Annotated in this window: 56 protein-coding genes, 1 pseudogene and 1 riboswitch (1 of these 58 running past the window's edge); of the genes and pseudogenes, 34 read left to right on the forward strand and 23 right to left on the reverse strand. The window is 35.4% G+C overall.

The window, feature by feature from the left end; genetic code table 11:
- Positions 1-442: 442 nt before the first annotated feature.
- The 11 genes from gutQ (at position 443) to thiD (ending at position 10270) form a co-directional block, all read left to right on the forward strand.
- A complete protein-coding gene (gene gutQ, locus H3U96_RS10140) occupies positions 443-1405 on the forward strand; it encodes an arabinose-5-phosphate isomerase GutQ (protein ID WP_065614018.1) in 963 nt (320 codons plus the stop codon).
- Positions 1406-1589: 184 nt separating this feature from the next.
- Positions 1590-2111: a shikimate kinase AroK gene (gene aroK / locus H3U96_RS10145; protein ID WP_034901329.1), complete on the forward strand. Its 522-nt coding sequence runs from the start codon at positions 1590-1592 to the stop codon at positions 2109-2111.
- 66 nt (positions 2112-2177) lie between these two features.
- Positions 2178-3038 (forward strand): SPOR domain-containing protein, encoded by an 861-nt coding sequence (locus H3U96_RS10150; RefSeq protein ID WP_086356700.1) that lies wholly within the window; start codon positions 2178-2180, stop codon positions 3036-3038.
- A 49-nt stretch (positions 3039-3087) separates the two neighbouring features.
- Positions 3088-3909, forward strand: a complete 822-nt coding sequence (locus tag H3U96_RS10155) for a Dam family site-specific DNA-(adenine-N6)-methyltransferase (RefSeq protein WP_034901325.1) — start codon at positions 3088-3090, stop codon at positions 3907-3909.
- Between the two features lie 41 nt (positions 3910-3950).
- On the forward strand, positions 3951-4628 hold the full coding sequence (gene rpe, locus H3U96_RS10160) for a ribulose-phosphate 3-epimerase (protein WP_086356701.1): 678 nt from the start codon (positions 3951-3953) through the stop codon (positions 4626-4628).
- Positions 4621-5316, forward strand: a complete 696-nt coding sequence (locus H3U96_RS10165) for a phosphoglycolate phosphatase (RefSeq protein WP_086356702.1) — start codon at positions 4621-4623, stop codon at positions 5314-5316. Before rpe ends, H3U96_RS10165 begins: the two co-directional genes overlap by 8 nt.
- A 23-nt stretch (positions 5317-5339) precedes the next feature.
- Entirely contained in the window at positions 5340-6335 is a 996-nt protein-coding gene (gene trpS, locus H3U96_RS10170; protein ID WP_034901320.1) for a tryptophan--tRNA ligase, read from the forward strand.
- Positions 6336-6459: 124 nt separating this feature from the next.
- A complete protein-coding gene (gene trkA, locus H3U96_RS10175) occupies positions 6460-7821 on the forward strand; it encodes a Trk system potassium transporter TrkA (protein WP_086356703.1) in 1362 nt (453 codons plus the stop codon).
- 50 nt (positions 7822-7871) lie between these two features.
- Positions 7872-7973, forward strand: a riboswitch (TPP riboswitch).
- A gap of 60 nt (positions 7974-8033) precedes the next feature.
- Positions 8034-8807 carry a hydroxyethylthiazole kinase gene (thiM, locus tag H3U96_RS10180; RefSeq protein WP_370545512.1) on the forward strand — a complete coding sequence of 258 codons (774 nt, stop codon included), beginning with the start codon at positions 8034-8036 and terminating at the stop codon, positions 8805-8807.
- 15 nt (positions 8808-8822) lie between these two features.
- Positions 8823-9464, forward strand: a complete 642-nt coding sequence (gene thiE / locus H3U96_RS10185; RefSeq protein ID WP_086356705.1) for a thiamine phosphate synthase — start codon at positions 8823-8825, stop codon at positions 9462-9464.
- Positions 9465-9475: 11 nt separating this feature from the next.
- Positions 9476-10270, forward strand: coding sequence for a bifunctional hydroxymethylpyrimidine kinase/phosphomethylpyrimidine kinase (gene thiD, locus H3U96_RS10190; protein ID WP_086356706.1), 795 nt, complete (start codon positions 9476-9478; stop codon positions 10268-10270).
- 97 nt (positions 10271-10367) lie between these two features.
- On the opposite strand, the gene H3U96_RS10195 is transcribed toward thiD, so the two are convergent.
- The gene (locus H3U96_RS10195; protein WP_034901311.1) at positions 10368-10574 is read right to left on the reverse strand and encodes a heavy-metal-associated domain-containing protein; all 207 of its coding nucleotides are present in this window, start codon (positions 10572-10574) and stop codon (positions 10368-10370) included.
- Between the two features lie 673 nt (positions 10575-11247).
- Between H3U96_RS10195 and H3U96_RS10200 the strand changes: the two genes are divergently transcribed.
- On the forward strand, positions 11248-12420 hold the full coding sequence (locus tag H3U96_RS10200; RefSeq protein WP_086356707.1) for a M20 aminoacylase family protein: 1173 nt from the start codon (positions 11248-11250) through the stop codon (positions 12418-12420).
- Positions 12421-12436: 16 nt separating this feature from the next.
- Positions 12437-13861: an MFS transporter gene (locus tag H3U96_RS10205; protein ID WP_086356708.1), complete on the forward strand. Its 1425-nt coding sequence runs from the start codon at positions 12437-12439 to the stop codon at positions 13859-13861.
- 191 nt (positions 13862-14052) lie between these two features.
- Here the strand turns inward: H3U96_RS10205 and mnmE are convergent, their stop codons facing one another.
- From mnmE to H3U96_RS10220, 3 genes are all read right to left on the reverse strand, one after another.
- Positions 14053-15414: a tRNA uridine-5-carboxymethylaminomethyl(34) synthesis GTPase MnmE gene (mnmE, locus tag H3U96_RS10210; protein WP_034901307.1), complete on the reverse strand. Its 1362-nt coding sequence runs from the start codon at positions 15412-15414 to the stop codon at positions 14053-14055.
- Between the two features lie 94 nt (positions 15415-15508).
- On the reverse strand, positions 15509-16117 hold the full coding sequence (locus H3U96_RS10215; protein WP_065577523.1) for a YdcF family protein: 609 nt from the start codon (positions 16115-16117) through the stop codon (positions 15509-15511).
- 10 nt (positions 16118-16127) lie between these two features.
- On the reverse strand, positions 16128-16679 hold the full coding sequence (locus H3U96_RS10220) for a DNA-3-methyladenine glycosylase I (protein ID WP_034901305.1): 552 nt from the start codon (positions 16677-16679) through the stop codon (positions 16128-16130).
- 246 nt (positions 16680-16925) lie between these two features.
- Between H3U96_RS10220 and H3U96_RS10225 the strand changes: the two genes are divergently transcribed.
- On the forward strand, positions 16926-18275 hold the full coding sequence (locus H3U96_RS10225) for an MFS transporter (protein ID WP_086356709.1): 1350 nt from the start codon (positions 16926-16928) through the stop codon (positions 18273-18275).
- 66 nt (positions 18276-18341) lie between these two features.
- On the opposite strand, the gene gorA is transcribed toward H3U96_RS10225, so the two are convergent.
- The 12 genes and pseudogenes from gorA to ribE all read right to left on the reverse strand — a co-directional run bounded on the left by gorA (position 18342) and on the right by ribE (position 28805).
- Positions 18342-19694 (reverse strand): glutathione-disulfide reductase, encoded by a 1353-nt coding sequence (gorA, locus tag H3U96_RS10230; RefSeq protein ID WP_086356710.1) that lies wholly within the window; start codon positions 19692-19694, stop codon positions 18342-18344.
- A 164-nt stretch (positions 19695-19858) separates the two neighbouring features.
- Complete coding sequence (locus H3U96_RS10235; protein WP_034901300.1) at positions 19859-20338, reverse strand: hypothetical protein; 480 nt, start codon at positions 20336-20338, stop codon at positions 19859-19861.
- A gap of 167 nt (positions 20339-20505) precedes the next feature.
- Positions 20506-21930: a bifunctional D-glycero-beta-D-manno-heptose-7-phosphate kinase/D-glycero-beta-D-manno-heptose 1-phosphate adenylyltransferase HldE gene (gene hldE, locus H3U96_RS10240; protein WP_086356711.1), complete on the reverse strand. Its 1425-nt coding sequence runs from the start codon at positions 21928-21930 to the stop codon at positions 20506-20508.
- A gap of 53 nt (positions 21931-21983) precedes the next feature.
- The gene (gene tatC / locus H3U96_RS10245; RefSeq protein WP_034901296.1) at positions 21984-22739 is read right to left on the reverse strand and encodes a twin-arginine translocase subunit TatC; all 756 of its coding nucleotides are present in this window, start codon (positions 22737-22739) and stop codon (positions 21984-21986) included.
- Between the two features lie 59 nt (positions 22740-22798).
- Positions 22799-23077 (reverse strand): annotated as a pseudogene (gene tatB, locus H3U96_RS10250) (Sec-independent protein translocase protein TatB); the annotation flags it as partial.
- A gap of 3 nt (positions 23078-23080) precedes the next feature.
- Positions 23081-23293, reverse strand: a complete 213-nt coding sequence (gene tatA / locus H3U96_RS10255; protein ID WP_034901295.1) for a twin-arginine translocase TatA/TatE family subunit — start codon at positions 23291-23293, stop codon at positions 23081-23083.
- Between the two features lie 75 nt (positions 23294-23368).
- The gene (gene ubiB, locus H3U96_RS10260; RefSeq protein ID WP_198196526.1) at positions 23369-24910 is read right to left on the reverse strand and encodes a ubiquinone biosynthesis regulatory protein kinase UbiB; all 1542 of its coding nucleotides are present in this window, start codon (positions 24908-24910) and stop codon (positions 23369-23371) included.
- Positions 24911-24925: 15 nt separating this feature from the next.
- Complete coding sequence (gene ubiE, locus H3U96_RS10265; protein WP_034901293.1) at positions 24926-25702, reverse strand: bifunctional demethylmenaquinone methyltransferase/2-methoxy-6-polyprenyl-1,4-benzoquinol methylase UbiE; 777 nt, start codon at positions 25700-25702, stop codon at positions 24926-24928.
- Positions 25703-25764: 62 nt separating this feature from the next.
- Positions 25765-26700 (reverse strand): multifunctional transcriptional regulator/nicotinamide-nucleotide adenylyltransferase/ribosylnicotinamide kinase NadR, encoded by a 936-nt coding sequence (gene nadR / locus H3U96_RS10270; protein ID WP_165755057.1) that lies wholly within the window; start codon positions 26698-26700, stop codon positions 25765-25767.
- Positions 26701-26845: 145 nt separating this feature from the next.
- On the reverse strand, positions 26846-27889 hold the full coding sequence (locus H3U96_RS10275) for a TrmH family RNA methyltransferase (protein WP_086360281.1): 1044 nt from the start codon (positions 27887-27889) through the stop codon (positions 26846-26848).
- Positions 27890-27910: 21 nt separating this feature from the next.
- A complete protein-coding gene (gene nusB / locus H3U96_RS10280) occupies positions 27911-28330 on the reverse strand; it encodes a transcription antitermination factor NusB (RefSeq protein ID WP_034901291.1) in 420 nt (139 codons plus the stop codon).
- Positions 28331-28334: 4 nt separating this feature from the next.
- Positions 28335-28805, reverse strand: coding sequence for a 6,7-dimethyl-8-ribityllumazine synthase (ribE, locus tag H3U96_RS10285; RefSeq protein ID WP_034901289.1), 471 nt, complete (start codon positions 28803-28805; stop codon positions 28335-28337).
- A 361-nt stretch (positions 28806-29166) separates the two neighbouring features.
- On the opposite strand from ribE, the gene lpcA reads away from it, so the two are divergent.
- The gene (gene lpcA / locus H3U96_RS10290) at positions 29167-29742 is read left to right on the forward strand and encodes a D-sedoheptulose 7-phosphate isomerase (protein WP_086360280.1); all 576 of its coding nucleotides are present in this window, start codon (positions 29167-29169) and stop codon (positions 29740-29742) included.
- Position 29743: 1 nt separating this feature from the next.
- Positions 29744-30523, forward strand: a complete 780-nt coding sequence (locus H3U96_RS10295) for a class II glutamine amidotransferase (RefSeq protein WP_065577535.1) — start codon at positions 29744-29746, stop codon at positions 30521-30523.
- Here H3U96_RS10295 and mdtH read toward each other — a convergent pair.
- The 6 genes from mdtH to pncB all read right to left on the reverse strand — a co-directional run bounded on the left by mdtH (position 30501) and on the right by pncB (position 37987).
- Positions 30501-31712 (reverse strand): multidrug efflux MFS transporter MdtH, encoded by a 1212-nt coding sequence (gene mdtH, locus H3U96_RS10300; protein WP_065613980.1) that lies wholly within the window; start codon positions 31710-31712, stop codon positions 30501-30503. The two genes, H3U96_RS10295 and mdtH, sit on opposite strands and share 23 nt — an antisense overlap.
- On the reverse strand, positions 31713-32171 hold the full coding sequence (locus H3U96_RS10305) for a methylglyoxal synthase (RefSeq protein ID WP_086360279.1): 459 nt from the start codon (positions 32169-32171) through the stop codon (positions 31713-31715).
- A gap of 133 nt (positions 32172-32304) precedes the next feature.
- Positions 32305-33444: a porin gene (locus tag H3U96_RS10310; protein ID WP_034901280.1), complete on the reverse strand. Its 1140-nt coding sequence runs from the start codon at positions 33442-33444 to the stop codon at positions 32305-32307.
- A 311-nt stretch (positions 33445-33755) separates the two neighbouring features.
- Positions 33756-34919, reverse strand: coding sequence for a porin (locus H3U96_RS10315; RefSeq protein WP_086360278.1), 1164 nt, complete (start codon positions 34917-34919; stop codon positions 33756-33758).
- Positions 34920-35222: 303 nt separating this feature from the next.
- The gene (gene asnS / locus H3U96_RS10320; protein WP_065651451.1) at positions 35223-36626 is read right to left on the reverse strand and encodes an asparagine--tRNA ligase; all 1404 of its coding nucleotides are present in this window, start codon (positions 36624-36626) and stop codon (positions 35223-35225) included.
- A 167-nt stretch (positions 36627-36793) separates the two neighbouring features.
- Positions 36794-37987: a nicotinate phosphoribosyltransferase gene (pncB, locus tag H3U96_RS10325; RefSeq protein ID WP_065577540.1), complete on the reverse strand. Its 1194-nt coding sequence runs from the start codon at positions 37985-37987 to the stop codon at positions 36794-36796.
- 273 nt (positions 37988-38260) lie between these two features.
- Between pncB and pepN the strand changes: the two genes are divergently transcribed.
- Entirely contained in the window at positions 38261-40894 is a 2634-nt protein-coding gene (gene pepN / locus H3U96_RS10330; RefSeq protein ID WP_086360277.1) for an aminopeptidase N, read from the forward strand.
- A gap of 151 nt (positions 40895-41045) precedes the next feature.
- Positions 41046-41378, forward strand: coding sequence for a rhodanese-like domain-containing protein (locus H3U96_RS10335; RefSeq protein WP_086360276.1), 333 nt, complete (start codon positions 41046-41048; stop codon positions 41376-41378).
- Between the two features lie 28 nt (positions 41379-41406).
- Here H3U96_RS10335 and H3U96_RS10340 read toward each other — a convergent pair whose 3' ends face one another.
- Positions 41407-42255, reverse strand: a complete 849-nt coding sequence (locus tag H3U96_RS10340; RefSeq protein ID WP_086360275.1) for a MetQ/NlpA family ABC transporter substrate-binding protein — start codon at positions 42253-42255, stop codon at positions 41407-41409.
- 183 nt (positions 42256-42438) lie between these two features.
- Between H3U96_RS10340 and H3U96_RS10345 the strand changes: the two genes are divergently transcribed.
- From H3U96_RS10345 to citG, 16 genes are all read left to right on the forward strand, one after another.
- Positions 42439-43575, forward strand: coding sequence for an amidohydrolase (locus tag H3U96_RS10345; RefSeq protein WP_086360274.1), 1137 nt, complete (start codon positions 42439-42441; stop codon positions 43573-43575).
- Between the two features lie 13 nt (positions 43576-43588).
- Complete coding sequence (locus H3U96_RS10350) at positions 43589-44632, forward strand: methionine ABC transporter ATP-binding protein (RefSeq protein WP_065651455.1); 1044 nt, start codon at positions 43589-43591, stop codon at positions 44630-44632.
- A 98-nt stretch (positions 44633-44730) separates the two neighbouring features.
- The gene (locus H3U96_RS10355; RefSeq protein WP_367642247.1) at positions 44731-45330 is read left to right on the forward strand and encodes a methionine ABC transporter permease; all 600 of its coding nucleotides are present in this window, start codon (positions 44731-44733) and stop codon (positions 45328-45330) included.
- Positions 45331-45588: 258 nt separating this feature from the next.
- Complete coding sequence (gene mlaF, locus H3U96_RS10360) at positions 45589-46404, forward strand: phospholipid ABC transporter ATP-binding protein MlaF (RefSeq protein ID WP_086360272.1); 816 nt, start codon at positions 45589-45591, stop codon at positions 46402-46404.
- Positions 46404-47183: a lipid asymmetry maintenance ABC transporter permease subunit MlaE gene (mlaE, locus tag H3U96_RS10365; protein WP_065651456.1), complete on the forward strand. Its 780-nt coding sequence runs from the start codon at positions 46404-46406 to the stop codon at positions 47181-47183. Before mlaF ends, mlaE begins: the two co-directional genes overlap by 1 nt.
- Before the next feature lie 11 nt (positions 47184-47194).
- Positions 47195-47779, forward strand: a complete 585-nt coding sequence (gene mlaD, locus H3U96_RS10370) for an outer membrane lipid asymmetry maintenance protein MlaD (RefSeq protein WP_034901263.1) — start codon at positions 47195-47197, stop codon at positions 47777-47779.
- A 2-nt stretch (positions 47780-47781) separates the two neighbouring features.
- Positions 47782-48426 (forward strand): phospholipid-binding protein MlaC, encoded by a 645-nt coding sequence (gene mlaC / locus H3U96_RS10375; protein WP_086320327.1) that lies wholly within the window; start codon positions 47782-47784, stop codon positions 48424-48426.
- A 6-nt stretch (positions 48427-48432) separates the two neighbouring features.
- Positions 48433-48705, forward strand: coding sequence for an STAS domain-containing protein (locus H3U96_RS10380; protein ID WP_065577546.1), 273 nt, complete (start codon positions 48433-48435; stop codon positions 48703-48705).
- A gap of 82 nt (positions 48706-48787) precedes the next feature.
- Positions 48788-49045, forward strand: coding sequence for a BolA family protein (locus H3U96_RS10385; RefSeq protein WP_065651460.1), 258 nt, complete (start codon positions 48788-48790; stop codon positions 49043-49045).
- Between the two features lie 95 nt (positions 49046-49140).
- The gene (gene prlC / locus H3U96_RS10390; RefSeq protein ID WP_198196528.1) at positions 49141-51168 is read left to right on the forward strand and encodes an oligopeptidase A; all 2028 of its coding nucleotides are present in this window, start codon (positions 49141-49143) and stop codon (positions 51166-51168) included.
- Entirely contained in the window at positions 51155-51892 is a 738-nt protein-coding gene (locus H3U96_RS10395) for a class I SAM-dependent methyltransferase (protein ID WP_065651462.1), read from the forward strand. Before prlC ends, H3U96_RS10395 begins: the two co-directional genes overlap by 14 nt.
- 15 nt (positions 51893-51907) lie before the next feature.
- On the forward strand, positions 51908-52597 hold the full coding sequence (rsuA, locus tag H3U96_RS10400) for a 16S rRNA pseudouridine(516) synthase RsuA (protein ID WP_065577550.1): 690 nt from the start codon (positions 51908-51910) through the stop codon (positions 52595-52597).
- A gap of 66 nt (positions 52598-52663) precedes the next feature.
- On the forward strand, positions 52664-53911 hold the full coding sequence (locus H3U96_RS10405) for a Bcr/CflA family multidrug efflux MFS transporter (RefSeq protein ID WP_198196537.1): 1248 nt from the start codon (positions 52664-52666) through the stop codon (positions 53909-53911).
- Positions 53908-54438, forward strand: coding sequence for a gamma carbonic anhydrase family protein (locus tag H3U96_RS10410; protein WP_065577551.1), 531 nt, complete (start codon positions 53908-53910; stop codon positions 54436-54438). Before H3U96_RS10405 ends, H3U96_RS10410 begins: the two co-directional genes overlap by 4 nt.
- 91 nt (positions 54439-54529) lie before the next feature.
- Positions 54530-57499, forward strand: a complete 2970-nt coding sequence (locus H3U96_RS11465; protein WP_065577552.1) for a DNA translocase FtsK 4TM domain-containing protein — start codon at positions 54530-54532, stop codon at positions 57497-57499.
- Positions 57500-57525: 26 nt separating this feature from the next.
- Positions 57526-57671, forward strand: partial view of a triphosphoribosyl-dephospho-CoA synthase CitG gene (gene citG / locus H3U96_RS10420; protein ID WP_065577553.1) — the 5' portion only. The gene runs 748 nt beyond the window's last position; 146 of the gene's 894 nt are visible here — the first part of the coding sequence; the start codon lies at positions 57526-57528; its stop codon lies off the right edge, out of view.

The following is a 57671-nucleotide window of genomic DNA, read 5'->3' on the forward strand; positions in this document are numbered from 1 at the left end:
TTTGGTGTTTGGTGTTGTAAATTATAACACATTTTGACATCCCTTGTCAAGTAATACACTGTTTTATTTCACTTTATTTCAGCTTAACTGACTAAATTATCACCGAATATTGCGGTTAAAATAACCTGTAGAGTATAGTGCCTAAAAAAAATCTATGCAACTACATTTAATGATTTAATTGTTAAATTTTGTAAATATTATTAGGAAGTTAAGTATTTAAAATATAGTATTAACCGTTTAAAAACCCCCGTTCCTCAATTTTTTTGCTATTAAAAAAACTTTCTTAAATATTCTTTCACTTATTTTGTTTTTTAATTCTAAAAGCTTTTTGAATATTCAATAGTTAATTGTTAGACTATCTAGCATAATCTGATTAAATATAATCATAAAATTGATTATAGATTTAATTTTTGTGTAAATTTAATTCAATAGGCAATTAAACATGGATAAATTGTTACAATATGGTCGAGAACTTCTTGAACTTGAACTTCACGAAGCACAAAAGTTACCCGCCCGACTTGGTAAAGACTTTATTAAGGCTTGTCAATTCATCTTGTCCACCAAGGGAAAAGTTGTCGTGTCAGGTATTGGTAAATCAGGACATATTGGAAAAAAAATCGCCGCTTCATTAGCTAGTACAGGTAGTCCAGCTTTTTTTATGCATCCCTCTGAAGCGCTACACGGTGATTTAGGCATGGTAACCGAAAACGATGTAGTAATTTTGATCTCTTATTCTGGTCGAGCAAAGGAGTTTCAATTTATATTACCAATCCTTGCAGCCATGAATATTCCGGTTATCGCTATTACTGGTGGACTTGATTCGCCACTTGCGACAGCAGCACAAGCAGTATTAGACATTTCAATTGAAAAAGAAGCTTGCCCAATGGGACTAGCACCAACATCAAGTTCAACTAATACATTATTAATGGGTGATGCATTGGCTATTGCCGTTATGCGAGCTCGTGGTTTTAAAGAAGAAGATTTTGCTCGTTCACATCCTGCTGGTAGTCTAGGAGCTAAATTGTTAAATCACGTAAAAGATATTATGCGAAAAGGAGATTTAATTCCTAAAGTTTCACAATCAGCAACGGTACTCGATGCGATGTTAGAATTAAGTCGAACCGGTGTAGGGTTAGTGGCAATATGCCAAGATGATAATAAAATTGTTGGCGTTTTTACTGATGGGGATTTGCGTCGATTACTATTAAAACATGGTACACTACAAGACAATATTATTGAAGTAATGACCAGTCCAGGACATCAAATACCGGAAAATTGGAAAGCGGTCGAAGCCTTAAAAACATTTAATGATCATAATATTACAGCTGCGCCAGTAGTCAATAATCAAGGTGAATTAGTTGGAGCACTTAATATTCATGACCTACATCAAGCGGGGATAAGTTAACTGATTAATAAATACCTGTTGCAAAATAGGGCTATCTATTGAGATAATTACCGACCTAAATTTTTGTCGTTAGACGGAGATCCAAGAAAGTTACACAATTCAAAGATAAAATGATGATAAAAATCATAGCAAATTGATATTGTGTTGTAAATTTTAACCAAAATTAATAGATGATGAAACTACAATGGCAGAAAAGCGAAATATCTTTCTAATTGGCCCAATGGGGGCAGGAAAAAGCACAATAGGCCGACAAATTGCACAGCAGTTAGGCATGGAATTTTTTGACTCTGATCAAGAGATCGAAAAACGTACAGGTGCTGATATTGCATGGATCTTTGACTTAGAAGGTGAAGACGGATTCCGAGCCAGAGAAGAGAAAGTCATTAATGAATTGACTGAAAAACAAGGTGTAGTACTTGCTACCGGTGGTGGTTCAGTACTATCGAAAGAGACGCGTAATCGTTTATCAGCACGCGGTATTGTCGTTTATTTAGAAACAACAATTGAAAAACAAATGGCAAGAACACAAAAAGATAAACGTCGTCCTTTATTACAAGGTGGCAATACCCCTCGCGAACTTTATGAAGAGTTAGCTCAGGAACGAGATCCTCTTTATGAAGAAATTGCTGACATCACAATTAAAACCGATGAGCAAAGTGCTAAAGGTGTTGCTGGATATATCATTGATAAAATAGAACAAATTTAAATCATTGATCGATAAACCATGGTTGGTTATAAGGCATTAAACCTGTTAATAGGTTAAGGAGTTAATATGCGTGTAGATAAAGATGATCGTTATATACCAGAACAATCCAATAAGCCGTCTACGCCCTCATTTAATATTACCAATTTTTTTCAGCATTATTCGAAAAAGAAATTGATAATTATGGGGTTAACCGTCGTTATTATTGTCTTATTAGTTAGTACAATGTTATTTCGTTCGTCAAAACCAAAAACACCTACACAACTAACTCCTCCTGAAGTTAGCGGTGTTTCAACGCAAGAACCTGAGCCAACCATAACAACACAATCCAATGACGTTGCAACGGCTACAGCTCAAGGTCAAGCATCTGATACGGTACCATCGCCTATGGCGCCAGCACCAATTACCAATGTTAATGAACAACAAAATAGTAGCGAATTAACTGGTAATAACGGTAGTGATGCAAACACTCAGAGTTCACCAGAGAGTAAACCTGAGTCACAAGTTGACCATAATACTCATCAGGGTAATAATTCATCGCATAATAATGTGGATAATAATAGACTAAACTCGCCGAACCAAGTTGAATCTAAAGTCAATAAACCTGATACTGAATCAACTAGTGGTTCTAAAGTAAATACTAAACCGACTAAAATTGACAAAATAAAGAGTAATCAGTTTTCAATTCAACTGAGTGCTTCAACCTCGCTTGAAGGTTTAAAAAAATTGGTAAAAAAACATAATATAACCAATTACCAAATTTATGAAACTAAACGAAATAATGTCAAATGGTTTATTTTAGTTAATGGTACATATAATTCTGCTGATGAAGCCAGAAAAGCAATCAAGTCTTTACCAGATGCACTAAAAAAAGATAAACCTTGGGTTAAATCTGGCGCAACTATTAATAAAGAAAAATCGGCAAAATAGTAAGGGATATTGTTCATATATCCTACCAATGACAAAATAGGAGTTTCCGTTGAAGAAGCGACGAGCCTTTTTAAAGTGGGCTGGAGGAAAATATGAGCTTGTAGACACTATAAAACAGTATCTACCGGAAGGTGAACAACTCATTGAGCCCTTTGTAGGTGCTGGTTCCGTTTTTTTAAATACTAACTTCAAAAGTTATATTTTAGCTGATATCAATCATGATCTAATTGCACTATTTAAGCTATTACAATCCAATCCGGAGCTGTTTATTAATGATCTTAAATTACTATTTAATGATCAAAATAACCAAGCTGAAGCATTTTATCAACTACGTGATGTGTTTAATTATAGTAAAGATCAATATTTGCGATCGCTTTTATTTGTCTATTTAAATCGTCACTGTTACAACGGCTTATGTCGTTATAATAATAGTGGTTTATTTAATGTGCCATTTGGCCGTTACAAGACTATTTATTTCCCGGAAAGGGAACTCTATTTTTTTGCCAAAAAAGCGCAAAATGCTGAGTTTGTCTGTACGCCTTATCATAAAGCGATGAAAATGGCGAAACGTAACTCCGTTATTTATTGTGATCCACCTTATCTATCGCCTAATGAAACAGCAGGTTTTACCGCCTACTATTCTAATAATTTTGGGTTTGACGAACATCAAAGGTTGTCACAATTAGCTGAGCAAATTGCCTATAAAAAAGAGATTCCAGTGCTGGTATCAAATCATGATACTCACTATACCAGAACGTTATATAGTAAAGCGCGCCATCTTTACCGAGCAGAAATGCGGCGCTCAATTAGTTGCGCTGGCGAAGGACGCAAAAAAATTGATGAAATATTGGCCTTATACCAAAAATCTTAAGCTATTTTTAAGTATAAGGTGTTTATGAGTAGAGGTATGTTATGAATGAATTTATTATTGCACCATCAATACTATCCGCCGATTTCGCTCGTCTTGGTGAAGATACCCAAAAAGTATTAGATGCAGGAGCGGATGTTGTCCATTTCGATGTGATGGATAATCATTTTGTTCCCAATTTAACAATGGGTAGTATGTTTTGTAAGGCACTGCGAGACTATGGAATTAGTGCACCAATTGATGTCCATCTAATGGTTTCTCCAGTTGAAGAGCTAATTACCTCTTTTGCCAAAGCTGGAGCAACAAACATATCTATTCATCCAGAAGCGACAATTCATCTAGATCGTTCATTACAATTAATTAAAGATCATGATTGCAGTGCCGGTATTGTGCTTAATCCAGCAACACCACTTGACCATTTAGACTATGTGATGGATAAAGTTGATATTATTTTATTGATGGGTGTTAACCCAGGTTTTGGTGGTCAATCATTCATCCCAGCAACGCTTAAAAAATTGCGGCAAGTTAAACAACGCATTATTGATTCTGGTAGAAATATTCGCCTAGAAATTGATGGCGGTGTAAAAGTAGATAATATAGCTGAAATTGCCAAGGCAGGAGCCGATATGTTTGTTGCTGGCTCAGCCATATTTGGTCAACCTAACTATAAAACGGTAATTGATGCAATGCGTAAAGAGTTAGCAGGAGTAAAACATGGCTAAATTAGATGATATTCAAGCTATTGCTTTTGATTTAGATGGAACATTAGTAGATAGCGTACCTGGACTTGCTTTAGCAACCCAGAAAATGTTGGCAGATTTAAATTTACCAACAGTTACCAATGAACAAGTTAAAAACTGGGTAGGTAATGGTATTGATGTGATGCTTGAACGCGTTTTCAAAGCCATTGATATTAATCCGTCAAACGAATATTTTGCTGAAGCTAAACAAATATTTAGTCAGCATTATGATAAGGTTATGGATGAACAGACAACACTGTTTCCTCATGTAAAACAGACCTTAAAAACTCTTTATGAAAATCATTACCCTTTAGCACTTGTAACTAATAAACCGGCACAATTTTTACCGGGATTACTAAGCTCATTAGTTATCAAAGAGTATTTTTCATTAGTACTCGGCGGTGGTGATGTAATTAAATTAAAACCACACCCTGCTCCGCTTTATCAAGTCATGGCGACATTTGGATTATACAATGATCAGTTATTATTTGTTGGTGATTCGAAAAATGATATTAGCGCAGCCAAAAATGCTAATTGCCCTACTGTTGCGTTAAGTTATGGTTATAATTATGGCGAATCAATTGCAACAAGTGAACCCGATTTTTTATTTGATGATTTTCAAGATATATTAACCCTATTACCTCAGCCAAAAGCTGATGCAAAAAAATAATAAGTTTAAATTAGGAATAAATTATGAGTAAACCAATTGTATTTAGTGGCGCTCAGCCATCAGGAGAACTAACATTAGGCAACTATTTAGGTGCTTTAAAGAATTGGGTGTCTTTGCAAAATGAATATGATTGCGTTTATTGTATCGTCAATCAACATGCGATCACGGTACGCCAAGATCCTAATAAGTTACGTAAAGCAACACTTGATACATTAGCACTTTATCTAGCCTGTGGTATTGATCCACAAAAAAGTACTATTTTTGTGCAATCCCATGTGCCTGCACATGCTGAATTAGGTTGGGCATTAAACTGTTATACCTATTTTGGTGAATTGAGCCGTATGACACAATTTAAAGATAAATCTTCTCGTCATTCAGAAAATATAAATGCTGGGCTTTTTGATTATCCAGTGTTAATGGCTGCCGATATTTTGTTATATCAAGCTAATTTAGTTCCCGTTGGTGATGACCAAAAACAACATCTTGAACTTTCTCGCGATATTGCTATGCGTTTTAATGCCCTTTATGGCGATATCTTCACTGTTCCTGAACCATTTATTGCTAAAGTTGGTGCTCGGGTTATGTCATTACAAGACCCTAGCAAAAAAATGTCTAAATCAGATGAAAATCGCAATAATGTTATTGGTTTACTTGAAAACCCAAAAGATGTCGAGAAGAAAATTAAACGGGCAATGACCGATTCTGATGAACCACCAGTCGTACGTTATGATTTAAAAAATAAAACGGGGGTATCAAATCTGTTAGATATATTAACCGGTATTACGGGTAAACCTATCGCTGAACTGGAGAAAGAATTCGAAGGTAAAATGTATGGCCATCTAAAAACTGAGGTCGCAAATCAAGTTATTGATATGTTAACTGATTTACAAGCAAAATATCATCAGTATCGTGATGATGAAAATTATCTTCTGACAATTATGCAAGAAGGTGCACAAAAAGCTCGAGCAAAAGCAGAGCCAACGTTGAAAAAAGTTTATGACGCAATCGGTTTTGTATAATTAACCGTAAAACTAGATTGCAATTAACGCTAAACAATATCAATTGGCTTTAATGACTAAACGCACTATCGTTTTTGTTAACGAAAAATGCCATTGAAGCCTTTTTGATTATCATAGGTTAGTTATGAAAATTATCATTCTTGGTGCAGGTCAAACAGGTAGTGCTCTTGCCGAATATCTGGTTACCGAAAAACAGAACGATGTGACTGTTGTTGATGAAGATCATGACAAGTTGCAATCATTGCAAGAACGTTTTGATTTACAAGTTATTTGTGGAAAATCATCTTATCCACAAGTATTAGAAAGTGCTGGTGCAGAATCTGCCGACATGTTAGTCGCTGTTACCAATTCTGATGAGGTCAATATGATGGCTTGCCAGATTGGGCATGTGATGTTCAATATTCCTCAAAAAGTCGCACGTATTCGAGCGCCAGAATATAATGATGAAAGATACTCATTTTTTAATAAAGATTGTATTAATATCGATCATATTATAGCCCCAGAAAATCTAATCACCAATCATATCAGCCAGCTAGTGCAATATCCTGGCGCACTACAATTTGCCTCATTTTATGATAATCGAGTCTGCTTAGTTGCCGTTACAGCTTACTATGGTGGTGCATTGGTGGGTAGTGAATTATCAGAGCTAAAAGAACATTTACCTCATGTCGAAGCTCGGGTGGTGGCGATTTATCGTAAAAATCGTTTTATTCGTCCGATTGGTTCAACTTTGATTGAAGCTGGGGATATGGTTTACTTTATTACCCCACCGCTTAACATCAAAGCGGTAACCAGTGAATTACAACGGTTAGAAAAGCCTTATAAACGAATACTCATTAGTGGTGGTGGTGGCATTGCTGTTGCTTTAGCTAAGCGATTAGAAAACGATTATCAAGTGAAATTGATTGAACGTAATGCCGAAAAAGCAGAATTAATTGCCGAGCAGTTAGTTAATACTACCGTATTACATGGTGAATCATCAGATCAAGAGCTATTATCGCAAGAACAAGTCGAACTTACCGATCTGTTTGTGGCAGTGACGAGTGATGATGAATCAAATATTATGTCGTCAATGCTTGCCAAAAGGATGGGAGCCAAAAAAGTCATCGTACTTATTCAACGACAAGCTTATTTAGAGTTAATAAACGATAGCGTAATTGATATTGCCATTTCACCACAACATGCCACTATTTCAGAATTACTCAGTCATGTAAGACAAAATGGCGTGGTAAAAGTTGTCTCACTACGGCAAGGTGAATCAGAAATTGTCGAAGTGATCGTTAAGGGTGATACTGAAAACTCTAAACTAGTAGGTAAAAATATTAACAGTCTAAAATTGCCTTCAGGGGCAACTATTGGTGCTGTGGTGCGTGGTGAAGATGTGATTATTGTTAATACCGATTTAATGATCGAAGATGGTGATCACTTAATCATTTTCTTACCAGATAGACGATCTATTAGCGATATCGAAAGATTATTACAATAGCTTGTATAAAATATAAACTCAGTAGATAATTAAACTGTTTTTATTAATTGTTTTTTGACTCGGGGTGTTTTTTGTTACTACAAAAAACTGAGATTTTACCCGTTGAACCTGATCTGGCTCATACCAGCGTAGGGAAGTCTTCGTCTTAATTATCCGTTTTGACACATTCTTCCCTTAATATTAATAATAAATAAGGAAAGAATATGTCTACCATTCAGTTATTTCAAAACAATGATGCCATTCCCTTTATTGAACAAGTTAAACAACAACGACCATTAGTCCATTGCATTACCAATGATGTTGTACAGAATTTTACCGCCAATGTCTTATTAGCCATTGGTGCTTCGCCAGCAATGGTCGTTGCTAAACAAGAAGTTGAGGACTTTGTAACTATTGCCAGTAGTTTATTAATTAATATTGGTACCATTGATGAGCAGAGCGCAAATAGTATGTTGTTAGCTGCAGCAAAAGCTGAACAAACACAGACACCATGGGTACTAGATCCTGTAGCGATTGGTGCGGCACTTAAATACCGCACTGAAATTGCCAAACAACTGTTAACTTTTAGACCGAGTGTTATTCGAGGAAATGCCTCTGAAATTCTCGCATTGAGTGGTCAACAATCATCATCGAAAGGGCCTGATGGACTTGATTCTACCGATTCTGCATTAAATGCAGCAATACTATTAGCACAAAAATATCAAACCATTGTCGCAATAACAGGTGAGATAGATTATGTCACAGATGGTGAACAAATTTATAGCATTGTCGGTGGCGATATCGCTTTAACTAAAGTAACCGGCACCGGCTGTTCGTTATCTGCAATGGTAGCAGCATTTATTGCAACCACTAGTGATCGTTTAACCGCTACCGCAACAGCTTGTTTTATGATGAAAAAAGCAGGACAGCTCGCTAATAAACAGCAAGGGTTAGGTAGTTTCGCCATTGCTGTTATTGATCATCTTTCACGATTCAATCAAAACTAAAAATAAGGATGTTTGATGAAAAAGCAACTTGATTTAACTCTCTATTTAGTCCTCGATCCGTTATTATGTGGCGGTATAGATGGCATGGTCGCTACCACCAAAATTGCCGTTGAAAATGGCGTTACTGCAGTGCAACTACGTTCAGAACAAAAATACTCTGGTAAAAATTGGTATGACGCCGCACAAGCGCTCAAAGAAGTGTTAAGTCGCACCCAAGTTCCGCTATTTATCAATGACCATGTTGATATTGCTTTAGCCATTGATGCCGATGGCGTTCATATAGGACAAAGCGATCTACCAGTCGACGTTACTCGACACCTAATTGGCACAGACAAATGGTTAGGACTTTCAGTTTCAAATCAATCACAACTAGAGAATGTTCCTTGGCATTTAGTCGATTATCTTGGTATAGGGCCTATCTATCCAACCACAACCAAAAAGGATGCCGCAGCTGCGACAGGCATTACTCAATTGAAAGAACTGGTTAAAGCGAAACAATGCCCTGCCGTGGCGATCGGTGGTATCGGCGTGAATAATTTAACCGAAGTAATCCAAACTGGCATTGAAGGTATTGCCGTTGTGTCGGCAGTATGCGGACAAGCTAATCTTGCCAAAGCGACATCAGACCTAATCAGTAAAATAAAACTGGCAAAATAGGAAACCAAATCATGACAACAGTTGCATTAACAATAGCAGGCAGTGACCCTAGTGGTGGCGCAGGTATTCAAGCTGACTTAAAAGCATTTTCAGCACTTGGTGCTTATGGTATGTCAGTGATCACAGCATTAACCGCACAAAGTACGCAAGGCGTTAATGGTGTACATGCCATTCCCGCTGAATTTATTGAAGCACAGTTTAATACACTGTATCAAGATATCCACATTGATAGTGTTAAAATTGGCATGCTAATGAATAAAGAGATTGTTACTACAGTTCATCAGCTATTAAACGCTAATCCTATTGCCAATATTGTGCTTGATACCGTAATGATTGCTAAAGGCGGACATCCATTGTTAAAAGCTGATGCCGTTTCTGCTATTCGAGATCTATTATTACCATTAGCCACAGTCATCACCCCTAATCTACCTGAAGCGGCTGCATTACTTGATTGTAGTGAGGCAAAAAACGAAGAGCAAATGCAACAACAAGGGTATGAATTACTTAAATTAGGTTGTCAGGCAGTATTAATGAAAGGTGGACATTTGCCAAGTCAAGAAAGCCCTGATTATTTAATCACTCACAACAACATCATCAGAATGACATCACCTAGGATCGCAACAAGAAATACCCATGGTACAGGTTGTACCCTCTCTGCAGCAATTGCAGCCTTGTTACCGAAACATCATTTAGAAGATGCAATAAAATATGCTAAAAACTACCTACAAGGAGCTATTGAGCATGCAGATAGTTTAAAAATTGGTAAGGGAATTGGGCCTACTCACCATTTTTATCAATGGTGGTAGAAGTATACAAAAACTGTTAATCGATGATTTGATAAAAGTACTCTCGAAGATTTAGGCGATGAGATAATCGCCTAAAATTTAATAACGCTAAATACTGTTAATAAGCAATACCAACGTATTGAAAACCAGCTTCATCAATTGCTGCAATTGCCGCTTCTTGCGAGATAGTACCACCATCAATATCAACTTCATGCTTAGCTAAATCAACAGTAACTTTCGCTTTAGGATCAATATCATTAATTGCTTTAGTAATGGTTTTAACACAATGCTGACAACTCATATTATCGACTATTAATTTCATCATTAACCCCTTTTGGTTATTTAATAATTTACCGATAAATTATCAATGGCAACAGATAGAAAAATTAGATTATTCTTTAAATAAAACAAATCTGCTAGCTATTACCATTAATGAATTAAAATTTAATCTTTATATTACGCCAAAACAAACTAAAACCAAGCCTACTTGGAAAAATAAATTAACCAAATTTTTAATATGCTCAATGAGATTAAGCTAAGAATTTATTTTGATCTATATTTTTTGTAAAAATAATTGAGAAGTGTATACCGTTTAATTGATATTTGAGATCCATAATAGAAAAACAGCTATAACCGTTGGTATACGTCATGGAAAACCAGTTGTCTTAAGAGAAGTTCTTTAACTATGTATCATAAGGTATTGAGTTTTATTTAGCCGATAATAAAGTTTGGTTAATGGATAATGTGCCAAGTCATTTTTTCGATCAGACTATTACCTCAATGCAACTTCGTTATAACAATTTTCAAATATTACCGTATAGAAATCATCGACATTCACAAGAATAGCGGTTATTGTATATTTATTCATCTAAGCTGTTTTACTGATTAATTTGTTTGCAGGTTTTAAATTTAATCATAATTTTAATTATAGTTTAGATGTGTAGTTCCCTTCTTTTTATTTTTTTCATAACGATATTCAGGTTAATTAGGAGCCTAAAATGCAGCATATTATGGAAACGATTAGAAAAACAGAGCAAGAGTTTATTGATATTCGCCATCAAATTCATCAACATCCTGAATTAGGTTTTGAAGAACATAAAACCAGCGATTTAGTGGCAAGTAAATTGGCTGAATGGGGCTATGAAGTACATCGTGGTTTAGCTAAAACCGGTGTGGTTGGTGTTTTAAAAAATGGCACTAGTGATAAAAAAATTGGTATTAGAGCCGACATGGATGCGCTACCTATTATTGAAGCATCAGGAAAACCATGGAGCAGCCAAACCCATGGCAAATTCCATGGTTGTGGCCATGATGGTCATACCACTATTTTACTGTGCGCAGCTAAATATCTTGCCGAAACCCGTCACTTTGATGGCACTTTACATGTCATTTTTCAACCAGCTGAAGAGTTGTTATATGGTGGTAAAGTAATGGTTGATGACGGTTTATTCAAACAATTTCCTTGTGATGTTATTTTCGGTATCCACAACATGCCAGGTTTTAAAGAAGGTCATTTCTATTTCAAAGCCGGCGCACTTATGGCTTCATCCGATACCATTCATATCAAGATTAAAGGCAAAGGTGCTCACGGTGCCATGCCTGAACGAGGAATTGATGCCACGCTTGTTGCTTGTTATATCGGCACAGCCTTGCAAAGTATTGTTTCTCGTAATGTATCACCATTTGAGCAAGCCGTTATCACGATTGGTTGTATTCAATCAGGTGAAGCGCCGAATGTGGTGAACAGTGATGCACTAATAAAGCTAACCGTTAGAGCATTAGATAATGATACCCGAGCGTTACTACTTAAGCGTATTAGCGAGGTTGCCACTTCACAAGCTGAAAGTTTTGGCGCCTCAGTAGAAATTGAGCATGTCAATGGTAGTCCGGTTTTACATAATGGTGCAGATGCAACCAAATTTGCATTAGAAGTCGCCCAAAAATTAGTCGGTGAAGATCGCGTGCATGATAATTGTCATCCTTTTATGGGCAGTGAAGATTTTGCTTTTATGTTAGAAAGTAATCCTAATGGCTGCTATATGATTATAGGTAATGGCGATGAACCGGGTTTTTGTAGTGTGCATAATCCTGGTTATGATTTTAATGATAAATGTATTGTTACCGCTGCATCATATTGGGTGGCATTAACTGAAAGCTATTTAAACATATAAGGATTAATGTGCAGCTATGTCAAAAATAAATATGTCAAATTCAAAAAATTCTCCAGCAAAGCAGTTTAAAGGTTATAACCGATTAACTTTAGGTATTGTATTAGGGGTGATTACTTTTTGGCTTTTTGCTCAGTCTATCGTCAATGTTGGGCCGGCTGTTCAACATAGTATCGGTATTACTACTGCATCGTTCAATTTAGCCGTCAGTTTAACCGCGCTGTTTTCAGGTTGTTTTATTGTCGTTGCTGGCGGACTCGCTGATCGCTTTGGCCGAGTTCGTTTTACCTATTTAGGTTTTATTTTAAGTATTATTGGTTGTCTTTGTTTGATTTTAGCACAAGGTGAAGTGCTGTTTATTACTGGTCGTATTATCCAAGGTTTATCTGCTGCCTGTATTATGCCATCGACGTTGGCGTTAGTGAAAACCTATTATCAAGGTAAAGATCGTCAGCGTGCCTTAAGCTTTTGGTCGATAGGATCTTGGGGCGGTTCAGGTACTTGCGTGCTGGCCGGTGGAGCAATAGCCACTTATTTAGGTTGGCAATGGATTTTTATTATCTCAATCAGCTGTGCTGTGTTGGGTATGCTGTTATTGAAAGGGACACCAGAAACTAAAATTGACGATCCATCAAGTTTGCCCAAATTTGATTATGTTGGGCTATTCGTTTTTGTGATCACTTTAGTTACGTTAAACCTTGTCATCACCAAAGGATCTACTTTTGGTTGGACTAGTGTAACGACATTATCACTCGCTATGATCTGTTTGGTTTTTCTGATTTTATTTTTTGTTATTGAAAATCGCAAAGCGAATGGCGCATTTATAGATTTTTCACTGTTTAAGAATGTCCCTTATCGTGGCGCTACCTTATCTAACTTTCTGCTCAATTCTGTTGCCGGTACATTAATTGTTGCCAGTACTTATACCCAACAAGGAAGAGGCTTTACTCCTTTCGAAAATGGATTATTGACCATTGGTTATTTAGTTTCAGTTTTATGTATGATTCGAGTTGGTGAAAAAATCTTACAAAAAGTCGGAGCGAAAAAACCAATGTTACTCGGGCCGTTAATTACCGGTACGGGTATTGCCTTGATGACACTGACTTTCTTACCCAACATGTTTTATATTATTTCGGTGTTAGCCGGCTATATTTTATTGGGTCTTGGCTTAGGTTTTTATGCTACACCATCAATTGATACCGCAATAGCTAGTGCTCCGGAAGATAAAGTTGGTGTTGCATCAGGAATATATAAAATGGCAAGCTCATTAGGTGGTGCATTTGGTGTCGCTATTTCAGCCTCAACCTATGCTGCAGTTATTGCCAGCGGTCAAAGTGTCGCCACAGCGGCGGCAATTGGACTGTGGATTAATGTTGGCTTTTGTCTGTTATGTTTTGTTTCAATTTTAATTTTAGTACCCAATAATGCCGGCAAGAATAAATAAGTTAGCATAGGTTGTTTATCATTTTAAATTAGGGATAAATCTTTTCGCATCTATCCCTATTTTTTAATTAAAACTTTTATAAAAATACAATTTTTACAACTCTGAAAAATAAACCCATATAACTTAAAAAATTATATGGGTTTTGAAATAGAAAAATCTGTTTGAAATGTTTAGTTATCTGTAGATAAAACTTATTTGCCAATACAGAATGAACTGAATATTCGTCCTAATAAATCATCAGAAGTAAATTCACCTGTAATTTCACTTAGCGCTTCTTGAGCTAATCTTAGTTCTTCCGCCAATAGTTCGCCAGCATGGAAGGTGGTAAGTTGATATTGACCATTATTTAAATGCTCTGCTGCTTTCTCAAGTGCTTGTAGATGTCGGCGACGAGCCAAAAAACCACCTTCGGTGCTACTAGTAAAGCCCATAACTTGTTTGAGATGATCACGTAATAATGTAATACCTTCACCGGTTCTTGCTGATAATTGAATAAGACAATAGCCATTTTGTTCACTATAACCCAATGGTTCACCAGTTAAATCAGCTTTGTTGCGAATAACTGTGACAGGCATGTTTTTCGGTAAACGTTCAATAAATTCTGGCCAGAGTTTTTCAGGATTTGTCTCATTAGTTGTTGTACTGTCGACCATAAATAACACTCGATCGGCTTGATCAATCTCTTGCCATGCTCGCTCAATACCAATACGTTCAACTTCATCGCTAGCTTCACGTAAGCCGGCAGTATCGATTATATGTAAAGGCATTCCATCAATATGGATATGTTCACGTAAAACATCGCGCGTTGTTCCAGCTATATCCGTTACGATAGCGGCATCTCGTCCAGCTAATGCATTAAGTAAACTTGATTTACCAGCGTTAGGTCTACCCGCTATGACGACTTTCATACCTTCACGTAATAATGAACCTTGTTTAGCTTCTTGACGGACTTCGTTTAATCGTTGTATGACTTGCTCAAGTTCTGCCGCTATTTTCCCGTCAGATAAAAAGTCTATCTCTTCCTCTGGAAAATCAATAGCTGCTTCAGTAAAAATACGTAGATGAATTAATGCTTCAACCAGTGTATTAATTTTTTTAGAAAATACCCCTTGTAAAGAAGATAAGGCTGATTTTGCTGCTTGCTCAGAGCTGGCATCTATTAAGTCTGCAATCGCTTCGGCCTGAGCTAGATCCAATTTATCATTTAAGAAAGCTCGCTCTGAAAATTCGCCCGGCCTTGCAATCCGCACACTAGGAATATCTAAAATGCGTTTTAACAGTAGATCTAAAATAACTGGACCACCATGCCCTTGTAGTTCAAGCACATCTTCACCCGTAAATGAGTGTGGATTAGGAAAGAATAAAGCAATACCTTCATCTAAGGTTGTACCATCCGATGCTAAAAAAGGTAAATAATGCGCATAGCGAGGCTTAGGTAAAATACCTAAAACGGCTTTAGCAACATCTTGCGCTTTAGGGCCCGAAACACGCAATATTCCAACACCGCCACGACCTGGAGGTGTCGCTTGTGCAACAATTGTATCTGTATTCATATTTATCAATTTTAATTTAAATAGCAATGGTTAATCATACCACGACAACCATTAAAAATCTGTAAAGTGAAATAGTCTAAAGCAATGAAACCGATTAATTATCATTTTTAGTTTCAACATAATCTAATGGATGATCAAATAGCCATGAGTTAAGTAAAGCTAATGGTTCTCTTATCATGGCGATATATTTATCAAAATTGCTATAACTTAATGGCGCTGACAAACCTGAAATATTATCAATATTAGATCGTTTAGCTAACATGATTGAACGTAAAATATGGAAATCATTAGTCACCACAACTGTCTTGCCCAATGGTAAAACTTGATTAGCATAGACAAATTGCTGTGCCGTTCGTCTTGATCTATCTTCTAAATAGACCCTGGAAGATTCGATACCTTTTTTGATTAAGTAATCAGCCATCACACTCGCTTCAGTCGCTGATTCATCACTCCCCCGCCCTCCGCATACAATTACTTTTGTATTGGGATTATCTTGCAAATAATTAAATGCAGTATTCAAGCGAATTTGTAACGTTAAAGGAGCTTGTGCTGGTGTGCCAACAACTTGTGAACCTAATACCACCAGAGTATCAGCATTAGCTGCTGGTTTTTGGTGAGCATAAATAAAAATAATAATATTACAAATAACAAAATAAAATAGTATTAATATCAGTAACCATCTAATTAATTTAATGATTATCATATAATACCTCTCATTTTTTAAAACAATTTTCAAAATGGTCGTCAACTAATCCCATTGATTGCATAAATGCATAACAGATCGTTGTTCCAACAAAAGAAAAACCTCTCTTTTTTAGTGCTTTTGACATTCTATCTGATATTTCGGTGCTAACTGGAACTTCACTTATATCATTAAAGTGGTTAATTATAGGTTTACCATTAACAAAGGACCAAATAAATTGAGAAAAATCCTCATTATTACTTTGCATAGCTAAGTAAGCATGAGCATTTTTTACAATGCTATTAAGTTTTAGTCGGTTACGAATTAATCCTTCATTTTCAAGTAATGATTCTATATCTGCCGCCGTTAATTGGATAATTTTTTGCGGTTCAAAATTGAAAAAGCATCGACGATATTCATCTCGTTTTTTTAGAACAGTAATCCACGATAATCCTGCTTGCTGGCCTTCAAGACAGATTTTTTCAAATAGTTTTAGACTATCATATTGTGGATTCCCCCATTCCTTATCATGATAATCAATATATAACGGGTCATTTGTTACCCAACTGCATCGTTTTGTCATTATTATTTCATCCTTATGTTTCAAAAATATTATACGTGATAATTGAATAGAATTTTCATTTAATATCATTTTTTATACTGATTATAAATCAAACAGACATATCATTGTCATTGATTAAATTTTTTTATGATTAAAAAAAAGTCTATTTTTTATGGCAGAATGACCATTCACTATTAAGATTTAGTCAAAATACAATCATTTTCTTAATTGGCTATATCTATTTAACTATAACAATAAGGTTTTTTCATGAATCAATCCGAGATTAATACTGAATGGCAACCAGTGGCACGTCCATTGAACAGTAAAGATTTAAAAACATTGATATTATCCTCTTTAGGGGGGACACTTGAATTTTATGACTTTGTTATCTATGCTCTCTATATTGATACTATTGTCAAACCGTTATTTTTACCCCATACATTATCGCCGTTAACGTTAGATTTATTTGCTTGGGGAATTTTTGCAGCAGGCTACTTAGTTCGCCCTGTTGGTGGCATTATTATGGCGCACTTTGGTGATAAAGTTGGTCGTAAAAGAATGTTTACCTTAAGTGTGGCGATGATGGCTTTACCTACTTTTATCATTGGTATTTTGCCTACTTATGAAACAATTGGTATTGTAGCGCCATTATTATTGTTATTGATGCGAATGCTACAAGGCGCTGCTATCGGCGGTGAAATGCCTGGCGCATGGGTATTTATTGCAGAGCATACCCCAAAACAACGTTATGGTTTAGGTGTCGGCACTCTAACATCAGGCATTACTGGTGGTATCTTACTTGGCTTTTTCGTCACAATTATTATTGATCTCTATTTTACTAACCAAAATATTTTGGATTATGCATGGCGTATTCCTTTTATTATTGGTGGTATTTTTGGGGTTATTTCAGTATATTTACGCAAATTTTTATCTGAAACGCCAATTTTTAAAGAGTTAGCTGCACGTAAAGCGTTAGAAAAAAGTATACCTGTGGTTACTGTATTAAAAAAACATAAAACAGCATGTTTGATTGTCGCTTTATTAACTTGGTCATTATCAACCGCTATTATGGTTGGTATTTTAATTACCCCGGGTCGTATTGTTGGTGGTATGTACCATTTTGCTAATCTTGATTGGCGTATTGGTGGTTGTATTGCTGCTTTAACCTTATCTATTGGTTGTGTTATTTCTGGCTGGTTAGATGATAAATTAGGTACAGCTAAAACAGTAATCCTGACTTGGGGCGGATTAGCTGTAGTAAGTATCTATTTTTACAGTTCATTAGCGCCAGATATGTCATTAACAAAACTTTATACGATTTGGGCACTATTTGGTCTATTTATTGGATCGATCGCCATGACTCCAATTATCGGCACTAGAACGTTTCCACCGGCAATTCGTTATTCAGGATTATCGTTTTCTTATAATTTAGCCTACGCACTATTTAGTGCAATTACCCCAACGTTAACTATTTATTTGTTAAGTCCAGATCACTTATTAGGCGAATTTAGTTATCTTGGTGCAGGTATTTATATTTCAGCTGTCGCTTTGCTAGCTGTTGTTGTTGGCTTTACTTCATTAGCCCAAAATGGCTGGCAAAATAAATCAGATCATTAAAGTCTATCAATAAAAAAACAGGGCCATCGCCCTGTTTTCGGTAAAAAGTAAGATAAATGATAAATATTAACGCATTGTAACAAATTCTTCCGCTGCTGTTGGATGAATTGCAACGGTATTATCAAAGTCTTTTTTGGTTGCTCCCATTTTCAATGCTACAGCAAAGCCTTGTAAGATTTCGTCCATACCATAACCAATACCATGAATACCAACTATTTTTTCTTGTTCACCAACACAGACTAATTTCATTCGACAAGGTTGTCGATGCGAAGTGACTGCGGTATACATGGCAGTAAAAGTAGATTTATAAACTTTGACGTTTTCTGGACCATATTGCAATATAGCTTGCGGTTCACTTAAACCAACCGTACCAATCGGTGGGTGAGTAAACACTACCGTTGGAATATTAGAATAATCTAGATGTTCATTTGGTTTATTGTTAAATAGTCGTTCCGATAAACGCCGGCCGGCAGCCACGGCAACTGGAGTTAATGCCGCCGCACCGGTATCATCGCCAACCGAATAAATTCCCGGTACATTGGTGTTTTGATATTCATCAACAACTATAAATCCATTGCTATCAACCTTAATACCTGCCGCAGATAAATTCATTTCTTTGGTTGCTGGTTCACGACCGATTGCCCATATTAAGCAATCAACAGTATAACTCTCACCATTTTCTAATGTTAACGTTAATGATTGGTCACTATTTTTGCTAACAGAAGATGGAATGGCAAAGGTATGCAGATGCTGGCCATCATTGGTTATCACTTCCATAAGTGTTTCTACGATTAGCGGATCAAAAGCTCGTAATGGGGTACCTTGGCGAACAAATTGATGTGTTTCAGCGCCAAGTGAATGTAACACGCTGGCAATTTCACAAGCTATATAACCAGCTCCAACAACTGCTACTCGTTTAGGGAGTGCTTTTAATTCAAAGAATCCATCGGAAGTTATTCCATATTGCGCACCAGGAATATTGGGAATCGTTGGCTTTCCACCTACAGCAATGAGTATGTGATCGGCACTATAGTGTTCGCCATTAACTTCAATCGTTTTTGCATCAACAAATTTTCCATAGCCATGGATCACATCGACCTTATTATTGTGTAAAACTCGATCATAAGATTGATGAACGCGATCAATATAAGCCGTTCGGCTTGTAATGAGTTTATCCCAATCAAAATGGTTAATAGTGGTATCAAAACCATAATCAGGGCCATAATGGTTAATTGCTTCGGCAATTTGTGCACCATACCACATAATCTTTTTAGGAACACAACCAACATTTACACAAGTACCACCCAATAATTTAGCCTCAATAATGGCACACTTTTTACCATACGATGCAGCTCGGTTAATAGAGGCAATACCACCACTACCACCACCGATAGCAATATAGTCATAGTGTTTAGTCATATAAAAAATCCTTAAAACAAATTAGCAATTGATGGTTAATAGCTTTGCATAAAGCCGACAATAAAAAAAGTATTAATTATGAAATTTAACGATAGTTATTAACTATTGATTAGTTTCGGAGAATAATTTTATTCATTAACATAATAATATTGCTACTGATATGACTATTCCCCACATTTATTCAATGCCTGAAAATTGACAGGTTTAGAACTCATTTTTTCAGTAATCTCAAGATAACATTTTCTGTCTTCAAGTTTATATAAAATATTATATGTTTTACCCAATTCAGCGGTAAATTGGTGATATTTTGTGGTACAAGAAACTTTATCATCTCGTGATTTGCCAATAACCGTAACAAGTTTATTGGCTGGAGATTTAGTTTCAATTGAGGGAACGTATTTAGGATAAATATTAAATGGTACAATTTTATGTGGGAATACATAGCCAAGACTTTGAAAATTAGCGCAGTTGCTAGTTTTACCATCATAAATGTTTAAAGAAAAATAGGTAGGATAATAAGTTTCAGTGGTGAATATCAGTTCTGGATCATGGAGATTTGCTTCATATAGATATTTTTGAACAGGTACTCGATGACAAGCGACACTCATCAATATCATTAACAACACTGTAATTTTTAGTTTCATTATTTTATTCGTTATTAGTCATTAAATATGTGATCTTTATTGATACTAAAATATATCTTAATTGAAATAAAACAAAGATAAAAATAATGGAAAAAATTAAATAAGAGTAATCATCTACTTAAATAATTGGCTACTTAAATAAGTAGCCAATTATTACCAGATATTATTTATTGTTGTTTAATTTTATCAATGATGTTAGTTGTGGAACAACCATCTTCAAAATTGAGGACTTTAACTATTCCCCCGGCCTCGATAACTTCTTTTCCACCTGCGATATCTTCAGGTTTATAATCACCACCTTTTACTAATACATCAGGTAAGATACTGGCAATTAATCGTTGTGGCGTCTCTTCCTCAAAAGGAACAACCCAATCAACAGAATCAAGCGCACCTAAAACAATCATTCTTTGCATTAATGGATTGATTGGGCGTGATGATCCTTTAAGCTGTTTTACCGAAGCATCGCTATTTACCGCCACAACCAAACGATCGCCAAGTTTACGGGCATTAGCAAGATAAGAGACATGCCCTGCATGTAAAATATCAAAACAGCCATTAGTCATGACAATTTTTTCACCGCGCAACCGAGCTTTGCGAATTTCTTCTTTTAATGTCTCTTCAGTCATCACGCCGAAACCATCATCAGTACGAGCTCGAATAGCGTTACTTAATTCAACTTGAGATACCGTAGATGTCCCTAACTTGCCAACCACAACACCTGCAGCTGCATTAGCTAAAAAACAGCTTTCTTCAAGAGATTGCCCTGCGGCTAATGAAGCAGCTAAGGTCGCTATCACCGTATCACCGGCGCCAGTAACATCAAATACTTCTTTGGCTTGCGTAGGTAGATGATAAACAGGCTTATCTAACTGTAATAACGTCATCCCTTTTTCGCTGCGAGTGACAAGTAAAGCTTTGAGATCGTACTGTTTAATTAGTTGATAGCCCTTTTCGATAATCTCTTGGTCTGTTTTACAAACACCGACAACCGCTTCAAATTCAGACATATTTGGCGTCAATAATGTTGCACCACGATAACGCTCAAAATCAGTACCTTTCGGATCAACCAATATTGGTACATTTCCTTTCTGAGCTTGTTTAATCATTGCTTGTACAGCGGTTAAGGCTCCTTTAGCATAATCAGATAACACTAATACTTTAGAGGTTGAAAGCGCACTTTCAATACGTTCTAAAATAGGTGTATGATCAACACTATTAAAACCCTCTTCAAAATCAATTCTAATGAGTTGTTGATTTCTAGATAAAACTCTTAATTTGGTAATTGTTGGATGAGTTGAGACTGATACAAAATCACAATGGACATTACGTTTAGTCAGTTGTTCATCAAGTACTTTGGCTGGCTCATCAATACCGGTAAAACCAATTAATCTTGTGCTACCGCCCAAAGAGGTTATATTCATAGCTACATTGGCTGCACCGCCAGCGCGTTCTTCTAGAGCATCAACTTTAACAATTGGCACTGGTGCTTCTGGTGATATACGGTTAGTACCTCCATACCAATAGCGATCTAACATTATATCGCCAACAACCAGAACATTTGCTTGAGTAAACTCAGGAAGTGAAGTTTTCATTATGGTCATATATCCTTTACTTGTTATTCAGTAAATCACTTATCAATTTATTATTAATCCCCAACAGATTCATCGTCTGGTTGGATTTTTTTTCTAGGTTGATAAAAACGGGCAAAAAATGTCCCTATTTCAAATAATAAACAGATAGGTACAGCTAATAAAATTTGAGAAAATACATCCGGTGGGGTTACAAACATCGCTACAGCAAACACACCGACAATAATATAAGGTCTTTTTTTACGTAAGTTTTTAGGAGTAGTAACGCCAGTCCAACAAAGCAAAATAATCGCCACAGGGACTTCAAATGCAAAACCAAATACAATAAATAGTGTCATGACAAAATCAAGATATTTTGTGATATCAGTATTTATCGCGACATCAACTGGTGCAGTATGAATAAAGAAATAAAATGCCAAAGGAAATACAGCAAAATACGCAAATGCAATACCAATATAAAAAAGTACTGTACTAGAAACAATTAATGGCATAATCAGCCGTTTTTCATGTTGATATAGTGCCGGAGCAATAAATCCCCAAACTTGATATAAAAGATAAGGAATAGAAATAAATATTGCAACAACAGCCGTCAGTTTAATTGGTGTAAAAAAAGGAGCCGCAATATCGGTCGCAATCATACTGCTACCTTTAGGTAATTGACTGATAAGCGGATTAGCAACAATATGATAGATATCATTTGAGAAATAAAGTAAACATGCTAAGACTAGTAATATACAAATGATACAGCGTAAAAGTCTTGTTCTGAGTTCGACCAGATGTCCAATAAGTGGTTGGGTTGCGTCTTCTGTCATAATTTATCTTTATCTGAAGGAATTGTTGTATCAATTGGACTGACTGAATTAATCTCGTTTTGCAGTGATTCAGTTACCCGTTTTAATTCATCAATTGATGCTTGCAGTTCTGGGGTAAGAGTGTTCAAACCACTTTGTTCGGCTTTTTTTAAGCTATCTTGTAATTCTTGCAGTTTGAGTTCTTTATTTAATTCTAACTGGACAGTTGCTGACATGCGACGGAGTACTTTAATCCATCCGGCAACAGTTTTAATCGCAATAGGCAAACGTTCCGGTCCTAATACAACCAGTCCAATAATTAATACTAATAGTAGCTGACCAAAGCTAATATCGAACACGGATTACTCTTTATCGGCGTGGTTATTAGCAGATGAGTCAAGATGTTCAACTTTTTGTGAATCATCTGTCTCTTTACTGTCATCATCGTCATTCATGGCTTTTTTAAAACCTTTAATTGAAGCCCCAAGATCAGAGCCCAATGAACGCAATTTTTTTGTTCCGAATAATAGTACGATAACAGCAACAAATATCAGTAGTTTGGGCAAACTAGGCATATGATAACTATCTCCAATAGCGTCAAGTAATCAAATTATACACGTAAAATGATGATATTCCCAAAAATAACTATCTCAATGTATAACCAGCATCACAATAGATAAAACACAAACCAGACTAAGAATGGCCAACGACCAACGATAGCGTTTTTTGCTTCGTTGTAATTCTTGATTAATCTGTTTTAATTGGTTATGCATCTGTTTAGTCATACGAGCCTGATCGCCTAATCTTACTGGCAGATCAACTAGGATATTTTTCCATTCGGGTAACGAAGTCCATACTTGCTTGAATAACGTTTTAGCACTGTACTTATCTTCATACCATTTTTCCAGAAATGGCTTAGCAGTTTGCCATAAGTCGAGTTCTGGGTATAGCTGACGTCCTAATCCTTCTATATAAAATAAGGTTTTTTCAAGTAATGTTAATTGCGGCTGAATATCCATTTCAAATTGACGAGCAACTTGAAATAAAGCTAATAAAATTTGTGAAAACGAAATTTCACCTAATGGTTTGGCAAATGCAGGTTCACACACACTACGCATAGCCATTTCTAATGCCGTTGCATCCGTTGTTTCTGGCACCCAACCAGAAGCAATATAAATTTGTGCAATCCGTCGATAATCTTGATTAAAAAAGGCGAGAAAATTTTCAGCCAAATAACGCTGATCATCTTCAGTTAATACACCAACAATTGCACAGTCTATACCAATATAACGAGGATTTTGTGGTTCAGAAATATCAACAAAGATATTACCTGGATGCATATCGGCATGGAAAAAATTATCCCTAAACACCTGCGTAAAAAAAGCTTGAACACCACGTTCGGCAAGCAATTTCATGTTGACATTATTTCGTTTAAGTTCATCAATATTAGCTATTGGCGTACCATAAATCCGTTCTTCTACTAAAATATTTGTTCGACAAAGATCTTGATAAACATAAGGAATATATAAAATATCACTATTAATGAAATTATCTCGTAAACGGGCAGTATTATAAGCTTCTTTTTGTAAATCCAGTTCTTTCAAAAGTGTATTTTCATAATCATTAACAATTTCAACCGCACGTAACTTTTCACCAAATTTAATCCGTTTAGTAAATTGATTAGCCGCCCAATACATCAAGCGAATATCAGATTTGATTATAGGTAAAATATTCGGACGTAAAACTTTAATCACAACTTGGGCTTGGCTGCTTTTTAAAGTTGCAGTATGCACCTGAGCAATGGAAGCTGAAGCTAATGGTTTTTCATCAAAATCAATAAAATAATGATCTATAGAACAGCCTAGAGCTGATTCAATAATTTGTCTGGCAATTAGTCCATCAAAAGGAGCTACTTGATCTTGCAGTTTGGCTAATGCATCAGCGAGATGTTTTGGTAATACATCTCGCCTTGTTGAAACCATTTGTCCAAATTTTATCCAAACCGGACCTAACTCTTGTAAAGCTAGACGCAATCTTTCACCAACATCTTGTTGTTTTGCTTTAGATCTAACCCAAAATAGACTAATCAACAACAATTTAAACCATGTTGAGGTTCGATGTTTTGGTAATAGTTCATCTAATCGATAAGCTCGAAATACCGTTAATATTTTATAAATTCGAAGAAATGTCATTCTTTTTTTATCACATTAAAATTTAAAACCAGTATGTAAAGCTACAATGCCACCTGTCATATTGTGATATTTCACATCGACAAATCCAGCATCCTCCATCATTTTTTTCAACGTTTTTTGATCTGGGTGCATTCTGATGGATTCAGCTAAATACCGGTAACTATCAGCATCATTAGCGACAATTTTGCCCATCAACGGTAACATAGTGAATGAGTATAGGTCATAAGCTTTATTTAAAATCTGGTATTGTGGTTTAGAAAACTCAAGTATTAATAAACGCCCACCAGGTTTTAACACTCTCCACATAGATTGCAATGCTTTTTGCTTATCGGTGACATTGCGTAAACCAAATGAGATAGTAATACAATCGAAATAGTTATCAGCAAATGGGAGTTCTTCTGCATTGGCTTGTACATATTCAATATTATTAAATAGACCTTTGTCTCGAAGCTTATCTCTACCTACTTTTAGCATAGATTCATTGATATCAGCTAATACAACTAAGCCATCATCACCGACAATTTGCGAGAATTTAGCCGTTAAATCACCAGTACCACCGGCAAGATCTAAAACTTTTTGACCTTTACGAACACTACTATACTCAATAGTGATTTTTTTCCAGATACGATGAATACCAAATGACATAAGATCATTCATAACATCATATTTATCAGCAACAGAATGAAAAACTTCTGCTACCCGTTTTACTTTATCTTGCTTTAAAACTTGAGTGTAACCAAAATCAATTTTATCTTGATTTTCATCATTTTGCTGTGAAGATGATTGAGACATAAAAATTCACCTATCATAAATAGTTAGCTTATTTTAGCATAAGCTAACCTAAATGTGATGGTCTAAATTAATAACGATTCAACCATTTGAGAAACGATTTCGAAATGTTGTAATGGTGTGGAGTTTGCTGGCAAATCATGTTCGTGAATGACTAAATCAAACTGATAACTATTTTTTAACCCATTCAATACTTCATTAGATTTAGCAAAAATTTGATTATAGTATTTAGCTAACGTATCAAAATCAATTGAGGTAAAGAGTAACTTATTAGCATTTTCAACAGCTTTGGACATACGTTCTACATGCAACATAGCTATTCTAAGATAATCATTTTCACTCAAATAACGTTTATTTTCTGTTGTAGATATTTCTCGTTGAATATAGTTAATATAACCATTTGAAACATATTGTGTGTTATAAATATTAGCTAATTGTACCGGCAATTCATTAAATTTATCATGCCCTATAATCGCTACTTTTTTAACAAAAAAAGGTTTCGCTGCGTTCGCAATATAAGACCAGTTTTGATAAGGATTTTCTCGAATTTGTGTCGCACTAATATTAACAAAATCACGATCAGCATCAACAATAACAACAGGGCAACCAAAATAGCGTTCATGCTGTTTGACATCTTGTGATTCGCTAGTAAATACCACAGTAGGTTCGATTTTATGTTCCAATAAAATACGTTTTATACTGTCACTCCAATCTTGCCAACCGTTGGGATAATAGTTAATACCCGCTTCATCAGAAATATGAATGTGAATATTATGTCTATCTTTAAAGGTTTCTTTTAACCATGAGAAGCGATCACTTACTTGAGGCTGTCTAGGTAGGCGGCTTTTTTCAAATAGTTGTTTATCACGTATTGCCTCACAACCCAACATGACGTGCAGTTCATCAACTTGTGTCAATGCTTTTTCAATAAGATAAATATGACCACTATGTAACGGATAAAACTTACCAAAAATTAAACCAACTCGATGTTTAGATGACATAATCATTACCAATCAATTTCAAAACTGGATACTAATGTACAGAAAAAACAACCATTTTCTAACCAATTGATGCTATTTAATATGATAAAATTACAAAAGTGTTAACTTCATCAATTAAATTCATCAATTGTTAGAATCACATCAATTAAGATTGATATTTTATAGCAGATAACACAATCCCTGTTGCTACAGAAATATTTAAAGCCGACATATTATCATTGCCTTGCAAATGGATAATACTATCAGCACAGTTAATTAATTTGTTATTAATTTGTTGAAATAGAACTAAGGCAACTTTCTTGGTAAATTTGAATTGTGATAACTCAGTGGATGAAATCGATTTTAATTGACATGGTAATAATGCAATAACTTGATAGCCATGTTGTTTTAACAAATCAATAGATGCTATAAAATCATCACTTTTAATGGATTCAACGGCTTCAATACCACCTTCAGCAACACGCATTGCGGCACCACTATCGAGTAAGTTAGTTTGCCGTAAAATTACGCCATTAACACCAAAAAAAGCTGCACTACGCATTAACCCACCTAAGTTATGCGGATTATTCACATCATCAACAGCAATAATGCAATCTTGAGCTTGATCATCATATTCATCTAAATAATCAAGCAAAGTGAGTGGTATACGTTTTTTAACAATTAAACAAACGCCACCATGATGTGGAGTTTGTGTGATTTTAGTAATTTGCTCTGTTGAGACAACATCATAACCAAGACGTTGTTTGACTAACCAATTAATTAATTCTTTAAATTGATAAGTCATTTCTTGAGTAATAAATAATTTAACAATAGCCAAACGTCGGTGCTTAAATACCGCTTTACAACTATTTTCGCTGTAAACTAATGTCTCTTCCTTTTTTTGACGATAGCCATCATAACCGAATGTTGGTACTTGTTCATTATTTCGAACTTTTTTCTGCCATGGGGAATCATATTCATCCGTTAAATCAAATTGTGCTTTAGCAGGTTTTACGGTTTTATTAAATTTTTTTGGTTTAAAGGTTTCGATCCGGTCATGTTTTGCTTTTGAATCAGAATGAAAACCTTCATTATTACGTTTATTTTTATAATCACCGCCACGTTCTTTGGCTGAACGGTTTTTCACTCTCGCTTCGCTATTTTTAGCATAAAAAATAGTGGGCTTACTTTTTTCACTAGTATCGTTCATATTATTCCCAATTAAAGACAATTATCGTGTACGAATGGTTGGTGCAACTTTATCTAATACACCATTAACAAATTTATGACTATCTTCTGCGCCAAAGGTTTTAGTAAGATCGATAGCTTCATTGATAACAACTTTATAAGGGACATCATGTCGCTTCATTAATTCATATAGAGCAATTCTTAATACGGCTAATTCAACTTGACCGAGTTCATCAACAGTTCTTTCTGTTAAATAAGGAGTCATTTTCTCATCTAATTCTGTGGTATTTTTGGCAACACCATGCAGTAATTCTCTAAAATATTTGGTGTCGACACCTTTCATATCTTGTTCAGCCATGAAGCTGCTCTCAACATCAGCAAGATCATTTCTAGAAATTTGCCAAGAGTAAATAGCTTGAACTGCACACTCTCTTGCTCGACGACGAGGATTAACTAACGCCACTAAATTACTCCTTAATTGTTTTAATCACATTTAACATTTCAAGTGCGGTTAGTGCCGCTTCTGCACCTTTATTGCCCGCTTTAGTTCCTGCTCGTTCTATGGCTTGTTCGATACTTTCAGTAGTTAAAATACCAAAACCAACTGGTATCGTAAAATCTAAACTAGCATTCAATAACCCTGAACTTGATTCGCCAGCAACAAAATCAAAATGAGCAGTACTACCACGGATAACCGTGCCCAATGCAACAATTGCATCATATTTTTTTGACTGTGCAGCAACTTTTGCTGCTAAAGGAATTTCATAAGCGCCTGGCACCCAAATAACGGTAATACTGTTATCGTCTACTTCACCGATACGAGTAAGTGCATCTATGGCACCATTAACTAAACTTTCATTAATAAATTGGTTAAAACGTGCCACAATAATCGCTACTTTGGCTTCAGGCGCAGCAACTTTACCTTTAATTGTTTGCATATTCATTCCTTACCGATTGATTCTGGATGCAATTTTATAATCTCTTTCAGAGATAAAAATCATTAGGTGATTATACCACAAATTAAAGGCTTATCCTATTAGCAAAAAGAGGATTTAATCTATTTAAGACAAGCTTTAATGAAAATAGTTATTAACTATTTATAGTATGAAAATAGTTAATTTATTAAAGGTCATTTTTGCATTTATTAATAATTATTTATTTGATAACTATTCTATTATGTACTTGTAATCAATTGAAATATTTTACCTATTATAAAAAATTTATTGTTATTGCTTGCAAGCTGTTATTAACGAATTACAATGGTTATGGAAAAGCTTTTTATTTAAAGAGGTATTATTAATGTACATTAACACCATTCGTGATGAATTAAATCAGGCAATTGACGTGTTGACCAATTTCGTTGCAAACGATGACAATCTAAAAAAAATCCAACAAGCAGCTATTTTAATTGCAGACTCATTTAAACAAGGTGGAAAAGTACTTTCATGCGGTAATGGCGGATCACATTGTGATGCAATGCATTTTGCTGAAGAACTAACTGGACGTTTTCGTGATAACCGCCCTTCATATCCAGCAATTGCTATATCTGATGTTAGTCACATCTCATGCGTGGGCAATGATTATGGTTTCGATTACATATTTTCTCGTTACATTGAAGGCGTTGGACAAAAAGGTGATGTATTATTAGGCATTTCAACTTCAGGAAATTCAGCTAATGTACTTAAAGCAATTGAAGCTGCTAAACAAAAAGGTATGAAAATTATCACACTGACAGGTAAAGATGGCGGGAAAATGAATGGATTAGCTGATGTTGATATTCGTGTGCCACATTTTGGCTATGCAGATCGTGTACAAGAAATCCATATCAAAGTAATTCATATTTTAATTCTACTTATTGAAAAAGAGATGGCTTAATATGTGCGAATTATTGGGTATGAGTGCCAATGTACCGACCGATATTTGTTTTAGTTTTACTAGCTTAATCAAACGTGGGGGCGATAAAGGTCCTCACAAAGATGGCTGGGGTATAACTTTCTATGAAGGTAAAGGATGTCGAACGTTTAAAGATCCTCAGCCATGTAGTTTTTCACCCATTGCTAAATTGGTTCAACAATACCCAATAAAATCAACTGCTGTTGTTGCTCATATCCGCCAAGCTAATCGCGGTGGTGTTGCACTAGAAAACACTCATCCTTTTACCCGAGAACTATGGGGTAAAAATTGGACTTTTGCACATAATGGGCAATTAACTGATTATGAAAAATTAGATACAGGAATATTTCAACCAGTTGGATTAACTGATAGTGAATATGCCTTTTGTTATTTAATAAATGAATTACATAAAAAATACCCACAGCAACCATCCAATAATATTGAGCTTTTTGAATATATTAGAGAGTGTGCAATTAAACTAACTCAATTAGGTATTTTCAATATGCTACTTTCTGATGGTGAGTATGTGTTTGCCTATTGTTCAACTAATCTACACTGGATCACCCGAAAAGCACCATTTGGAAAAGCCAAGTTGATTGACGAAGATGTTGAGATAGATTTTCAAAAACATACGACACCAAATGATGTAGTAACAATAATCTCAACTATGCCATTAACTTCGAACGAAGTATGGACTAAGTTAGCTAGTGGTGAAGCAATTTTATTTAAAAATGGCGAAATTAGCCAATCTTTCTCATCTTGACCTTAGTCATAGGTGGCTCATTTTTAAATAAATATTCTAAATATCCTAAAGTTAATAGACCGACTAACGTTAAGATTATCCATGGTAAATGCGGTAAACCGATTTGGAGGGCCAGATCATAAAGCCAGCCAGCACCGGTATAACCAATAAAACCACCTAATGCCAATCCCAACCGACTAAACCCCATATAGCTACCTTTAGCTTTAGGATTGGTTAAGACAGTTGCTAATGTTTCTCTAGCTGGTTCAGCAATAATAGCCCCAAAATAAAACAATGCTATAAGAGAGAGTAAAATAGATAATTGTGATGTAAAGCCAATAATAATAAAAGCAAACGACATCAAGAATAATCCAAATTTAAGACGTTGATCCAATCTGAAATATTTTTCACTTATTCGAGCAAGAGGATAAAGCAAACATAGTGATATTGTCGCTTGGATAGCATACATCCATTTTACATAACTAGGGCTACCCGATACGTTGGTAATGGTTAAAGGTAACATCAACATAATTTGTACCCACAGCACATAATAACCAGTTAAAGTAAGTACATAATGAGTAAATTTTCTATCTTTGAGAACCATCTTCATGCCGTTAATAATCGGTGCTTTACCAATTGCAATATGATAGGCCGGTAAATAGATCAGATTAAAAATACCACATAAAAAGAAGATAAAAGCGCCACACCAACAGACTAATTGAAAATCGTAATCGATTAAAATACCACCGATAAGAGCACCAATAACTGCGCCTGCATTGTCTTGTATCATTAGTAGAGAAATAAACTTGCCTCGTTCATGAGGACGAGTAAATTTGATAGTTAATCCCATTCTAGGGGGATCAAATAGCAAACCGCCCAATGCCGAAAGTAAACAAGATACTAATAATAACCAATGTTCTGTTGCTAGTGCCATTGAGATAAATCCAATTGACCGCAAAAACATACCGGTAATTATCATTGGTTTAGCGCCAAAGCGATCAGCGATTGCCCCACCAATCAAACCAAATCCTTGCTGAACAAATTGACGAAAACCTAAAGCAAAACCAACAAATAATGCACTCCAACCAACTTGACTAACAAAATGAGTAGAGACCAATGGAAAGACTACATAAAATCCCAACACAATAAACAAATTATCTAACAATAATATGTATCGACCTTTTTTGCGAACTTGTGAAGGAATTGGCATCTATTTTACTCTTTCGTTTAAATAACCTTGATAATCAGGAATTTCAATTCCCACTTCTTGAGTAAATATTGAGGATTGTATTAAAGCGTTCGCGGTGGCTTGATTAGTGGCAACAGGAATATTCCAAACTGTTGATAAGCGTAACAACGCTTTTACATCTGGATCATGCGGAACAGCATTAAGTGGATCCCAGAAAAATATCAGAATATCAATCTTACCTTCAGCAATTAAAGCACCGATTTGCTGATCGCCCCCCATAGGCCCACTGAGCATTGGTGTAATATCTAAACCGGTCTCTTTTTTTATTAATGTGCCTGTCGTACCTGTTCCACATAAATTATGATGAGAGAGCTCTTCGCGATTTTTTTTGCACCAATTCAATAATGCTTCTTTTAAGTGGTCATGTGCCACCAAAGCAATATTTTTTTTTGCAGGTAATTTTCGAGTAATATACTGCATTAAAATAGTCCTAATTGATTATTATTTTTTATTTTTATCAGACTATCTATTAAAGCGCAAGCGGTATTTAATGAAAAGATCACAACAAAAAAGGCACCTAAGTGCCTTTTATTTAATCTTAAGATAAAGATAATTAGAATTGATAAATTAATCCTAATGCTACAGTATCTTTAGCGGTTGCTTTGATTTGAGATTTAGTAAATGTACCATCTTCATATAAACTACGACGTGCACCAATATCATTTTTATCTAACAAGTTGATTTTGTAATCAACAATTGCTGATAAGTTTTTATTGAAGTCATAAGTTAAACCTACATCAACATATTTAGCTAAATCATTACCTTTAAGACCGCTATCATTAGTTAAACTAGATGCATCTTTAACTTTGTGTTGAATATAAGCAACAGATGGTGTTAAACGACCAATATCAAAATCAATACCGTATTGCGCAACTAATTCAAAACCTTTGGTTTTTAAATCATCAGCCTTACGGGTTGTTGAAGCATTGTCCCAACCGGCTTTTTGTTTACCTTGAATATAAAGTGCTGCTAAATAAAGATTGTCGTTGTCATATTTAACACCTGCTGACCATGCTTTAGCATCTTTATGACCACCTGTTTGTGCATAACCGGCACCGATTGATAAACCTGTATCTAATACATCCCAATCAATTACCGAACCCCAAGCTTCAGCGCTGTCATGAGCAGTACGTTCGTGATGATTTAGATATTGAGTTGAACTATTGTCCCCATTATCGGCATATTGAACTGCAAAACGTAGACCGTTAACTAAACCAAAGAAGTCTGAGTTACGATAAGTTGCTACTGCTTTGGTTCTTGCGGTTAATGCATAGATATCATTATTTGATGCATCGCCACCAAACTCAGGTAAAACGTCAGTATATGAAGTTAAGGTTTTTAATACACCGTCGTTACGGCCATAATCAAATGAACCAAAATCACCAAAGTTTAGACCTGCATAAGCATAACGAGTTTCGTTATCAGCATCAGATCCTGTTTTAGCTTCATATTCCCAGCGACCATAACCACTCAACCCATCAGTAATTTGTGTTTGTCCTGACATCCCTAAACGAGCAGTGGTTTTGTCACCTTCGCCAGTTTGATTATCACGATCAGTAATATAGTTCAAGGCATAAACTCGACCATAAAAGTCAACTTTATTACCATCTTTGTTCCACACTTCAATTGAAGCGCTTGCTGTACCTGCAACTAATAGAGCAGGAATAGCGATTGCTAATAGATTACGTTTCATTTAGTTACCCTCTTAGGTATTTTATTATTAAAGATACAAAATATTTTGTTCTTGATTTAATAAATAGCTGCTGTTAATTAGCAACTAAATTATTACTGGGATATCTATTATTATTGTTAAATACTAGATTTTTATTGCAAACATTATGGATTAATAACGTTTCTAAGATATTATTCTGCGAATTGAGATTATTTTATGACTTAAAATAATATTTTTTTAAGCATAAAATGTTTTTTTAGATAACATGACGTTCAATAGATGAAAAAAAAGGCACCTAAGTGCCTTTTTTAGATATTTAAGATATTAAGAGATTAGAATTGGTAAATTAAACCAACACCTAACACATCTTTAGTACCTGGTTTATTTAAGTGACGATCACGTTGGGTTTTAGTATTTAACGCTGCACCAATGTCTTTACGATCTAACAAGTTGAATTTATATTCAACAATTGCACTGAAGTTTTTATTAAGATCATAAGTTGCACCTAAAGATACATATTTAGCTAAAGGAGAATTTACTCCATGACTAGTATAACGAGTATTGTCATATACGAAATGTGCTGAATCATATTTAACTTTATGTTGAACATAAGCTAAAGATGGCGTTAAACGGCCAACTGGTAAATCAATACCATATTGAGCGACTAATTCAAAACCTCTAATTTTGGCATCAACATTTTTTTCATATAATACATCATCATCTTCGTCTATCCATCGACGAGTCACGCTATCTTTAAATTTAGATTGGAAATAAGTAGCACCTAAATATAAATTATAATTATCATATTTAAGACCAGTTGCCCAAGTACTTTGACGATTATGACTATTTGAAGTTTGAGCATAACCTGCACCAGCAGTTAAACCAGTGTCAAAAATGCGCCATTGAACATTTGCACCATAAGCTTCACGAGATTCACCTCTAATAGCATCTTCTCTGAATTTATTAGAGTTATCACCGTTATCAGCATATTGTAATGCAAAACTTAAATCATCAGTTAAACCGAAGAAGTTGTTGTTACGATAAGTAGCAACAGCTTTAGTACGAGCTGAAAGCACGTTCCAAGAATTATTTGCAGCTTCACCACCGAACTCTGGTAATACGTCAGTATAAGCAGTAATAGCTTTTAAAACACCGTCGTTACGACCATAGTCGAATGAACCTGCATCACCAAAGTTTAAACCAGCAAATGCATAACGAACTTCGTTGCTTGAATCTTTACCAGCTTTCGCTTCATATTCCCAACGACCATAACCAGTAATGCCGTCAGTGATTTGAGTTTGACCAGACATACCTAAACGAGCTGAAGTATCATCACCTTCATCTTCTTGACCACGGTCAGTAATATGGTTAGCTGCTTTTACTCGACCATAAAAGTCAACTTTATTACCGTCTTTGTTCCATACTTCGATAGAAGCATTTGCACCAGCTGCTACTAAAAGAGCAGGGATAGCGATTGCTAATAGATTACGTTTCATTTCTTACCCTCATGGTTATTTTTATAAAAAGACACGTCTTTGAGTTGTGTCAATTTTTACAATGATTATTCATCCAAAAATAATGTTTATAACTAACGTTTTTAACTATTATTTTCATCTTACTTTTTACAGTACTGTAAATTATGTATAAAAATTTATTAAAATCAAGTGAACTTTTCGTTAAACGTGATGTCTAAGCTTAAAATAGCGTCTGTTTGATTATTTTTTAATCATTTGTAAAGTTTTGTTAATGCAATATTTGCTATCAACTGACCAAAAGTCAGTTGATAATTTGTACAAATTTTAGAAATTTGCATTACGTGGAGTTCTTGGGAATGGGATCACATCACGAACATTCTGGACGCCAGTGACATAAACAATAAGACGCTCAAAACCTAATCCAAAACCTGAGTGAGGTACAGTGCCATAACGACGTAAATCACGGTACCACCAATAATCTTCTTTTTTAAGGCCTAGTTCATCCATCCGCTTATCTAACATATCTAAACGTTCTTCACGTTGTGAACCACCAATGATTTCACCAATCCCCGGCGCTAATACATCCATTGCTGCAACGGTTTTTCCATCATCATTCATACGCATATAAAACGCTTTGATATCTTTAGGATAGTTTTTAACAACGACTGGCGCTTTAAAATGCTGTTCAGCTAAATAACGTTCATGTTCAGACGCCAAATCAATACCCCAACTTACAGGATTTTCAAATTTAGCATCACAGTTTTGTAAGATAGTAATAGCATCAGTGTAGTCCACTTGGGCAAAATCAGCATTAATAAAGCTTTCAAGACGATTAATGGCATCTTTATCAATGTGCTGTGCGAAAAACTGCATGTCATCAGCTCGTTTTTCAAGCACTTTCTTAAAGACATATTTCAACATATCTTCAGCAAGTTTGGCATTATCGTTAAGATCAGCAAACGCCACTTCTGGCTCCATCATCCAAAATTCCGCTAAATGGCGTGTAGTATTTGAGTTTTCAGCTCTAAAAGTTGGACCAAAGGTATAGACTTTTGAAAGCGCACAAGCATAAGTTTCTGCATTAAGTTGCCCGGAAACAGTCAAAAATGCTTCCTTACCAAAAAAGTCTTTATCAAAATCAACCTTACCATTATCTGTTTTAGGCAGATTTAACATATCCAGTGTTGAAACTCGGAACATTTCACCGGCACCTTCAGTATCAGAGGCTGTAATAATTGGTGTTGAAAGCCAGAAAAAACCTCGTTCATCAAAAAATTGGTGAATAGCTTGCGCTAAGGTATGTCGTACACGAGTAATCGCACCAACAATATTGGTTCTTGCGCGTAAATGAGCTACTTCACGCAGATATTCTATTGAGTGACGTTTAGCTGCCATTGGATAAGTTTCAGGATCATCAACAAAACCATAAACTTCAACTTGCGTTGCTTGTAATTCATATTTTTGGCCTTGACCTGGAGATTCAACAACTTTACCAGTCACTTTTACTGAACAGCCAGCAGTTAAACGCAAAATATCTTGTTCATAATTTGGTAAGTCTTTTTCAATTACCGCTTGAATTGGATCAAAACAAGAACCATCATACACAGCTAAAAATGAGATACCGGCTTTAGAATCACGGCGAGTTCTTACCCAACCTTGAACTGAAATGGTGCTACCAACAGCAATTTTACCTTGTAGCACGTCAACAATAGGAGCAACAGAATTCATTTTAATTATCCATCTCTATTTATTATTTATACAGTAAGTAATATTAAAAGTAATATATAAGCTGAATCTTAATATCCATTTAAGTATTATCAAAAATTGATAATACAGATTATTTATAAGACTATATCACTTTGTTTAATTATTAATATTAATCATCAATATGATTATTAATGATTGACTTTAAACGTTCTTTTTAATTCGTCAATAAAAGCCAAATCTTGCGAAATTGTTTTGCCCGGACTATCAGATAATTTAGCTACAGCTTGATTATTGCATTCCGTTAGTTTTAATACAATGTTTAACGATTTGGTATTTACTTCTATAGACGGAATATCACAAGCAAGAAAACCACCGATACCAAAAGATAATTTCACCCGATGATTAAAGTGTCGATAAATTTTCAGCGCTTTATCAAAGTTTAGACTATCAGAGAACACCAGTAATTTTGTTTTAGGATCAATTCCTAATTGCTGATAATGGCTAATCGCTTTTTCACCCCATTCAATCGGATCGCCCGAATCATGACGTAGACCTTGATAATGAGACGCGAAATAATAGTCAAAATCACGTAAAAAAGCATCCATAGTAATACAATCTGTTAACGCAACACCCAAATCATCTGGATATTCATCTAACCAAACTTGTAATGCCGTTTTTTGGCAATCATGCAAGTTAGGGCTTAAACGTTGATGGGCTTGGAACCATTCATGGGCTTGAGTGCCAACTGGGGTTAACCCTAAACGATATGCCAATAAATAATTACTAGTACTATGAAAATTGGCAAAATGATTTTGTAAATAACTCACTACCGCTTCTTGTACTGCAAAAGAGTAGCGTCGTCGTGTGCCAAAATCCAGCAAATTAAAACCAGACATATCAAGATCACTAGTTTGCTCATCAAATCTGGCTAATTTATCTTTAAGTCTTGCTAATGCTTGTTCAACGCCGATATTTGGCGAACGATCTTTATGAACAATTTCACTAATAACCGCCAGCAATGGCACTTCCCACAAAATAACATCAACCCATTTGCCTTCAATTTGAATCACCAGCAAACCATCTTCGTTTTTAATCGTTAATAACTGACTATTAAAACGCCAGTTTTTTAACCAGTTTAAATAATCAGATTTAAAAAAGGTAATACCAGATAAATAGGCAAACTCATCATCGGTAAGTGTTAAAGACTCCATTAATTTAACTTGATGGGCGATTTGATCGGCATATTGACCAAGTAGATCATCACTACGACAGCGAAACTGTGCAACGACAGTCGCTTCAGGATAATGATGAAAAACGGCCTGCTGCATATGCAACTTATAAGCATCAGTATCTAATATTGATGTAATTATTGCGGGTAACATGTCTATCTATTATCAGTTCTTTAAAGAAAATTCCGATGATTATAGCAGAATAATAATTAAGATATAAATTAATTATCTAATAAGATTATTTTTAATAGGCTATAATATTTCATATAGAGATTTTGGTAAAATTAATCGAAATTCATTCCAAAATGATAAACAAATATAATTCATTCTATTTTAAAAGAATAATCATAGACACTAATGGGTATTAACCCCGTTTTGATTAATTCGAATACATAATTAGCACATCACTTACAAAGGTATATAAACATGAGTACAACGACAACTGATATACAACCGACTGCTAAATATCGTCATGACTATAAAACACCGGACTTTACTATTACTGACATCGATCTTGATTTCGATTTAGCGGCAGAAACAACGACAGTTATCGCCCGTAGTCATATCATCAAAAAAAATTCTCAAGCCAACGATTTAGTATTAGATGGCGAAGAACTTAAATTGGTTTCAATAAATATTGATGAACAACCATGGTCTGATTATCAAATCACTAAAACGGGATTAACAATTAAAAATGTCCCTTCCGAATTTACCTTAACTATCGTTAATCAAATTAAGCCTATCGATAATACAGCACTTGAAGGACTATATGTTTCTGGTGATGCACTATGCACGCAATGTGAAGCAGAAGGTTTCCGCCATATTACTTACTACCTTGATAGACCTGATGTTCTAGCACGATTTTCAACTAGAATTACCGCTAATAAACAACAATATCCTTACTTATTATCTAATGGTAATCGCATTGCACAAGGAGAACTTTCCGACGGTAGACATTGGGTGCAATGGCAAGATCCATTTCCTAAACCGGCCTATTTATTCGCATTAGTAGCTGGTGATTTTGATATTTTAAAGGATCAGTTTATCACTCGTTCTAATCGAAAAATTGATTTAGAAATTTATGTCGATAAAGGCAATTTAGATCGTTCACAATGGGCAATGACCAGTTTAAAAAATGCCATGCGCTGGGATGAAATCCGTTTTGATTTAGAATATGATTTAGATATCTTTATGATTGTAGCCGTTGATTTTTTCAACATGGGAGCAATGGAAAATAAAGGCCTTAACATTTTCAATTCTAAATATGTCCTTGCTAAACCCGAGACCGCGACCGATGATGATTATATCGGGATTGAATCAGTAATTGGTCACGAATATTTTCATAATTGGACCGGTAATCGAGTCACTTGTCGTGATTGGTTTCAACTTAGCCTAAAAGAAGGATTAACAGTATTTAGAGATCAAGAATTTACTTCTGACCAAGGACTTAGAGCAGTTAAACGGATTGCCGATGTCAAACTATTGCGCACCGTACAATTTGCTGAAGATGCAAGCCCAATGTCTCATCCTATTCGTCCCGAACAAGTAATTGAAATGAATAATTTTTATACTGTTACCGTATACGAAAAAGGTGCAGAAGTGATTCGTATGATGCATACATTATTAGGTGAAGATAACTTCCAGGCTGGTATGAAACTTTATTTCCAACGCCATGATGGTAGTGCAGCAACTTGTGATGACTTTGTTGCAGCTATGCAAGATGCATCAGGAATTGATTTAACTCAGTTTAAATTATGGTACAGTCAATCAGGTACACCAGTATTAACAGTAACTGACAGTTATAATCCACAAAATCAACAATATACCTTAACTGTTGAGCAACATACGCCGGCAACGCAAGATCAAAGTCAAAAACAGGCACTACATATTCCATTAGATATCGAACTTTATCAGCAAAATGGTGATGTGATTGCATTGCAATATCAAAATAAACCTATTCATCATGTACTAAATGTAACCCAAGCCAAACAAGAATTTGTTTTTGATCATGTTTCAGAAAAACCAATTGTTTCACTATTAAGAGATTTTTCAGCACCGGTAAAACTCAATTACAATTATCAAGATCACGATCTTATATTCTTAATGCAACATGCCAGCAATGCTTTTAGTCGTTACGATGCTGCGCAAATGTTATTAGCCAAATATGTGCATATGAATGTAAATAATTATCATCAGAATTTATTAATGACGATTCCTGAGTCAGTATTAGATGCTTTTAGAGGAATATTACTATCAGATACTGCTGAACCGGCACTTATCGCACAAATACTGACTTTACCTTCGGAAAATGAATTGGCAAATCTATTTGATATCGTTGATCCGATAGCGATTTATCAAGTTCGCCAATTCTTATTAGGTGTCTTTGCTAATGAACTCTATGATGAACTAACCGCGGTTTATCATCATAATCAAACTGCACAATATCAGATTGAACATGCAGATATTGGCAAACGCATGCTGAAAAACTGCTGTTTATCATTGTTAGCTTATGCTGACGATAAATCGCTAGCAAATACTTTAGTTGAACAACAATATCAACAAGCCAATAATATGACAGATTCATTAGCGGCGCTTACCACAGCAGTAAAAGCGCAATTAACATGTCGACATACATTACTCTCCGATTTCGATGATAAATGGTATCAAGATGGTTTAGTAATGGATAAGTGGTTGGCTTTAAATGCGACAAGTCCAGAGCAAAATGTATTATCAACAGTGAAAAAACTGCTTAATCATCGCTCTTTTTCACTCAATAATCCAAATCGAATAAGAAGTCTAATTGGTGCTTTTGTTAACAATAATCCTGTTGCTTTTCATGCTGAAGATGGCAGTGGTTACCATTTCTTAGTTGAAATATTAATGGAACTAAACCAGAAAAACCCACAAGTGGCATCAAGACTTATTGATCCACTTATTCGATTAAAACGTTATGATGAAAATCGTCAGAAAAAAATGACAGCTGCTTTAGAAAGCTTATTAAAACTAGATAACTTATCTAAAGATCTATATGAAAAAATCACTAAAGCGTTAGCTGCATAATAAATTAACAACATTAAAAGGAGCAAAATCCCATCTTGCTATTGGTCAATAAGATTCAGTTAAGGTGGGATTTTTAATTAAACAACAGCAAATTTGCTACCCAAAACCCCGTTCCTCAAAATTTTTGCCGAAATTAAAATGAGTTTGAAAAATGACAATGATAAAAGAAATTAGCCCATTACAACTAAAACAAAAAATTGAGAGTAAAGCACCACTCTATTTACTTGATGTCCGAGAAGCTAATGAAGTCGCCATTTGTATGCTTGACGGCGCCAATCATATTCCAATGAATTTAATACCGCTTTATTTAGATAAAATTCCTGACGGAGTAGATATTGTGATTTATTGCCATCATGGTGTAAGAAGCCTCAATGTGGCTAACTATCTGGTCGAAAATGGTTTTGATAGTGATTTTCTATATAATTTAACTGGTGGCATTGACGCATGGGCACAACGCATTGATACCAGTATGCCTAAATATTAAATAGCCCGTATTTAAACGGGCAAATTTATTATTCTTGAGGCATGACCCAATAACCATTTTGATTATGTTCTTTCATATAATCTTTAAATTGCTGCGACTGATAAATGCGTTTTATATCTTTTGCCCACTGGCTATTTTCATTACCACCATTAACCACCACCATGATTTCTAAATCAGGGATAATTGTTTCTGATAACAGCGCTTTTTTCGAATCTATATTGGCAGAATAAACGATACTTCCCGGAATTACGGCAAAGTCTAACTCATTTAAGACTCTAGGAATATTGGCAGAATCCATTTCAACAATATCCACACCAGCAATATTTTCGGCAATATCATTTTTGCTAACAATGATTGGATTAGTATTTGGTTTTAACTTAATCCAACCGGCTTTTTCCAATAAATTATATGAGCGAGCCGCATTTGAGGCATCTTGAGGAATACCAATTTTAGCACCAGAAAAGACATTTTTGATTGAAGTATATTTATTCGAAAATATTGCCGCAGGCACTGAAGGTACATGCACTACCGGTTTTAAGTTAGCTTTACGTTGACTATTAAAAACGTCCATATAAGCGGTATGCTGAGCGACAGTTAAATCTATACTTCCTTCACTTAATGCTACATCAGATTCTAATAAATGCGGAAAATTAACTAATTTAACTTTATAACCTTCAGCTTCAAGTATTGGTTTAACAGCATCTTTGAACAGATCATTATACGGTCCTGGTGATACCCCCATACTGATCTCTTTTTTAGTTTGATTATCAACCTTAGATGATGAGTTATCACATGCGCTAATTAAAAAAATAGAACTAAATAATGCCAATAGTGCAACATTGTTAACAAATTTTTGTTTGATAAAACTTATTTTCATTTGAACTATCCTCAGTGAAATGTAAATTTAACAAACACTCTAACATACAAATAACAATTCATTTATTCCATGTACTTCTATCTTATAACTTTTTGGAATAAGTTATAAAAAACGATTATTAGAGCAAAAAAGTCAGCTGTGCTACCGTAAAAGTATCAAAAATTGATATCTATTGGATATGCCATGACTGACACGATTGCCCCTATTGTTGAGCAACTTTTTCTTGATTTACATAAAAATCCAGAACTTTCCAATCAAGAATTTGAAACAACAAAAAAGTTAAGAACTTGCCTAGAACAAGCTAACATTCGTATTTTAGAACTGGGGGCAAAAACTGGTGTTATCGCCGAAATTGGCTCAGGAAGCCCAGTTGTTGCCTTACGAGCAGATATTGACGCCCTACCCATAGATGAACAATCTGACTGTCAATACCGTTCAACCAAACAAGGCGTTATGCATGCTTGTGGTCATGACCTGCATACATCTGTGTTAATGGGGGCTGCTTATTTATTAAAAGCCAATGAACAGCAACTAAAAGGGACAGTTCGGTTACTTTTTCAGCCCGCCGAAGAAAATTTTAGTGGCGCGTTACATTTTATCGAAATTGGTGCACTCAATGGTGTTGATGCTATTTTTGGTATGCATAATAATCCTAACTTAACCATTAACCAAATGGCTTCACGAGCAGGCCCATTTTCGGCTAATGTAGATCGTATTGAAATTACGGTAAAGGGAATTGGAGCACACGCTGCAAGACCTGAATCAGGTATTGATCCAATTGTCATTGGTGCACAGATTGTTAATGCGATACAAACAATTTCCAGTCGTACCATAAGTGGACTCGACCCAGTAGTGGTTAGCATTACCAAATTCTTAGGTGGAAACACTTGGAATGTGATCCCTGAAATAGTTGAAATGGAAGGTACCGTAAGGACACTTACCCCCGATATAAGGCTAAAGGTCAAGCAACAACTAACCAGTATTGTCGAAAATATTGCTCTTAGTATGGGTGCTGAAGCCGAGTTGAGATGGTTTGATGGACCACCATCAATCATAAATGTGGCTAAATGGGTCAATTTTTGCCAAAACATTGCTAAACAGGAAGGTTATGAGGTGGTTGACTTTCAACCACAACTCGGCGGTGAAGATTTTGCTCACTACTTACATCATGTTCCCGGTGCATTTATCAATCTTGGCTCGCAAAGCCCCTATGCACTACACCATCCTAAATTTTTAGTTAATCGTAATATGATAATGCCAGCAGCTAATTATCTCGCAAATCTTGCACAACTAGGATTAATTGAATTAGCCCAACATTGATAGGTATAACATAATGATAAAATTTGAAAATGTATCCAAACAATATGAACGCAATGGAATTACGACTCAAGCATTACAAAACATTAATTTAACCATCCAAAAAGGCGATATTTATGGCATTATTGGCTATAGTGGTGCAGGAAAAAGTACACTAGTACGTCTTATAAATTTTCTGGAAAAACCGACACAAGGCGATGTTATTATTCAAAACCAATCATTAAATCAATTATCAAATCCACAACTACGGCAAGTACGTCGTAAAATTGGTATGATTTTTCAGCATTTCAATCTACTTGAATCGAAAACTGTATATGAAAACATTGCAATTCCTTTAGTATTAATCAAAAAAGACAAACAAGCGATTAAACAGAAAGTCTATGAACTGCTTGAGTTTGTTGGCTTAAGTGATAAAGCTCATAGCTACCCTAAAGAGCTATCAGGAGGCCAAAAACAACGTATTGGCATTGCCCGGGCTTTGGCCAATGACCCCGATATTTTACTTTGTGATGAAGCAACATCAGCACTCGATCCGCAAACCACGCAATCGATTTTGGAATTAATCAAAAAAATTAATGATCAATATAAAATTACAGTGGTGTTAATTACCCATGAAATGCATGTTATAGAGCAGGTTTGTCATAAAGTCGCGGTGATGGAAAAAGGTAAAATTATCGAACATGGCAATGTGCTTGATGTGTTTGGTCATCCAAAACATAAAACCACACAAAATTTTGTTAGCTCAGTAATTAATGATCAAATTCCGGCAGGAGTGGTTGAAAATCTCCTAGAGATAGAAGGAAATAAAAGTAATATTAAATTGTTTAAACTCGAATTTCTGGGTCGCTCAGCCTCAGAGCCTGTTATGAATTCACTAATATTACAACAAAAAGTCATCGTCAATATTTTATTTGCTCATATGTCAGAAATTGAAAAAACTGTATTGGGCAGCATGTTTGTTCAACTAAAAGGCAGTGATAGTAATATCGAACAATCGGTACAGTTTCTTCGTGAACATGGAGTCAACGTTACAGAAATCCAACATTGGGAGAACAACTAATGGAAGTAGTAAATAATATTATAAATTATTTAAGCACAACTTTTGCAACCAACGTAACTAGTGCACAATTTGCTCAAGCATCTTATGAAACTTTGTATATGGTAGTTTTTGCTTTAACATTAGGATCATTAATTGGCATCCCATTGGGTATTTGTTTAGTCACTACTCGACCATCGGGATTGCTTGAAAATAAAAAGATTTATCAAATAATTAATCCAATTATTAATCTAGTTCGCTCATTACCTTTTATTATTTTATTAGTGGCAATTCTACCCTTAACCAAATTAATAGTTGGTAGTTCAATAGGTACAACTGCAGCAATTGTGCCTTTAACCTTCTATGTAGCACCATATATTTCTCGATTAGTCGAAAACTCATTGCTCGATGTAAATAGTGGTATTATTGAAGCAGCTGAATCAATGGGCGCAACGCCAATACAAATTATTTGGCATTTTATGCTACCAGAGGCATTTAGCTCTTTAATTTTAACCCTAACTACTGCGACAATTGGTTTAATTGGTGCAACTGCGATGGCTGGAGCCATCGGTGCTGGTGGTATTGGTGATCTAGCCGTTTCATACGGTTATCAGCGTTTTGATACAACGGTTACCTACATTTGTGTCGTGATTTTAGTTATTGCTATTCAATTTGTACAAAGCACTGGTAATTATTTAGCTCGTAAAGCTCGACATGAATAACAGCAACAACCGATAATAAATTGATATATAGTGGTGCTCAATTAACAGTACCACTATGAAATTTCAATACAACTCCGATTACGTCAACTATTACTAAGTTTTTTAGATAAAGTTTTAGCATAAAATGACGAACAATAAAATTCTTAATGTTTTATAATTAAGAAAGTGAAAATTATCAATTCATTTTAACGCATTTGTTTATTTACAATAATCAAGTAAAATACTCAAAATTCAATTATGGTAGTGTAGGAACACATTGTGACTGACACATTACAGCAAAATTTGGTCGAAATTCATGATATGTCTTTTTATCGTGGTACTCGGCCTATTTACAAAAATATGAACCTAACGGTACCCAAAGGCAAAGTCACCGCTATTATGGGACCATCAGGCATAGGTAAAACTACGCTATTAAGACTTATTGGTGGGCAATTAAAACCACAAGCTGGTCAAATTTTATTTGATGGTGAAGATGTACCTAGTATGACGCGCTCACGGCTATATGAAGTCCGTAAACGCATGAGCATGCTATTTCAATCAGGTGCATTATTCACTGACTTATCGGTATTTGATAATGTTGCTTACCCATTACGTGAGCACCTAAATTTACCTGAACCAGTTTTACATAATTTAGTCTTGATGAAGCTACAATCAGTAGGCCTTCGTGGCGCAGCCAATATGATGCCTTCCGAATTATCGGGTGGTATGGCTCGACGTGCAGCGTTAGCCAGAGCTATCGCTCTTGATCCGGATCTCATTATGTTTGATGAACCATTCGCTGGACAGGATCCGATATCAATGGGAGTGATCGTTAAGCTCATCGCTGAACTCAATCAATCGCTGGGCTTAACCTGTATTGTAGTTAGCCATGATGTTAATGAAGTGTTAAGTATTGCTGACTATGCATATATTGTTGCTGAACAACATATTATTGCCGGTGGAACATCTCAAGAATTGCGTAATAACCATGATTTACGCGTTAAACAATTCCTTGAAGGTTTAGCCGATGGTCCAGTACCATTTCACTATCCAGCTGTTGATTACAAATTAGACCTAAGTAGAGGTGTAAACTAATGTTGAACTTAATTGCAAAACTTGGGCAATCAATAATTAATATTATTGCAATGTTAGGCCGCTCAGGACTTATGCTATTTGGTGCACTTATCGGTAAACCTCAATTTAGCAAACAATTTCCATTACTTGTTAAACAATTTTATTTTGTCGGTGTACAATCGCTTTCCATTATTATCGTATCAGGTCTATTTATAGGTATGGTATTGGCATTACAAGGTTACTTTATTTTAACTACCTTTGGTGCCGAAGCAAGCTTAGGTATGTTAGTTGCCCTTGCTCTATTACGGGAGCTTGGTCCTGTGGTTGCGGGATTACTTTTTGCCGGCCGAGCTGGTTCAGCCCTAACTGCCGAAATTGGATTGATGAAGGCCACTGAACAATTATCAAGTATGGAGATGATGGCGATCGATCCATTAAGAAGAATTATTGCTCCACGTTTTTGGGCGGGATTCTTCTGTATGCCATTTTTAACCGCAATTTTTGTCGCTGTTGGTATTTTAGGTGGGGTATTAGTGGGCGTTGATTGGAAAGGTATTGATGCTGGATTTTTCTGGTCTTCCATTCAAAGCAATGTCGATTGGTGGCACGATTTAGGTAACTGTTTTATTAAGAGCTTTGCTTTTGCAATCGCTAGTACTTGGATTGCACTATTTAATGGTTATGATTGCGTGCCAACATCAGAAGGAATCAGTCGGGCAACAACCAACACTGTTGTCTATTCATCATTAGTTATTTTGGGGTTAGATTTTATTTTAACCGCATTAATGTTTAGTAATTGAGGTCATTAAACATGAGTCGTCAAGTTGAAATTACAGTAGGATTTTTTATGGTACTGGTTATTTGCTCAGTACTATTTTTATGCTTTAGAGTTACTGATCCAACATCTTTTGCTAGTCATAATTCTTATCGTGTTTATGCTGTATTTGATAATATTGGTGGTTTAAAGGTAAGATCACCAATTAAAATTGGTGGAGTAGTAATTGGGCGTGTAAGTAATATTAACTTAAAATCAGTCAATGATGATGTTTACAAACCTTATGTTACTATGGATCTAGATGCCCAATACGATAAAATTCCGAGCTCTAGTTCACTTTCTATCAAAACCTCAGGTTTATTAGGTGAACAATTCATTGATATTAATTTTGGATTAGATCAAAACATTGAACAGGAATTAGATGCTTTAGATGCAGACGAGGCCTCTACACCAACCAATAATAATGTTAACAAGAAGCCTGTTTATCTTATAGACGGTTATGTGATTAACAATACTAAACCAGCAATGGTTATCGAAGATTTAATTGGACAATTTTTATATAGTACTGGTGGTTCGTCAGATAAAGACAAAAAACAAGATACTAACGAAAGTAAGGAGTAATTATGTTAACCAGATTGAAACAAAGCTTATTTTTAATACTTGCATTAATGATAAGTACAGCAGCGTTTGCAGAAAATGACCCATATAAAGATATGCAAGTTGCAGCAGACAAAATTTTTAATACCATGAAAGCGCAATCAGCGACGCTTAAATCAAATCCAAATAAACTTAAAGATATTGTCAGAGCTGACTTACTACCTTATGTACAAGTTAAATATGCTGGTGCACTCATCTTAGGTAATGCATATAAAACTGCAACTGATACACAACGTACGGCTTATTTCAACGCTTTCGAAAACTATCTAGTTCAAGCTTTTGCCCAAGCGCTTTCAATGTATAACGGTCAATCTTATCAAGTTGAAACCTCAAAAGATTTAACCGGTAAATCGCTAATTTCTATCCGTGTATTACTAAATCAACCAGATAAAAATCAACAACCATTACGAATTGATTTCCAATGGCGAAAAAATACCGTAACTGGTGAATGGAAAGCTTATGATTTAATAGCGGAAGGCGTAAGTATGATTACAACCAAACAAAATGAATGGTCAACAATTTTACGCCAAGATGGAATTGACGCATTAACTAAACAGTTAAATGATCTATCTAATCGCAATATTGATCCAAACGCTAAACAAAAAGGTTAGTTCATCATGTCGCGAATCCAAGCAGAAAAACAACAAAATACACTTAATTTAATCGGTGAGCTTGATGCTCACTCATTAAATGATTTATGGTCAACACAAAAAACACTTTTAAATGGTGTAACGGATATCAATGTAACTCAAGTTACCCGCGTTGACTCTTCTGGGCTCGCGACACTAGTCTATTTTTGTAACCAATATAATATCAAATTAACCGGGATCAGCCCCCAGTTACAAACATTAATTGAACTTTATGATTTGCAAACGGTCATTAATCAGTAACTGTTAATGCAAATTCATAATAAAAAACCCCTTTCCTCAAAATTTTTTAATAAACAAAATATAGATAATAAGAGTTTAAATAATGGATAAGCAAGAAATTATAGCTAAATTAAAAAATTCACTCGACCTCGATGATGTTCATGTAATGACTGATGATGGCAGCCACTTTCAAGTTATTGCAGTTAGTGAAATCTTTGCCGAATTAAGTCGAGTAAAAAAACAACAAGCTATTTATGCACCTTTAGCCGAATTTATTAATGATAATCGGATCCATGCATTATCAATCAAAACCTATACACCGACTGAATGGCAACGTGAGCGTAAATTAATGGGTTTATAATTAAACCCAATCAGCATTTTGACTTGAATTAAGGTTTTTAGCCACAACATAATGTTTTATTAAGAACCATAATCATTCGCATAAGGTATCGCAGTATGACTAACCCACTATTAAGCAATTCATCATTACCCCAATTTTCAAAAATTAAACCTGAGCATGTTCTGCCTGCTATTCAAGAGACATTAAACAACTGCCGTAAAACAATCGAATCAGTATTGGAACAAAATAGTGAATACACTTGGGATAACCTAATACAACCCATTGATGAAATGGATGAAAAATTTAGCCGAGCGTGGTCACCGGTTAGTCATCTTAATTCAGTGAAAAATAGTCCTGAATTACGTGAAGCTTATGAAGCTTGTTTACCATTACTCTCGGAATACAGCACTTGGGTTGGACAACATAAACCGCTATATCAAGCTTACAAACAACTCAAAGATAGCAAGCATTATGAAAATTTAAGTAAGGCACAGAAAAAAGTTATCGACAATGCCTTACGTGACTTTGAATTATCTGGAATCGGCTTATCAGATGATAAACAAAAACGTTACGGTGAAATTGTTGCTAAACTTTCAGAATTATCATCGCAATATAGTAATAATGTATTAGATGCAACAATGGGATGGTCTAAACTAATTACTAATGTTGACGACTTGTCTGGATTACCTGAAAGTGCCTTAGCCGCAGCAAAAGAACAGGCAAAAGCTAAAAATCAAGAAGGTTGGTTACTAACTTTAGATATGCCAAGTTATTTACCGATTATGACTTACTGTGATAATCGAGACTTACGCTTTGAACTTTATCAAGCATATAATACTCGCGCATCCGATCAAGGGCCTAATGCAGGTAAATGGGATAATACCGATATTATTAAACAAATTCTATCACTTCGTGATGAACTCGCTAAATTACTCGGTTTTGAAACTTATGCTGATAAATCATTAGCAACCAAAATGGCTGAAACAACCTCGCAAGTTACTGCCTTTTTAACTGATTTAGCCAGCAAGGCCAAACCACAAGGTGAAAAAGAGTTAGCCGATTTAAAAAGATATGCTTATGAGTTCTTTGGAGCTAGTGATATTAAACCTTGGGATATCGCTTATTACAGCGAAAAACAAAAACAACATCTATATACTATCAATGATGAAGAGCTTCGTCCCTATTTCCCTGAACAACGTGTCGTTAGTGGATTATTTGAAGTCGTGCGTCGTATTTTCGGTATTACCGCTAAACAACGCCATGACGTAGAAGTTTGGGCGCCAGAGGTAAAATTTTATGATCTTTATGCTGCCAATGGTGAATTAAAAGGTAGTTTTTATCTCGACCTATATGCCCGTGAGCATAAACGCGGTGGAGCTTGGATGGATGATTGTATTGGCCAAATGCGTTTTGCTGATGGTCATATCCAAAAACCTGTGGCCTATTTAACCTGTAATTTCAATCGTCCAATTGGCGATAAACCCGCATTATTCACCCACAATGAAGTCACCACATTATTCCATGAATTTGGTCATGGATTACATCATATGTTGACTGAAATTGAGGTATCGTCGGTAGCAGGTATTAATGGTGTGCCATGGGATGCGGTTGAATTACCAAGTCAATTTTTAGAAAATTGGTGCTGGCAACCTGAGGCTTTAGAATTTATCTCCGGTCATTATCAAACTGGAGAACCTTTACCTAAAGAGATGTTAGATAAAATGCTAGATGCCAAAAACTTCCAAGCAGCATTATTTATTTTACGTCAATTAGAATTTGGTTTATTTGATTTTAAACTACATAGTAACAAAGCACCGGATATTTTAGAGACATTAAAGCAAGTCAGGCAACAAGTTGCAGTAGTTCCTACTGTTGATTGGGGACGGTTCCCACATGCGTTTAGCCATATTTTTGCTGGTGGTTATGCGGCTGGTTATTATAGTTATCTTTGGGCGGAAGTTTTATCAGCAGATGCATTTTCTCGTTTTGAAGAAGAAGGGATTTTTAATGAATCAACCGGTACTGCATTTCTTGATAATATTTTGTCGCAGGGTGGCAGTGATGAACCTATGACATTGTTTAAAAATTTCCGTGGCCGTGAGCCACAACTTGAGGCATTACTTCGTCACTATGGAATCCACTAATATCAATTCTGCTCAGCTAAAACAATTAGCTGAGCAGTGGTTATCCGATCATATCGAACTTCCATTTGTTTTAGTTAGTCAAGCTCATCAACTTGAGTTACAAAAAACCGATGAGCCAAAATTAGGGGCAGTCGCAGTTAATTTTGTGTCAGGCACAATGGCACATCGTCGTCAATTTGGTGGTGGTCGTGGTGAAGCTATCGCCAAAGCTGTTGGAGTTAAAGGTAATTACTTACCAACCGTTATAGATGCCACTGCTGGATTAGGACGAGATGCCTTCGTATTAGCTTCTATTGGCTGTCAAGTTACAATGTTTGAGCGTCATCCTGTGGTCGCCGCCTTACTCGCTGATGGACTTGATCGTGCTTATCAAGATCCGACTATTGGTCAATTATTACAAAAACAGTTACGTTTAATTTATAATTCAAGCTTACATGGACTCAGCTTATATCAAGATAAACCTGATGTTGTGTATCTTGATCCGATGTTTCCACATCGACAAAAAAGTGCATTAGTCAAAAAAGAGATGCGTATTTTTCAACAATTAGTCGGTAGTGATCTTGATGCCGAAAGTTTGCTCGAACCGGCAAGGCGAATAGCCAAAAAACGAGTTGTTGTCAAACGGCCTGATTATGCACCATTTTTAGCCAATCAAAAACCAACGGCTGAAATTAAAACTAAAAATCATCGTTTTGATATTTATACACCATTAGATTGTATATAGGAACAGTATTTAAATATGCGACTGGATAAATTTCTGGCTCACCATCTGGGTGTAAGCCGAACCATAGTTAATAAAGAACTCAAAGCCCAAAAAGTTACCGTTAATGGTGATATTGTCAAATCAGGGGCTTATCATATCTCACCAGATCAAATTGTAGAATATGATGGTTTCGAAATCGTCCCTATTACCGAAAATCGCTACTTTATGCTCAATAAACCGCAAGGTTATGTCTGTTCTACTGATGATCCAGATCATCCAACTATCCTCTATTTTATTGATGAACCTATGGCAGAAAAACTGCATTCAGCAGGCAGACTGGATCTTGATACCACTGGTTTGGTTTTATTAACCGATGATGGTAAGTGGTCACATCGAATAACATCACCTAAACATCATTGTGAAAAAGTCTATCAAGTGACAGTTGAACAACCACTTACCGCTAATCTTATTGATATATTTAAACAAGGCATTCAGTTAAAAAGTGAAAAAACTCTAACCGAACCAGCTAAATTGATTATCATTGACGATTATCATGCAGAACTCACTATAAGCGAAGGGCGATATCACCAAGTAAAACGAATGTTTGCAGCGGTAAATAACCATGTCACCCAATTACATCGCAAACAGATCGGCAATATTGTTCTTAATATACCTGAAGGCGAATATCGGCCGCTTACTCAGGACGAGATCAATTCGTTTAATTAGTATTTTTGATTAGATTGAATAAATAATTATTTTTTTGCTAAATTTTAGCTCCAAAGGAATAACGACGTGCAAACACAAGATCCGCAAATAGAAATCAAAGTTTCTAAACAAGCACTCATTTTTATTCTTGGTTTAATTTCAATGTTGATGCCATTATCCATTGATATGTATTTGCCAAGTATGCCAACTATTGCCGAAAAATTTAATGTTGCCGACTCCACTGTACAATTAACGATAAGTTGTTATTTATTAGGATTTTCACTAGGCCAACTTTTATTTGGGCCCCTAACCGATAGCTATGGGCGACGAAAAGTTTTAACTTTTGGGCTAATTATCTTTATCATTGCTGCATTATGTTGTGGTCTAGCTGCCAATATAAATCAATTAATTACTGCCCGCTTTTTTCATGGCATAGCGGCATCAGCAACTACAATTGTCATTAATGCATTAATGAAAGATATTTATCGTGATCGTGATGAGTTTTCAAAAATGATGTCTTTTGTCATGCTCATATCCAATGTTGCCCCACTACTTGCACCAATTATTGGCGGTTTTATTCTATTCTGGTTTGACTGGCAAGCGAACTTCTATGTTCTTAGTTTAATGGCTATCATCTGCCTTAGTTTGGTAACAATCAATATTCCTGAAACCTTAGCTAAATCAAAACGTGATAAATTCAGCATAATTAGAATTTTAAGTAATTTCATTGCGTTATTTAGACATAGGCAAGTATTTACTTATATGATGATTGGCGCATTTTCTGGAGCAGGACTATTCTCATTTCTTAGTCTGGGGCCATTTGTTTATATTAATTTACATGGCGTTGCTTCAATCAATTTTGGTTATTACTTTGCTATAAATATTTTAGTTATGATATTTATGAACACCCTGAATAGCCGTCTGGTACGACGAGTTGGCTCGATAAAAATGATACAATTAGGATTATTAATTCAGTTTATAATGACAATTGGTATGGCAATTACTAGTATATTTAACTTAGGATTTTTCTTTTTAGTCATATTTATTGCTGGTTATATCGGTTGTATTTCAACCATAGGAGGGAATTGTATGGCGGTAATTCTTGATTGTTATTCTCATATCGCCGGTACCGCCTCCTCACTTGCTGGCACGATTCGCTTTGCTGTTGCCGGCGCTATTGGTGTTTTACTTTCTACGCTCGTTTCAACACATACTACAAGCTCGGTTACTAATAGTTTAACTGAATGGTTAATGGTTGGTTCAATGGTGATCTGTAACTTCTTAGCCGTTGGTTTATTTTTGAGTGTTAGAAATATAACAAGGAAAAAAACATGATTTATCTATTAGGCAACTTAAAACCACAAATTAATCCAACTTGCTTTATTGCCAAATCTGCCGATATTATTGGTGATGTGGTATTAGATGAAAATGTATCTATCTGGTTTAATGCAGTTTTACGTGGCGATATCGCCAAGATACATGTTGGTAAAAATAGTAATGTCCAAGATAACTCTACGATTCATATTGAAACTAATGTTCCATGTATTATTGGTGAAAACGTGACAATTGGCCATAACGTCATTTTACATAGCTGCACGGTCGAAGATAATGTTTTAATTGGTATGGGTAGCACAATTTTAAATAATGCTAAAATTGCTAAAAATTGCTTGGTAGGTGCTAATTCACTAGTTACCCACAGCTTACCATATGAAGAAGGTTGTCTAATTATGGGATCTCCAGCTAAAATTATTCGCAAATTGACTGAGAAAGAAATTCTAGCCAACGTTACAAATGCTCAACACTATGTATTAAATGCACAAAGATTTAATCAAACTTTAATCGAATTGGATTCATATCAATAAATTATTTTTTATCTCTCATCCACGCTATAAGTGGGTTTAATTTATGATAAAATAGCTAAAATTTTAATTAAGATAGCTTTTAGGTACGTGTTTGAAAAAATTTAAAATTACTAGAAGACAGATTGTTATTCAATTAATTCTATTAACATTAATAGGATTATCTGTTTGTTTATTTTTATCACTTTTTACTTACAATCCCTCAGATCCTGGTTGGTCACGTACTGCTTGGCATAATCCTATTAGCAATTTTGGCGGTTATATTGGTGCATACGCTGCTGATATTTTATTTCAATTTTTTGGACTGATTGCTTTTAGTTTACCAATAATAATTATTTTCTTTTGTCTACAGTTAATGGGCTATTTTTATCGTCATAGTAATGAGCCAATTAACTATTTCAGTGTCTCATTTCGAATTATTGGTATATTAGCTTTTATACTTAGTTGTTGTGGCTTTTTTACACTGAATATTCGTGATCCAGAACAATTCCAAGCCGGAGGTTATCTAGGCTCAATCGTTATTGAAAGCTTGTTACCAGTTATGAGCAACTTAGTCAGCTCTTTAGCCTTACTGGCAACAACCTTAGCTTGTGTTACATTACTGACTGGCTTTTCGTGGCTTTATCTATTTGAAAAAATCGGTGCATTGGTTATGTTAATACTGTCGCCAATAAAATGGTTATTTACACCAGATAAAGTGACACAATCAGTTGCGCAAAATCAAAATGATGAAGCATCTATACAAGAAAAAGAACCACAGATTGATTTACATCTTGATATGAATGATAGTAGTCAAGATAGTATTAAACTAACCAACTTGGCTACAAATAATCCAGAAATAACCACTAAAATAGATACGGAAAAAGCCGAATCAACAATAGATCCGATTTCATTACAACATGATGAAAAATTTATAAAAACGGCAGCACAATTATTACAAACGATCGAAGCTAACACTGCAGCTACAGACGAAACTCATGATGTAACTGACAAGGCAGCCAAAAAAGACCTTGATCCTGATGCAATATTAGCGCGGATGGAAAACATTTTAAAAAATATGAATGAAGGTGGTACAACTAATTCTAATAATTTGGCGGAATCTAATGACCAAATGGATAATCAAGAGATTATTCAACCGTTCGAAGAAGATAAGTACACAATTGCCGATGCACCAAGTAAACCATTATTTACTATGGAACATCATGAACCTGAAATAAATATAAATCATCCTACTTTTAACAGCGAGAGTGTGATTGAACCAAATGTGATACAACCAGTTGAGGATGAAATATCACCAAGTATTACTCAAGAATATAATAATTATCAATCCAATGATATTCCAGACAACTTTGAAATACCTGAGGATGTTGATATCTCTCTTCTTAAACAAGAAAATCCTACTATTGATGATATTTATTTAAATGATGTTGATAACGAAGAAACGACACAAGCACTTACATCTTTAACTCAAACGGCAACAATTATCGATAAAGATGCCGAAGAAGATAATGAAGATGAGGGAGAAAGCCTAATTCATCCGTTATTACAACGTAATGATAAACCTTTACCCAAGCCAACTACCCCATTACCGTCGTTAAATTTATTAACGCCACCACCAACAACACGAATTGAGGTTGATCATGTTGCGTTAAATGCAATGGCACAGCAAATTGAAAAAAGTTTATCAGATTATCGAGTAAAAGCTCGCGTTGTTGATTATTTACCAGGACCTGTGATTACGCGGTTTGAAATTGAATTGGCTCCGGGTATTAAAGCTGCCAGAATATCAACACTGGATCGTGATTTAGCTCGTTCATTATCTATGCCATCAGTAAGGGTTGTAGAAGTAATACCGGGTAAACCTTATGTTGGTATTGAATTACCTAATCAAAATCGACAAACCGTTTATTTCAGAGAAGTATTAGATAGCCCACAATTCAAAAACGCTCAATCTCCACTTACGGTCGTTTTAGGAAAAGATATTGCTGGACAATCGGTGGTTGCTGATTTAGCAAAAATGCCTCACTTATTAGTCGCAGGAACTACAGGTTCAGGTAAATCAGTTGGTGTTAATGCCATGATATTAAGCATTTTATATAAATCACAGCCTGAAGATGTTAGATTTATAATGATCGACCCGAAAATGTTAGAACTGTCGATTTATGAAGGAATACCTCATCTATTAACCCAAGTGGTAACTGATATGAAAGATGCGGCTAATGCGCTTAATTGGTGTGTTAATGAAATGGAGCGCCGCTATCGATTAATGTCAGCTTTAGGCGTTCGTAACATTGCTGGTTTTAATGAGAAAATCAAGCTTGCGAAAGAGATGGGACGACCAATTCCAGATCCACTCTGGAAACCAACCGATAGTATGGATCTAGAAATGCCGACGCTTGAAAAACTTCCATATATTGTGGTTATGGTTGATGAATTTGCCGATTTAATTATGGCTGTTGGTAAAAAAGTAGAAGAGTTAATTGCTCGACTTGCCCAAAAAGCCCGAGCCGCAGGTATTCATTTGGTACTAGCTACCCAAAGACCTTCTGTTGATGTTATTACCGGTTTAATTAAAGCCAATATACCAACCCGAATTGCATTTACAGTTTCAAGTAAGATTGACTCACGAACCATTTTAGATCAAATGGGTGCAGAATCTCTGCTTGGTATGGGTGATATGCTCTATTTAGCGCCAAATAGCTCTATTCCTGTTCGTGTTCATGGCGCTTTTGTCCGTGATGAAGAAGTTCATGCCGTCGTTCAAGATTGGAAAGCGCGTGGTAAACCTAAATATATTGAAAATGTAACCGTCTCAACCGACGATAGTGAAAGTGGTAGCTTTGATACTATTGATGAAGAACTCGATCCACTATTTGATCAAGTTGTTTCTTTCGTCATTGAAACACGTAGAGCATCAATATCCAGTGTCCAACGTAAATTCAGAATTGGTTATAACCGAGCCGCACGAATTGTGGAACAAATGGAAATGGAAGGCATTATAAGTGCACCTGCCCATAATGGTAATCGAGAAGTACTTGCTCAAGCATCTCATAATGATTATTAAGCTTAATTGTAAAGGCAGCCTATTCCATGAGTAATTATTTATCGCAAGTAATTAGCTTAGAATCGAAATTGATAAGTCATAATATTCTGAGCTCACCGACAATATTGGCGGTACAAGCGTTAATTAGAGAGATCTGCTTATCACCCAAACCTGGATTGGTTGATATGAACAA

The sequence above is a fragment of the Gilliamella sp. M0364 genome (assembly GCF_016100565.1).
Lineage (GTDB): Bacteria > Pseudomonadota > Gammaproteobacteria > Enterobacterales > Orbaceae > Gilliamella > Gilliamella apis.

What these genes read in the sequence shown, in the direction of transcription:
- gutQ (WP_065614018.1), top strand. Translation starts at nt 443, where the DNA reads ATGGATAAATTGTTACAATATGGTCGAGAACTTCTTGAACTTGAACTT.
- aroK (WP_034901329.1), top strand. Translation starts at nt 1,590, where the DNA reads ATGGCAGAAAAGCGAAATATCTTTCTAATTGGCCCAATGGGGGCAGGA.
- H3U96_RS10150 (WP_086356700.1), top strand. Translation starts at nt 2,178, where the DNA reads ATGCGTGTAGATAAAGATGATCGTTATATACCAGAACAATCCAATAAG.
- rpe (WP_086356701.1), top strand. Translation starts at nt 3,951, where the DNA reads ATGAATGAATTTATTATTGCACCATCAATACTATCCGCCGATTTCGCT.
- H3U96_RS10165 (WP_086356702.1), top strand. Translation starts at nt 4,621, where the DNA reads ATGGCTAAATTAGATGATATTCAAGCTATTGCTTTTGATTTAGATGGA.
- trpS (WP_034901320.1), top strand. Translation starts at nt 5,340, where the DNA reads ATGAGTAAACCAATTGTATTTAGTGGCGCTCAGCCATCAGGAGAACTA.
- trkA (WP_086356703.1), top strand. Translation starts at nt 6,460, where the DNA reads ATGAAAATTATCATTCTTGGTGCAGGTCAAACAGGTAGTGCTCTTGCC.
- thiE (WP_086356705.1), top strand. Translation starts at nt 8,823, where the DNA reads ATGAAAAAGCAACTTGATTTAACTCTCTATTTAGTCCTCGATCCGTTA.
- thiD (WP_086356706.1), top strand. Translation starts at nt 9,476, where the DNA reads ATGACAACAGTTGCATTAACAATAGCAGGCAGTGACCCTAGTGGTGGC.
- H3U96_RS10195 (WP_034901311.1), bottom strand. Translation starts at nt 10,574, where the DNA reads ATGATGAAATTAATAGTCGATAATATGAGTTGTCAGCATTGTGTTAAA.
- H3U96_RS10200 (WP_086356707.1), top strand. Translation starts at nt 11,248, where the DNA reads ATGCAGCATATTATGGAAACGATTAGAAAAACAGAGCAAGAGTTTATT.
- H3U96_RS10205 (WP_086356708.1), top strand. Translation starts at nt 12,437, where the DNA reads ATGTCAAAAATAAATATGTCAAATTCAAAAAATTCTCCAGCAAAGCAG.
- mnmE (WP_034901307.1), bottom strand. Translation starts at nt 15,414, where the DNA reads ATGAATACAGATACAATTGTTGCACAAGCGACACCTCCAGGTCGTGGC.
- H3U96_RS10215 (WP_065577523.1), bottom strand. Translation starts at nt 16,117, where the DNA reads ATGATAATCATTAAATTAATTAGATGGTTACTGATATTAATACTATTT.
- H3U96_RS10220 (WP_034901305.1), bottom strand. Translation starts at nt 16,679, where the DNA reads ATGACAAAACGATGCAGTTGGGTAACAAATGACCCGTTATATATTGAT.
- H3U96_RS10225 (WP_086356709.1), top strand. Translation starts at nt 16,926, where the DNA reads ATGAATCAATCCGAGATTAATACTGAATGGCAACCAGTGGCACGTCCA.
- gorA (WP_086356710.1), bottom strand. Translation starts at nt 19,694, where the DNA reads ATGACTAAACACTATGACTATATTGCTATCGGTGGTGGTAGTGGTGGT.
- H3U96_RS10235 (WP_034901300.1), bottom strand. Translation starts at nt 20,338, where the DNA reads ATGAAACTAAAAATTACAGTGTTGTTAATGATATTGATGAGTGTCGCT.
- hldE (WP_086356711.1), bottom strand. Translation starts at nt 21,930, where the DNA reads ATGAAAACTTCACTTCCTGAGTTTACTCAAGCAAATGTTCTGGTTGTT.
- tatC (WP_034901296.1), bottom strand. Translation starts at nt 22,739, where the DNA reads ATGACAGAAGACGCAACCCAACCACTTATTGGACATCTGGTCGAACTC.
- tatA (WP_034901295.1), bottom strand. Translation starts at nt 23,293, where the DNA reads ATGCCTAGTTTGCCCAAACTACTGATATTTGTTGCTGTTATCGTACTA.
- ubiB (WP_198196526.1), bottom strand. Translation starts at nt 24,910, where the DNA reads ATGACATTTCTTCGAATTTATAAAATATTAACGGTATTTCGAGCTTAT.
- ubiE (WP_034901293.1), bottom strand. Translation starts at nt 25,702, where the DNA reads ATGTCTCAATCATCTTCACAGCAAAATGATGAAAATCAAGATAAAATT.
- nadR (WP_165755057.1), bottom strand. Translation starts at nt 26,700, where the DNA reads ATGTCATCTAAACATCGAGTTGGTTTAATTTTTGGTAAGTTTTATCCG.
- H3U96_RS10275 (WP_086360281.1), bottom strand. Translation starts at nt 27,889, where the DNA reads ATGAACGATACTAGTGAAAAAAGTAAGCCCACTATTTTTTATGCTAAA.
- ribE (WP_034901289.1), bottom strand. Translation starts at nt 28,805, where the DNA reads ATGCAAACAATTAAAGGTAAAGTTGCTGCGCCTGAAGCCAAAGTAGCG.
- lpcA (WP_086360280.1), top strand. Translation starts at nt 29,167, where the DNA reads ATGTACATTAACACCATTCGTGATGAATTAAATCAGGCAATTGACGTG.
- H3U96_RS10295 (WP_065577535.1), top strand. Translation starts at nt 29,744, where the DNA reads ATGTGCGAATTATTGGGTATGAGTGCCAATGTACCGACCGATATTTGT.
- mdtH (WP_065613980.1), bottom strand. Translation starts at nt 31,712, where the DNA reads ATGCCAATTCCTTCACAAGTTCGCAAAAAAGGTCGATACATATTATTG.
- H3U96_RS10305 (WP_086360279.1), bottom strand. Translation starts at nt 32,171, where the DNA reads ATGCAGTATATTACTCGAAAATTACCTGCAAAAAAAAATATTGCTTTG.
- H3U96_RS10310 (WP_034901280.1), bottom strand. Translation starts at nt 33,444, where the DNA reads ATGAAACGTAATCTATTAGCAATCGCTATTCCTGCTCTATTAGTTGCA.
- H3U96_RS10315 (WP_086360278.1), bottom strand. Translation starts at nt 34,919, where the DNA reads ATGAAACGTAATCTATTAGCAATCGCTATCCCTGCTCTTTTAGTAGCA.
- asnS (WP_065651451.1), bottom strand. Translation starts at nt 36,626, where the DNA reads ATGAATTCTGTTGCTCCTATTGTTGACGTGCTACAAGGTAAAATTGCT.
- pncB (WP_065577540.1), bottom strand. Translation starts at nt 37,987, where the DNA reads ATGTTACCCGCAATAATTACATCAATATTAGATACTGATGCTTATAAG.
- pepN (WP_086360277.1), top strand. Translation starts at nt 38,261, where the DNA reads ATGAGTACAACGACAACTGATATACAACCGACTGCTAAATATCGTCAT.
- H3U96_RS10335 (WP_086360276.1), top strand. Translation starts at nt 41,046, where the DNA reads ATGACAATGATAAAAGAAATTAGCCCATTACAACTAAAACAAAAAATT.
- H3U96_RS10340 (WP_086360275.1), bottom strand. Translation starts at nt 42,255, where the DNA reads ATGAAAATAAGTTTTATCAAACAAAAATTTGTTAACAATGTTGCACTA.
- H3U96_RS10345 (WP_086360274.1), top strand. Translation starts at nt 42,439, where the DNA reads ATGACTGACACGATTGCCCCTATTGTTGAGCAACTTTTTCTTGATTTA.
- H3U96_RS10350 (WP_065651455.1), top strand. Translation starts at nt 43,589, where the DNA reads ATGATAAAATTTGAAAATGTATCCAAACAATATGAACGCAATGGAATT.
- H3U96_RS10355 (WP_367642247.1), top strand. Translation starts at nt 44,731, where the DNA reads ATGGTAGTTTTTGCTTTAACATTAGGATCATTAATTGGCATCCCATTG.
- mlaE (WP_065651456.1), top strand. Translation starts at nt 46,404, where the DNA reads ATGTTGAACTTAATTGCAAAACTTGGGCAATCAATAATTAATATTATT.
- mlaD (WP_034901263.1), top strand. Translation starts at nt 47,195, where the DNA reads ATGAGTCGTCAAGTTGAAATTACAGTAGGATTTTTTATGGTACTGGTT.
- mlaC (WP_086320327.1), top strand. Translation starts at nt 47,782, where the DNA reads ATGTTAACCAGATTGAAACAAAGCTTATTTTTAATACTTGCATTAATG.
- H3U96_RS10380 (WP_065577546.1), top strand. Translation starts at nt 48,433, where the DNA reads ATGTCGCGAATCCAAGCAGAAAAACAACAAAATACACTTAATTTAATC.
- H3U96_RS10385 (WP_065651460.1), top strand. Translation starts at nt 48,788, where the DNA reads ATGGATAAGCAAGAAATTATAGCTAAATTAAAAAATTCACTCGACCTC.
- prlC (WP_198196528.1), top strand. Translation starts at nt 49,141, where the DNA reads ATGACTAACCCACTATTAAGCAATTCATCATTACCCCAATTTTCAAAA.
- H3U96_RS10395 (WP_065651462.1), top strand. Translation starts at nt 51,155, where the DNA reads ATGGAATCCACTAATATCAATTCTGCTCAGCTAAAACAATTAGCTGAG.
- rsuA (WP_065577550.1), top strand. Translation starts at nt 51,908, where the DNA reads ATGCGACTGGATAAATTTCTGGCTCACCATCTGGGTGTAAGCCGAACC.
- H3U96_RS10410 (WP_065577551.1), top strand. Translation starts at nt 53,908, where the DNA reads ATGATTTATCTATTAGGCAACTTAAAACCACAAATTAATCCAACTTGC.